Below are 57671 nucleotides of genomic sequence, written 5' to 3'. Positions count from 1 at the left end.
GTTGCGCGACTGCCGAACCCGGTGCCCGGCAACACCACTGCCGAGGACGTGTGGCTGCCGCTCGCCAACGGCACCTGGAACACCGCGTCACCGCACCTGCTCGAATGCTTCGAAGACCAGAACTTCACCACCGGCTGGGGCCATGGCGAGAACGGCACCACCTTCAACGCCTTCGCCAGCCCGAGCAAGACCAGCCCGTGGACCACCAACCAGTCCGCACAGATCGACTGGGACCCGGTCGGCTGGGCCACGGTGATGCGTGGCAACTACATAAACTACAAGCTTGCCCCGCCGTCCGGACCAAACCTCACACGCATCGAGGTGATGCGCCAGATCATCAAGGAGCTCGGCCAGCGGTTCCCGATGATGAACGCGGGCATCGCCAGCATGAACGGCAACGAGGGTGCGTCGATCAACTTCGAGGTCTCGGACATCAGCGACGCCGGTTGGCGTCACGTCTACGAGAACACGATCAATGAAATAAACGCCGGCGGTGCGACACCGCTGGCCGAGGGCCTCTACGAGATCTACCGCTATTTCCGCGGTGACCCGGTGCATTTCGGCCTGCCGCCCTTCGGCCAGAGCGTGCCGCGCGCCTACAGCACGAGCAATGTCTACCACACACCCGTGACGCACGAATGCCAACGCAACCACGTGATCATGCTGACCGACGGTGTGCCGTGGAGTGACAGCAACCAAGCGCTGATTCAGACCCTGCCCAACTTCGACGCCGAGACCGGTGTGACGGGCTCGTGTTTCTCGGGCAACAACCGTGACTCGAGCAACAGCTGCCTCGACGACCTCGCGCGCTACATGGCGAATGTCGACGTCGCACCGGGCCTCGCCAACGTGCTCGATGACGACAACGACGGCGTGCCCGACGGCCAGGTGGTCAAGGTGCACCCCGTTGGCATCCAGATCGATTTCGAATTGCTCGAACGCACCGCCGAGGCGGCCGGGACGCGCTACTACACCGCACAGAACGCAATTCAGCTCGAGCGCGACCTGATGGAACTGCTCTCGAACCTCACCCGCAACCAGTCGGTTGCCAGTTCGCTGGTGACGAGCTCCGACCAGTTCAGCCGGCTCTCCCACCGAAGCGAAGTGTTCATCGCACAGTACGAGCCCACCTCGCGCTTTCAGTGGAAAGGCAACCTGAAGAAATACCGCATCCACTACGACGGCTTGCGCCCCTACCTGACGGACTCCGACGAGGTGAACAACCCGGAGATCCTGACCGCTGACGGCAGCATCCTCGCCAGCGCCCGCAGCTACTGGTCGTCGAGCAACGACGGCAACGACATCCTCAAGGGCGGCGCGCGCGAGCGCCTGGCGGCCAAGGCACCGAACACACGCCACCTCTACAGCCGCACCACCGACCTCGAAGCCAATCTCAGTTCCTGGATGCACGCGCTGGAGTTCACCAACCCGCCGGTCAACGCCGGGCTCGGGGCGTTCGAACGCTCAAACGCCGAACGCGAACGGATCCTCGACTACGCCAAGGGTGTGGACCTGCTCGACGCTGACGGCGACGGCAGCACCAGCGATGGCCGCGGCCAGATCGGTGCGATGGTGCGCAACCAGCCAATCGTGATCCAGTACGGTGGCACCGAGGCCAACCCGGACCTCGTGGTCTTCACCGCCACCAGCGACGGCTACCTGCACGGCTTCGACGGCGTCACGGGCGATGAGATATTCGCGATCGCGCCGAGCGAGTCGCTGCCGCACTTCGTCACCCAGTACGACAACCAGAACACCGGCAAGAACCGGTGGTGGGGGATCGACGGCAACCTCTCGGCCCACATCATTGACCGCAACCGCGACGGCACGATCAGCAGGGCCGCTGGCGACAGCGCCGTGCTTTACCTGTCCTACGGACTCGGGGGTCGCGTGGTCTACTCCTTCGACGTGACCGAGGCCAACAACCGCACCTCGCCTCAGATCATTGAAATCGCCAAGAAGCACAGCGGGCTGAACTCGCGCTGGAGCGAACTCGGTCACGCACTGTCCAAGCCGGTGCCGTTCCGCATGCGAAACACCTCGACGGCGCAGAACTTCATGGCCTTCTCGATGGGCTACGACCCCAACGCGGAGTTCAGCTACACCGGCCACACCATGGGCCGCGGTATCGCCATCCTGCGCACCGACGACGGCTCGATTGCCTGGTCGGGCTACGCCAGCGGGAGCCCCGCGTTCTCGGACGACAGCTTCACCAACATGGACTTCGCTTTCGTCGCCGAGCCGAGCACACTCGACACCAACAACGACGGCTTTGCCGATCGGCTCTACGCGGTCGATCTCGGGGCCCAGGTGTGGCGCTTCGACATCGAAGACCACTTTGTGCGGCGATCGAGCAGTTCGGTGGACGGGTGGCGCGGCGCCGCCCTCGGCCGGGATGCTGACGGCGAGCGCCGACGCGCCTACAAACAGGTGCAAGCGGTGATGGTGCAGGATAAGGGTGCGGTGTGGGCTGCGCTGGTGGTGGGCAGCGGCGACCGCATGAACCCCACCTTGTCACCCAACACCAACCGACTGTTCATGATCAAGGACACCAACACGCTGGGCGTGCCTCAAACCACCCCTTTCGACGCCGGTGACCTCTACAACGCGACTGCCAACACCATCGGCAGCCTCACAAACCAGACCTTGCTTGCGCAGGAATACGAGGACCTCCGGGCTGCCAACGGCTGGTACATCGACTTGCCGCCGGACCGCAAAGCCATCTCGCGCCCGGTGATTGCCGAGGGGATCATCAACTACCCGGTCTACACGATTCCGTCGAGCAGCAACCCCTGTCAACACAACATCGGCCAGGGCAGTCTGTACCGCATGGCGTTGTACGATGCGCAACCGGTGCACGACTACAACCTGAACGGCACGCTCGACACCGACGATCGCGAGATTCCACTCAAAGGCGCGGGCATACCGCCAGACGCGGTCGGGCACCGCGACCCCGAGGGCAACCTGTCGGTGTGTGTCGGTTTCGAATGCTACCCGGCCGACCCGAACGTGCAACCCGGCGACGAGAACCCGAAGGTGTACGAGAGCTACTGGTTTCAACGCTGACGGTTCGGCGACGGCGTGACGCCGCCGCCCTGGTATCAGGAGACCAGCAGAGTGAAATCCCCGAAAGTCGACGACATGTCGATGAAGAGGCTGTCCGCGTTGGCGTTGAATGCCACGGCGTCCTGAAACACGGGCGGATCGAGGTGCGACAACTCGGATTGTGTCGCGTACCCGGCGGCAATGTGACCCAATACGATGTTGAGGAACTCGGCCACCGAGTCGTTGCGGACCGCGTCGTTGTCACTGAGGTCGGTGCCGAGGAACGCGGTGGAGACCGTTGCGGCAACATCGCGGTTCATGGTCCAGCCGATTCGCACCGGGCTTGGCATGTGGTACTGCTGATGCCAGACCGTGCGTTCGTTCGACTCGGGCAGCGCCGACACCACCTGAGACACCTGCACGTTCGCCTTGAGTACCCGCAAAAACAGGCGGGTCAGGGTGTCGACCGACTGCCGCACCAGCGCCGCGTGCACGTGCGCTTCGATGGTCGCGTTGTAGGAATCGACCACGACCGCGTTTTCTTCGGCGTGCAGGGCGAGTTCGCGTTTGACGGTGTCACTGTCGAGCACACCCTGCTCGACGAGGATCTCGCCAAAGTAGCGACGCCGCGATGATTGCAGGGAGAACAGTTTGTCGACCTGACCGCGATTCAGAAAGCCCTTCTCCACCGCCAGGTCGCCGAAACGCTTGTCAAAGCGTTGCTGATCAATGTTGATCTGGTGCGCCTGGTACTCGGTAAGGTAGCCCTGATCAACGGCCAGGGCGCCGATGGTCGGGTTGCACTCGCGTTGTACATCGAGTGCAAGCAAGAGCTGAGACTTGGAGATCAAGGCCTTTTCCAACAGGAATTGCCCAAAAAACTTAGCGCCCATGTCCGTCCCCGCTCAATTCAGTGCGGACAACGTCGACAGCGTTGCACCGACGGTGCTGGCTTCGAGCGGTTTCTGCAAGTAGGAGCGGGCGCCGTTGCGAAGGCAGGTCTCGACGTCCTGTTCGGAGCCGAGCGAACTGCAGATGACCACCTGCGCGTTGTCGTCGATGCTCATGATCTTGTTGAGTGCAGCCCGTCCGTCGTACTCGGGCATGACCAGGTCGAGCAACACGACGTCGGGTTGCAGTTCGAGGTACTGCTGCACTGCGTCTTTGCCGTCGCTGGCTTCGCCGATCACATCGTGACCCAGTTCGCTGACGATGTTCTTGGCCAGCATGCGCATCGACATTGAATCGTCGACCAGCAAGACTTTCAGTGGTCCGCTCACCGTGTCTCCCCCCACGTCCGTTCAGGTGTGCGCGCACCAAAAGGGCGCACGCTGTTCGTACGGCGACGTTACGGCAGCGGCCTCCGACACTTGATCGAGGCGGAACGGCCTGACAGTCATCGCGAGCGTGCCAACACAGTGGAGCCGCTTGCGGCAGACACCGCGGCGTGCGTAGCCGGAACGCACGGCCGTCAGCTGCGCGTCGGGATCAGGCGATGTGGGTGAGTTCGTGGATCCAGAACTTCTCCACCATGCCCTCGGTGGCAGCGAGGTAGGCGCTCAGGTGCTCGGCTTGCATGTGGGCCTGCCAGAGGTCGCGGCTGTCCCAGTTCTCGTAGAAGAGAAAAAAAGCCGGGTTTTCGTTGTCCTGGTGCAGGTCGTACTGGACGCAGCCGGCCTCGGCGCGCGTGATCGGCACAAGCTTCTCGAGCTCGGCCTTGACGGTGTCAATGTGCTCGGGGTGGGCAACGACGTTGCCGGTGATGGTCAGTTTGGCCACGGGTCGGTTCCTGGGTTGAGTGAACGTGGGCGCAGCATAGTTGGGCCGTTCAGACGGATAAACCGTGTATTAGTAAAGTATTTATCCGTATAATACGGACAATGAACCTCAACGATCTGCGGCTGTTCCGCCACATCGTGGTCCACGGCAGCCTGGCGGCCGCCGCACGCGAGAGCGGCCTCTCGACCACCACCGTGTCGGAGCGCCTGGTCAAACTCGAAGGTCGCTTCGGCGTCACGCTGCTGAACCGGACCACACGGTCCCTGCAACTGACCGAGGCCGGACGCACCCTGCTGGCCGGGCTCGAGCCCCTGCTCGAAGACGCCGACGCACTCGACGCCCGCATTCGCCACGGCGCCGACACGCTCTCGGGGCCCTTGCGCATCACTGCGCCAAGCGACCTCGGTCGACGCTGGGTAGCCACGCTTGTCGACCGCTTCCAGGCCACGCACCCCCAAGTGCACATCGAACTGCACCTCTCCGACGGCTACGTCGACCTGGTCGGTGCGGGCTTCGACCTGGCCCTGCGCTACGGCGAGCTCGCCGACAGCGCGCTGCGCGTTCGGCAGCTCTGGCACGGCGATCGGGTCGTCTGTGCCGCACCGAGCTATCTTGCACGACGCGGGGTGCCGCTCCGTCCAAGCGAGCTCGCTACGCACGACTGCCTCGTCATGCGCTTCGGTGATCTGCTCGACAACCGGTGGTGGTTCGGCGATGCGGATGCCCGCGAGAGCGTGCTGGTGCGCGGCCACCGCGTGTCCAACGACGGCGACCTGGTGCGCACCTGGTGCCTGAACGGTGACGGGATTGCATTGAAGTCGGCACTCGATGTGGGCGACGACCTCGACGCCGGTCGATTGGTGCGGCTGTTCAGCACACACCGCTCACACGCCACGCCACTGCAGATGCTCTTTCCCCCGGGTCGACGCCAGCCACAGCGTGTCCGTGCCTTCGCCAACTTTGTCGCCGACAACCTGTCGGGCAATCTGTCAGGCCACGCGATGCCACGTTGATTGGTTGGTGACTCAACCATGTCCAGTGCAAGCACACGGCGCACACCGGAACTCCCGAGACGGGCGCCGCTCAAACGGGATTGAACCACAACACGGCTTCTTACACCGCAACCCCTGACAGGACCATGAGCACTCAACCCCGCGGACAGCAATTGGTCGGCGCGCTGCGCAACTTCATCAAACTCGAGTCCGCCGGTGGCACCCTGCTGCTGATCACGGCACTTGCAGCCCTGGTCATCGCCAACTCCCCGATGGCCCCGCTTTACGACGCGCTGATCGACACCACAGTCGCCGTGCAGATCGGCGCGTTGTCAATCGACAAGCCGCTGCTGCTGTGGGTCAACGACGGCCTGATGGCGGTGTTCTTCTTTCTGATCGGGCTCGAGGTCAAACGCGAGTTCCTCGAGGGCGAGCTGTCATCACCGTCACAGATCGTGCTGCCGGCCATGGGCGCACTCGGCGGCATGGTCGTGCCGGCGCTGATCTACTGGGCCTTCAACCGCGGCGACGCGGTGGCGATGGACGGCTGGGCGATTCCGGTGGCCACCGACATCGCCTTTGCGCTCGCCCTGCTCAGCGTGTTCGGTTCGAGGGTGCCAATCACCTTGAAGGTGTTCCTGTTGTCGGTGGCGATATTCGACGACCTCGCCGCCATCGCCATCATCGCGGTGTTCTACTCGGACAGCCTATCGTTGACCCCGATGTTGGTCGGCGGCGGCGCGCTGGCGCTCGCTGTCACCATGAACCGGCTCGGGGTGACACGCACCTCGAGCTACATCCTGCTCGGCATCGTGCTCTGGGCTGCCGTGCTCAAGAGCGGTGTGCACGCGACACTCGCCGGTGTGTTGATCGCGTTCTGCATTCCGATGCGCGACCCCAACGGCGACTCGCCGTTGTTGCGACTCGAGCACGACCTGCACGGCCCGGTTGCGTTCGCCATCCTGCCGATCTTCGCCTTTGCCAACGCCGGGCTCTCGCTCGTCGGCACCGCCGACTTGCTGCACCCGGTGACCTTCGGTGTCGTGGCCGGCCTGGTGGTCGGTAAACCGGTGGGCATCCTGCTGTTTGTCGGTGTCGCGGTGCTGATCGGCATGGCCAAACGGCCGGCCGGCGTCACCTGGCCGATGCTGCTCGGCGTGTCCTGTGCCTGCGGCATCGGTTTCACCATGAGCCTCTTCATTGCCGGTCTCGCCTTCGAACACGGCAGCGGCACCTACTTCATTGGTGACCGGCTTGGCATTCTTGCCGGCTCGGTGGTGTCGGCTGCCCTCGCCTTCGTGGTACTGAGGGCGTCACTGCCGGCGCACGCCGAATCTGCTTCCAAGGCGACCCACTGACGCACACCCACTCGCGCTAGCACGGCATCGATTTCATTTGTATCGGTGCAAATAGCTTTGCGTTTTTCTCGGTGCCCAGCCCGAATGGGCTTTGCATTGGCCACCCCTCCGAACATAGTATCGGGGTGCAGCATCGAACCCGATGGGCGGGCGATGCCGGGTTGTAACGCAGTGCAAGGAGAGACGATCGTGTTGAAAGTGACCTACTTGGCTTTGGCAATTGGCGCAATGGGCCTGACCGCGTGTGGTGGCGGGGGCGGGGGCAGCAGCAATGACACAGCCACCGGAACGGGGACGGGCAGCACGAGCGGCAGCGCGGACGCCGGCACCGGCACCGGCTCCACCGGGAGTACCGACTCCACCGGGGGCACCGGAAGCACAGGCGACAGCGGGGGCACCGGAAGCACGGGCGACAGCGGGGGCACAAGCACGGGCGACGTGACCCTGATCGGCGCCATTTCCGTGGATGAATTCACCACGAGCAACACACTCGAAGCCGCTGCCGTGTTTTTTCAGATTTCGCAGGGCCTCCCTGCAGCGCTCATCCAGGCGAATCTGGCGCCGACACTGGACGTTTGCGAGGTCGACGTGACCCAACTCGGCGCACCGGATCCCGACGATGATCTGCCGGATTTCGATCTGCCTGGCGACATCGATCTGTCCACCGTGAGCGCGGGCGACGCCATCCCGATTCGATCCGCCGGCGCCGAGCTCACCCGGCTGGTGCGCGGCAGCCTGTTCGGTCTCACAGCGTACACCCCGGAACCCGAGACCGCCCCGGGGCCGATGCCAGCCGATCTGTCGGCGTCCATACCGGGTGACGTGTTTCCGGCCTTTGCCAACGTGGCCCTGCCCACCGTGGAAACCTTCTCACTGACCGCCCCGCTCGGCCCGGTGACGCCGACCAGCGTCTTCACCTGGGTGCCCGGCACCACGCCTGACACCTACATCAGCCTCGACGTCAGCAGCTTCGATTTCATCAACGGCACCATCGTGTCAGTCACCTGCGAACTCACCGACGACGGCGCCTTCACCTTCCCCGCCACAACGCAGGCTGCGATGGGCGCGGATTTCGAAAGCTTCGGGCCAGCCTCCGCACTGCGGGACCGCACGACCACCCTGCAGCAAGGCAATGCCCTGCTCGTGTTGACGACAACCAGCGGCGACTGACCCCGGGGTCGGGGCACACGCCCCGGCCTCACGCGGCCATCAGGTAGTCAACGCCGATGCGCAGAGCCAGGGCGTCAAGTGCCGTGCGCAGCGCCCGACGCGCCGGCGGCCGCGCAACGCACCCGAGCACCAGCGTCCCGCGTGTGGGTACCAGCGCCGACAGCGGCAATACAGGTACCCCCTGGCGCAGGCCACCGACCCGGCGCGCCGCGATGTCGTGGAAGCGGCTGACGGTGACGCCGTGCGCGCGCAGGGCGCGGCACAAACGCACCGCGTGCTTGCCGCCACCGCAAATGGCCACGTCACGACCCCGCACCTCGCTGAGCGCCAGGTGGTGCGCACGCGCGTCGATGTAGCGGTCACGGGCACAGCGGGCGTCGGTGCGGGTCAGCCGCGCACTGTGGTCGCGCCAGTCGGTCAAGGTGCATCGCAGCTTGCGAAACCGCCAGCCTGCGGCGCGGGCACGCAACCAGAGGTCGAAATCTTCGGCCCACGGGCCTTCGCGGTAACCACCGAGTGCACGCACGGCAGCGGTGCGCAGCATCACGCTCGGGTGCACCACCGGCGCCTCGACGTAGACGTTGTCGACAATGTCCGTGTGCGTCACGAGACGGTTCTGCCAGGCGAGGTAGCGGCGCATGCCGTCGGGCACGGCAGCCGACGCGGAAAACGCCCGCACCCGACTGGCGACCACCGTCAGCGACGGGTCCGCAGCAAACACGGCGAGCTGGTGCGCAAGGCGCTCGGGGTGCATGCGGTCGTCGGCGTCGAGGCGCGCGACAAAGGGGGCGCGGCAGGCCGTGAGGCCGGTGTTGAGCGCCGACACCAGGCCGCGCCCGGCGTTGCCGATCACGCGAAGCCGCCGATCCGCAGGCAACCCGACCAGGGCGGAGTCGGTGGAGTGGTCATCGACCAGCACGAGCTCCCAGTCGGTTCGGGTCTGCGCGCACACACTCGCGACGGCCTCGTGCAACCACAGGCCGCCATTGCGCACCGGCATCAACACCGACACCGTGGGTGCGGTCACGCGCGCGCCGGTGGGCGTCAGGAAAAGGTGTCGCAGTCGCGCACGTCGCCGCTGCGCAGGCCGCGGATCAGCCATTCGGTGCGTTGCGCCGAGGTGCCGTGCGTGAAGGCTTCGGGCACCACGCGCCGACCCGCCTTGCGCTGCAGTGTGTCGTCGCCCACCGCAGCCGCGGCCGCCATGCCCTCTTCGATGTCACCCGGCTCGAGCAGTTGGCGATCCGTGTGGGCATGGTGCGCCCAGACACCGGCGTAGCAATCCGCCTGCAGCTCCATCGCCACCTGTACGCGGTTGCCGTCGACCTGGCTCATCCGCTGCCGGGCACGCTGCACGCGGGCGGCCGTGCCTTCGAGGGTCTGGATGTGGTGGCCCACCTCGTGGGCGATGACGTAGGCCAGCGCGAAATCCCCCTCGGCGCCCATGCGTTGCAATTCAGCCAGAAAACTCAGGTCGAGGTAGAGCTTGTGATCACCCGGGCAATAAAAGGGCCCCGCGGCGGCCTGCCCCGTGCCACAGGCAGTCGGTGTTGCGTCGTTGTAGAGCACCAGCTTTGGCGTCTTGTATTGCAAGCCCGCTCGCTGGAACATGTCGCCCCAGACCTGCTCGGTGTCGGCGAGCACCACACTCAGAAACTCGACCACCTCGGCGTCCTGGTCCGAGGTGGGCGCACGCGTTTGTTGCACCGGAGCGCTGCCACCGCCGAGCACACCCAGCAGCGCGCTCGGGTCGAACCCGAAAATCAGCGCGGCGATCAGGGCGATGATCGTCATACCGCCCCCCATGCCCGCACGGCGTCCGACACGCCCGCCCGTGCGCTGGCCTCGACGGTCTTCGATGTTGCCGCTCCGGCGTCTGCCTCGCCAACGCATCCTGTTACCCCCTGGGCTGCGGTGTGGTGGGTGCCCAGTGTACGCAGGTCCCCGGGACCGGGCACAGCCCCGTCAGAACTTCGTCAGGTTGAACGGCGCGCGGTCGGTCAGTAACAGGCGGTCCAGGACCGCAACCGCGGGCACCGGACCGTGCAGCTGGCCGGCGTCGGCGAGCTCGGCGACACGCGTGCCGCCGAAGACCGTCATCGCCAGCGTCTCCGGCGCGAGCACGACCGCATCCGGGCCGGGCGCAACCCGTGTCACCGTGCCGGCACCGTCGACCACGCTGAGGCGGTAGCCGCCCGATTGCGGTGCCAACAGCGGGTCGCTGTAGTCGAACTGGATGTCGCCGTCCGACAGGTAGCGGCGCCCCTCGAGCAGCGCGATGACGTCGAGCGGGCGCACCCACGACATGTCCAGCCGACGCACCTGGCGGAACTCGCGCGGCTCGGTCATCAGGTGGCGGACCGGCGGGTCGACCGGCGCCAGCTCCCAGCGCAGCTCACGCACCCAACTGATGCGACAGAGCGCCGCAAACAACGCGACTTCGGCTGCCACCGAGGTGGCGACCAGCTCGCGCAGCCTCAGGCGGTTGGCTGGCGTACCCGGCTCACCGGCGTCGTCGGCCACGTCCTCGAGCACGTAGAGGGCGTAGGCGTCGAGATCGCCGCGTGCGCTTTGCCAGCCTGCGACAAACTGGGGCCCACCACCGAACCAGCTGCGCTCGGCGGCGCCGACAATCATCGACCACCAGTCCGCGCTCCGGAACACATCACCCCCGCGGCGTCTGCAGGCCGCGTCGTGGACGGGTGCGAGCCGCCTCGCGGTGTCGGCGACGTCGTCGAGCAGCACCAGCTGGCCCTCGGCTGCCGACGCCGGATCGCGCAGCGCGAAATCCCGAGTGTCGAGCTGCCAGACGGCCATCTCGGTCGCCTGGCCGTAACCGAAGCGACGGTAGAGCCCGGACTCGGACGCCATCAAGAGCGACGCGGCGTCGCCGAGGGCCGCACTTTGCTTGAGGTGGCCTTCGAGCAGCGGCCGAAAACCGCCTCTGCCCTGTGCGACCGGTGAAATGCCCACGCCGCCGAGCCCGGCTGCGGGCACGTCGCCACCGCCCGGCAGACTCATGCGGTAGGGGTAGGAAAAACAGCCGCCGATGATCGTGTCCCCGTCGGCGACCGAGAGGCGCCGTTCATCGGGTCTGAGGTGTTCGCGATCGAGTGTGACCTCACCGAGCATGCCAAAGGCTGCACGCACGGCGTGGATGGTGGTGAGCTGCTCGTCGGCGTTGGGCTGAAACACCCGAATCGCACCGCTGTGGCAGTCGTAGGGGACAGGGTTGCTCATTGCGAATCGCATCGCGTCACGGTGCGTCAGTGTGCCACACTGGTCTGCCAAGGTGACGACACGCAACGCATGACGGTTCTCACGCGGTGGCAACGCGGCCTGGCGCTCAGCGCCACCATCATCGCGTCGAGCATGGGCTTCATCGACGGCACGATCGTCCACATCGCGTTGCCGAGCATCCAGCGCGATCTCGGCGCCAGTTTCGCCGCGCTGCAGTGGATCGCCAATGCCTACCTGCTGGCGGTGTGCGCCTTGCTCGTGATCAGCGGCGCGCTCGGTGACCGCTACGGGCCGCGACGGGTTTTTCTCTTCGGCATTGCGGGCTTCACCGCAGCGTCGGCTGCCTGCGCCGCCGCGCCAGACAGCAGCTGGTTGATCGCCGCGCGCACGGCGCAAGGGGTGTTCGCCGCGCTCATGTTGCCGCAGTCGCTCTCGATCATCGCCCGGCTCTACCCGCCTGAGCAGCGCGGCCGGGCGGTCGGGATCTGGTCGGCCGCGGCGTCGGCCTCGGCAGCCGCAGGCCCGGTGATCGGCGGCTTCCTGGTCGACACCGGCGGCTGGCCCTACGCGTTCTGGGTGAACATCCCGCTCGGCATCCTCGCGGTCGCACTGACGGTCTACGCGGTGCCGCGCGGCAACGAGCGCAAGCCGGTGCCGCTCGACTGGCCAGGCGCCTCGCTCTTGACCCTGGCGCTGGCAGCCCTGGTGTTCGCGACCATCAACGTGTCCTTGCACCCGGTGGCATCACACCTGGTCTGGCCAGGCTGGTTGGCGGGTGCCCTCGGGCTGTTCGCCTTCGTCGCCTGGGAGCGCCGTGCCGTCGCGCCGATACTGCCGGCGCACTTTCTCGCCAACCGCGAGTTCGTGCTGCTGAACGCCTACTGCCTGTTCGTCTTCACGGCGTTCATGTCGCTGTTGTTTCTGGTGCCCTACGTGATGGTCACGTCGCTCGGTCTCAGCGCATCGCAGGCCGCGCTCAACATGCTGCCGCTCGGCATCTGCATCAGCCTCATGGCCCGCCCGGTCGGCGTCTGGGCCGACCGGGTGGGCTACCGCACACCGATGATCGTCGGGGCCGTGGGCATCGCGATCGCCACCGCGTCGGCCTGCCTGCTGGTGTTGCTCAGAACGCCCTGGTCCGGTGCCATCGTGATCACCGCCCTCGGCGTCGCCGCGGGCGCGATGGTGACGCCGCTCACCACCGGCGTGCTGAACAGCGTCGACACCGAGGAGAGCGGGCTCGCCTCGGGCATCAACCACGCCGTGACGCGCATCGGCAACCTCTTCGCCGTCGCCCTGTTCGGTGCGTTGCTGGCGCTGCGCTACCGCCACCACCTCGATACCGCGCTGGTCGACCAGGTGCCCGACGCCGACGCGCGTGCGCAGATCGCACCGGTGGTGCGCGGCGCCGCCGACACGCTCACGCAGGCCGACCTCGGCGCCCTGCCAACCGTGCTGCACCCACCGGCCCGCGCGGCGCTGGGTCAGGCGCTCGATTCGGCTTTCATCGACGTGATGCTGATTGCGAGCCTGTTCGCGCTGGTGGCCGCAGGCTGCGCCGCAGGGCTAAGCTCAGTTAAACTCTCGGCTGCCGCGAGCGATCGATGATTTCATTTGGCAGTAATTCTCTGTGTCGTGAACGACTATCTACTGAACGTAAAAAACGGACAAACGGATAACCATCCATGGCACTCTATCGTAACGAACTGCCTCAACTCACTGGCAAAACCTTCCTGGCATACACAGGCATGGAGACCGACCTGCTTTTTACACAAGGTGTCGATCTGCTGGGATTTGCCTCCTACCCGCTGCTCGAAACAAGCCGAGGCAGAGAGCTGCTGACTGGGTATTTCACAAACCTGATTGAAATCGGCAGAGAATCAGGTCTGGGTGTCATTCTTGAAAGCCCAACATGGGTCGCAAACCGGGATCGCGGCGCAGCTATCGGATACACGCCGGATCGGCTTATTGAGTTGAATAAGCAGGCAATTGCCTTGATGGCTCACATCCGCGATAAAAATAGCGATCTTCCAACAGTTCTAAGCGCCAATATCGGCCCGCGAGATGATGCTTATGCGCCTGCGGACCAAATGACCGCAGATGTGGCGATGGCCTATCACTCCGAACAGGTAGCAGCGCTATCAGACACGGAGGTTGATTTGATCAGTGGATACACTGTCGCCTATCCACAAGAAGCAACAGGGATGGTGTTGGCAGCCAAGGGTTTTGAATTGCCAGTGATCATTGCGTTCACGGTTGAAACAGATGGCAAGCTGCCAAATGGTGCAACTCTGAAGAGCGCAATCGAAGAAGTGGACAAGGCCACAGACGGCTATTCGAGCTACTTCATGATCAATTGTGCGCATCCAGACCACTTTAACGACATTCTATCTGACGAACCCTGGATGCAGCGTCTAAAAGGCATCGTGGCCAACGCGTCAAGGTGCAGCCACGCGGAGTTGGATGAAGCCGATGAATTGGACGATGGAGATCCAGCAGAGCTGGGAAATCAGTTGGCTGAAATCTCTAGGAAATACTCACAAATCAATATTCTCGGCGGCTGTTGCGGAACCGATAGTCGACACTTAAAGCAGATTGCAAATTCGATATCGAAAGCCTGACCAACTCTACTACTTCACCTTAGCGTACTATTCCGCCCCCAAACATAGGCGAACCCAAAAAAGGGACATTCCCTCTACTCATATACATCCACACGCTTGTGAAATATGAAGAAGGGTGGATTATTGAAAAATCCCGCATCATCTCATCGTTAGGCACCGGCCCGGCGTAAACACCCTAATCTGCCACACCAGGTGCAAAAAGGTCAGTGCGCCTGCTCCCAACTGTCGCCGACCCCGGTGTCGACCTCGAGAAGCACGGACAGGTCGCAGCGGCCTTGCATCTGCCGCGTCGTTGACCCGCGAGGCCAGACGCCGTCCCAGTCAGTCGCTCGAGGTCGCTGTGAACAGGGCGCCGAGATCGAGGGCGCCGTGGGTCGGCCAGGGCGCAGACACCGCATCGCGCCAAACGATGCGCTGCGGAAACTGCGCCTGCTCAGCATCCAGGGAGAAGGCGCAGTAAAACAGCGGCCGCACCTCGACCCGGTCTCCCTGCCGCCGCGCCTCGACAAAGACACCCCTGCCGTGGCGGTCCGTGACGGGCGCCAACAGGACACCCCCGTCCTGCCAGCGCGTCACCAGCGGCTCGGCCACCCGACTGCACCCGAACGAACACACGATAGCGTCGAGCACCGTGTGACGATCATCCACCAGGACCCGTTGGCGGGTGGCGAAGAGCTGCGCCGCGTGCGCACGGAGTGGCTCATGCACGTCGTGAAAACGCACCTCTGCGTCCGGAAACAACGCCGCCAGGATGGCCGTGTAATACCCCGAACCGCAGCCGAGGTGCAGTAGCCGCGTCGGTGCGTGCGTCAACAGCCGGTCGAAAACCGCCGCCCAGAGACTCGGTTGGCCGTTATTGATACGCCGGCTTGCATCGAGCTGCACCAGCCGATCGTGGTAGAGGTCCTGCTCGCGGGACGTTTTTTCGACGTGACCGTGGCGGCCAGGCAAGTGGTGCAAGACTGACCAGGGCGGCGGCAGCAGACAGGCCGCGCGGTCCACGCTGGCAAAGGCGGGGATCAATTGGCCGGCGTGTTCGAGGCCGGTGCAGACCGCCTCGGCGTAGTGTTGTCGGATCGGGCTCAGGGCGTCCATGTGCCGCGTGACGCATGTGCAGCGGGGGCGAGGGCAGTATACAGGTCGGCTTGCACGGGCCAGGGCGGCCTAGCGCGGGGTGTGGTTGAACGGCGCGATGATGTCGGCCGTCGGAAACGCCTCCAGCACGGCGTCGGTCGCGTCGGCCTCGAACACGAGCTTGACGTTGGCCCCGGCGTCCATGGTCGCGTAGGCCTCGAGACCGTCGCGACGCGCCTGCCAGAGCCTTTCCAGAACCGACCAACTCGTGCTAGTGAGGTAGGTCAGCGCGGGTCGCGCCGATTGCATGGTGGCATGCATGGCGAGCGCATTGGCTTCCACCAGCGGTCCGAGTGCGCTGGCATCGCGGTCGCACAGGGCCTGTTCGATCGCACGGCAGTCCGCCTCTGCCCGCTCGGGCCAGGCGGCGTACAGCGGACTGGTCGCCACCGTGTGGTTCATCCCGTCACGCGACGACCAGGCTTTGGCCTCGGTCGTCACCGTGACGACGGCAATTCGAAACGCGGGCCAAGTCAGGTCCAGCGGCACACCGTGACTGTCTTCGCCGTCGGGCCGGACACCGCGATCCCAACGCACGAAGCCGTGCCAGAGTGACCGCGTGGCGCTGCCGGATCCCAACCGGGCGATCACACTCATCTCGCGCGCACTCAAGTCCAGCTCGAAACACGCACACAGCGCGCGTGTCAGCGCGGCGAAACCCGACGCAGAGGATGCCAGGCCCGCCGCCGTCGGCAGGGTGTTGCGCGTGTGTATGCGGAGCGGCGGGCGGTGTATGCCGCCAAAGCGCTCGGCGAAGCGCAACACGCGGCGGGCAAAGGGGCTGTCTGCCGCCAGTTCGGCATCGTGCAGAAGCACGTGATCCCGGTCGTCAGGCGACGGCGAAATGGCCGTGTGTGTCCCCCAGTCTCCGAGGGAGACGGACAGCGAGCTGTTCAGGGGTAGATTTGCAGGCTTGTCACGCTTACCCCAGTACTTTGCCAGGGCAATGTTGCTCGGCGCGTAGACCGAGACCGTGCGCGCGGGTCCGGCTGCACGCACCGCCGTCGACACGCGCTCGAGCAGCCCACTAGCCATGCAACACCATGCCCTCGGGCGCCACGGTAATCGGCGAAAAACCCGGCGGCGTCGCGCCGAGGGCCAGAACACAATCGCCCAGGCCCGAGCCCGAGATCTTGGCCGCCAAGGTGCCGGGCGTGGCGAGTGCGCCAGCGACCAGCTCGTCGAGCAGGGTGTCGCTGACGCCGAGCTCGACCAGGAGCGGTTGGTAGCGGTTCAGTGCAGCGGCGAAAGCGCGCCAGTCCTCGGCGATGGCGGCATCGACTGCGGCATCGGCACTGGCGCCCATGATGCGGTAGCGTTTCGCGTACTCGGCCTCCCGCCCGCGGGTGTGCTGCGCCACCCGTGCCAGGACCTCGGCAGTCGGCGTCTTGTAGCCGCTGTAACGCAACGCCAGCGATGGCGGCGCGGGCAGCGGCCTCACCTCGGTGTCCGGCGGGGCGCGGTAGGCCAACAGCCCGCCGAACACACTCGCGGCCACGTCGGCACCGCTGCCACGCCCCTGCAAGCCCTGCACGATACCGAGCGCCTCTCGGTGCACGGCGAGGGGGTCGGCGCAGGGATCGAAACCGGCAAACCGCTGGCACGTGGCCAGGCTCGCCACGATCACGGCCGCGGACGAGCCAAGCCCGAGCGTGGGATCGATGTCGGAGCGGATGTCGAGTTCAAAGCCGGCCGGCACCGTGTCGCGGTACGCATCGAGCACGGCGATCACCGGCCGGAAGGGGTCGACCGGGCTGAGCGTATCGAGGTGTGTGACCAGCGGGTCGGCAATCGACGACCGCACGTGCACCTGACGATCAGAGCGCGGCGTCAAACTGACGGTGATGCGGCGCGCGACCGCCGCCACGACGGCCCGCTCGCCGTAGACCACCGCGTGTTCGCCAGTGATCATGATCGAGCCGGGTGCGCTGGCTCGAATCACCCCGCGGGCGCCGGCAGCGGTCGCTGCGGTGCAGGACCCACAGCGGCACCGGTGCGAGACAGACACAGTGGCGACCACTGCACCGCCGGGTACTGCGCGCTCAGGGATGTGATCGCTTCGGGATCTCGCAGGTGCACGAGAATCGCACCGCCGTTGTCGCCACGTACCGCACCTGCGCCACAGACCTTGGCCGCCCCGCCAGCCGCCTCGACCGCGGCAATGAACTCCCGGGTCACCGCCGGCACGACGCCGATCACATCCAACAGGCGTTGGTTCTCGCGGATGGCTTCATCCGGGTCCACGCCGTTGGTCAAGGCAGTGGCCAGCGCCTGTGTGCACTCGGCGAAGCGGTCCCACAGGACACGATCCGACCCGTGGCGTTCGCGCACCTGGCTCACGCACTCGCCGGTGGGACTGAGCGGCCGCCCTTGCAGTGCACAGAACCACCCCTCGCCACGTGCGAGGCTGTGGTCGTGTGCAAGCGTGTGCGTGCTGAAGCCCTGCCCGTCGTAGCGCACCAGGCCACCGCGCACCACGGTCGCAGCGTCAATCGGACCCGCGTTGCCGTGCTTCAGGCGTTCGCAGAAGCGCACCCGTTCGTAGCGGGCCTCAAGGCTCTTGTGGCGGTCGAGCAGGGATTCGAACAACACGGTGGTCGCGGCCACAACGGCCGCGGAGGAACCCAGTCCCGCGCCGATCGGCAGGCTGGATCGGCTGCCCAGTTGCCCGGGCAAGGGCACACGGTTGACTGCACCCACACCGGTCAGCTCGCCGCCGTCCTTGTCCTGCAGGAGCGCCGCCAAGGTGTAGACGGCGAGGTCGTCGGGTCGCGTGAGAATCTGGCGCACACCCAACTCACCGCGCTTGAATTGATCGAAACGCTGGTCGAGCGAGTGTTTGAATCGGGAGAGGATCTTCAGCGGGTAGTAGGCGCCCGCCGACAGCCCGCCAAACGCGGTTCGCAGGCCGGTCTTGGGCCCAACGGACTTGAACCAGACCTCCGTGTAGGACGCGATCGCCATGGCCATGGCCGGCGCGCCGTAGAGCACCGAGTGCTCCCCGGACAGGATGAGCTTGCCGGGCGCGTGGGCGACGGCATCAGGCGAGTCGGTCAAGGTACACCCGTTTGTCCTGTTCGATCGACGCCAGACGGAAGCGGCCGCGCGCGGTGTCGGGCAAGGTGATATTGCCGTTGACCGGGTCGTCTGCGGCGTGCCACAACGACAGGTATTCGTCGTAGTCCACAGGGGTGCGCTCATCGAGCAGCGCGCGGTGTCGATCGACCGCGAGGTGATCGCGGTAGCCCGGTTGCACGCTGGCATCGAAGAATTCACCGATCGCACCCGAGCCGTAGCTGAACAGGCCCAGCCGTTGATCAGCGAGATCGGTTTCACTGTGCTCGAGGGTTGACAAGACCGACAGGTACAGTGACGCCGTGTAGGTGTTGCCGACCACGCGGTTGTAGATCAGGCCCGAGGCCGCCTGGTCCAGGTCGCAGGCCGCCTTGGCCTCCTTGGCCAGGCGCTGGTGGGCCTTCTCGCCCATGCGGGAAAACGGCAGGTGAAAACAGAAGTGCGCGAAATCGGCGTATTCGACACCGCCCTGCGCGCGGTAGTCGCGCCAGGCCATCGACAACGCGTTGAGGTAGCGCAGGGTTGAATATTTGCCGTCGAACAAGGGTGTACGGCGGTGGTTCGGCCGCCAGAAATCCATGACGTCTTCGGTGAACACACCGGAGATGTTTCCGAGCGACAACACCCGCGGGTTGGCACTGACGAGCATGGCCACTGCGCCCGCCCCCTGCGTCGCCTCGCCGGGGGAGTCGAGGTCGTAGCGCGCGACATCGGAGGCCACCACCAGCACGCGCCGCGCCGGTTTGCGCGCCACGTGACTGCAGGCCATGTGCAGCGCCGGTGTCGCTGCGTAGCAGGCCTGTTTGAGTTCCACAGTGCGGCAATTGGCGGGCAGGTTCAGCAGACGGTGCAGGTACACGCCCGCCGATTTTGACTGATCCACGCCGGTCTCGGTGGCGAACAGCAGCGTGTCCAAGCCGTCCGTGCCGGCTTGTTCGATCAGCGGCTGCGCCGCCTCGGCTGCCAGCGTGACGATGTCCTCGTCGTGCCCGGGCAGCGCGATCAGGTGCTGGCCGATGCCCTTGGAGAATTTGTCGGGGTCGATGCCGCGTTGCGCCGCCAGGGTGTCGAGGCCGACGTATCGCCCGGGCGCGTAAAACGAGATGGCATCAATTCCGGTGACTGTCATAGCGGCGGGTTCTCTAGCGCAGCAAGGACGCGTTGTGCTTCAACGCATCGACCTCTGCACAACCGAGCAGGAACATCGCTGTCTTAAACTCCGACCGTAGCCGATTTATTCGCTCAACCAGGCTTTCGACCGAGTGTTGCGCAGCCGCGAGCAGCGGGGCCGCCACACCACAGACATCCGCACCGAGCACCAGGCACTTCGCCATGTCGATGCCGTTGCGGATACCGCCGCTGGCGATCAGGGTCGCCTGCGACTGCTGCCGCGTCAGTTCGGCCCTGGCGTCGATCAAGGCATCCACTGTGGTCAAGCCCCAGTCCTGGAACACCAAGCCCAGGTCGTCGTCTTCGGCTCGCCGGCGGTGGTACTCGATGCGGCTCCAGGACGTACCGCCTCGCCCGGCCACATCGAAATGGCGAACACCCGACGCCAAGCCCGCCGCGACATCACTCGCCGACAAGCCTGCGCCGACTTCCTTGAGGATGACCGGCTCCGGCACGGCCTGCACCAGTGCCGCGATACGCTCATTCAAGCGCGCGAAGTTCCGGTCCCCCTCTGGCTGTACACACTCCTGCAGCGGGTTGAGGTGCAGGTACAGGGCGTCCGCCTCCAACGTGTCGAGCGCCAGCCGGCAGTGCGAGGCATCGAGGCCGTAATTCAATTGTACGGCGCCGATGTTCGCGAGCAGCGGCACACTCGGCGCGTGTTCGCGCAGCGCGAAACTGCTCCTCGACTGGGGGTCGGTGAACATCACGCGTTGCGACCCGACGGCCATGGCGACACCGGTCCGCTCCGCGGCCTCCGCCAGGTTGCGGTTGATGCGCAGGATCTCCTTGCCGTGACCGCCGGTCATGGACGAGATCAACATCGGAAAGCTCAAGGGTTTGCCGAGAAACACGGTGCCTGTGTCGACGGCATCGAAATCCAGTTCCGGCAGGGCACGGTGGGTCAAGTGCACCTTGTCGAATCCCGAGCCTCGACGCTCCACCTCGGGGTCGGACTCGATCGCCCGGATGTGCTCGAGTTTGCGGTCGGCAACTTGTGTGTCCGTTGTGGCTGACGAACTCATCGCTCGAGCTCCATGTGTGCGCGCACCAATTCTCCGGGATTGGTTTGTGCCGCGAGCAGGGACAGCTCTCCACACAATACAACTCCCGCACAGATGCCTGCCAGCCGACGTGCATTGTCGCCCGTATCTCGCGTTGCCTTGCAACCAAGCTCCATCAGGTTCTTCTCTACCACGGTGTTGGATTTGCCGGCACCCACTGTGCCGAGGATCAGGTTGGGCAAGCTACAGATAAAATACAAGTCAGACTCGTTTTCACCACGTGTCTCGCAATGCACAAGACCCTGGCTCCCCTCAATGATGTTAGCCGCGTCCTGTCCTGTGGCCAGGTAGAAGCCGAGCAACATGTTGGCAAAGTGCGCATTCGCCGTGCGCAGCGAGCCGGCCAAAGTGCTACCGACGTAGTTCTTCTCGTAGTTCAGGGTGACGATCTTGCGCGCCGTCGTGCGCAGGACGCGGGACAACACACGTCCAGGCACGGTCAGCTCGGCGACGACGTTTTTTCCCCTGCCCGCCAGGCCGTTCACAGCCGACGTCTTCTTGTCCGTGCACACGTTACCGGAAATCGACGCGTACTCAAGTTCCGGGTGTTCGGCGAGTATCCAGGTCAGCACCGCCTCGGCTGCCTTGGTCACCATGTTGTGACCCGCCGCGTCCCCGGTGCTGCACGACAGCCGGATGAACAGCAGATTGCCGACAATCTGCTTGTCCATGTCGGTCAGACGGGCAAAGCGACTCGTGGACGCTACCCTGTCCGCCACCCGAGCCCGGTCTGCCTCGATTCGGCGCCACGCGCGGTGCGCGTGCTCGGCGTCCGGCGCGCGCAATGCGATCGAGCGGGTCATGCACTCATCGATCAGCGTGACCTGGATGCCGCCTGCGTGGCGAGACACGGCAGCGCCTCGATCCGTGGAGTGCCACAGCGGGGTTTCATAGGTCGCCAGCGGCACACGCACGTCGCCGTCGACAACCGGTCCCGAGAACCGAATGGGCCCCACGAAGCTGGTCGGTACCGGGGTGTCGAACGTGGGTCGTTTGCGCAAAGTGAATCTCACCTCGAGGACAGTGTCTGTTGGCGCCCGCCACCGCCCCGCCAGGCCAGGCCAGTCGATGCGGGTCTCTGCGTACGCCGATGTGACACGTTAACCCGGTATTCTCCCACAGAAATCACGGGGCCGAGCAGCCCGACAAGGTCGGTGCCCGTCGACCGGGGCGGACACGGCCAGCACGCCGGTCGCAGACGGCTACAGCGCCCGTTACATCCCCGTCAGGTCGCACCCCGTGACGCGCCGACCCAGGGCACGCCGAGCGGCGCGTTTGCGTTGCAGCATCCCGACCGGTGGCGTGAGACCAAACAGAGTCAGAGGCATCTGAGCATCGGGGTGCCCACCACCGTGTTTCAGTGTACGGGGCACCCGTGGGCGCCGGTGCCAGCAACCGCTACCTCGCCGAGCACACCCCCCGATGCGCAGTACCGTGAGCACGACGACCATGGCCACCTGATCGAGTCCGGCAAACCCGCGCAGCGTGCGAGTGCCACCGTTTTCGCCCGTTCTCGATTTCGCCCTCCCGGTCGAACGCGTGCTGCACACCGTGTTGATGACCGACATGTGCGACGCCACCGATTGGGTTCGATACGCTGGGCTCGAGGTCCCCCAATGGGCTGAACCGCGATGGGCTGCTGTACCGGGTGCCCGCTGTGCGAGGCTGGGGACCAGGGCATGTCAGTGCGCCTGCTCCCAACTGTGACCGACCCCGGTGTCGACCTCGAGCGGCACGGACAGCTCGGCGACGCGTGCCATGCGGTCACTGACTTCGGCCGAGAGGCGCTCGACGTCAGACGCGGCCACGTCGAAGACGAGTTCATCGTGGACCTGCATGATCATGCGCGCGTCGACGTCGCCCCGGTCGAGCCACGCTTGCACATCGATCATGGCTTTCTTGATGATGTCCGCCGCGGTGCCCTGCATCGGCGCGTTGATCGCGGTGCGCTCGGCGTAGGCCCGCATCTGGGCGTTGCGCGAGTGGATCTCGTGCAGGTACAGACGCCGACCGAACACCGTCTGGACGTAGCCGACGTCGTGCGCTTGGGCCCGGGTTTCGTCCATGTAGCGTTTGACGCCGGGGTAGCGGTCGAAGTACCGGTCAATGGTCTCCTGTGCCTCACCCCGGCCGATGCCGAGCTGACGGGCGAGCCCGAAGGCACTCATGCCGTAGATCAGGCCGAAGTTGACCGCTTTGGCAGAGCGGCGCTGGTCGCTGCTGACGTCCTCGAGCGGGGTGTCGAACACTTCACTCGCGGTCGCCCGGTGCACATCCAGCTTGTTGGCGAAGGCGTTGAGCAGGCCCGCGTCTTCTGACAGGTGCGCCATGATGCGCAGCTCGATCTGGGAGTAGTCCGCGGCGAGCAGGCAGTTGCCCTCGGCCGGCACGAAAGCCTCGCGGATCCGCCGCCCCTCCGGCGTGCGCACCGGGATGTTCTGCAGGTTGGGGTCGGTCGAAGACAGCCGCCCGGTGGCCGCCACCGCCTGGTGGTAGGAGGTGTGCACGCGACCGGTGGCCTCACTCACCTGCAACGGCAGCTTGTCGGTGTAGGTGGACTTGAGCTTGGAGAGGCTGCGGTGTTCGAGGATCAGGCGCGGCAGGTCGTAGTCGTCGGCGAGTTGCTCGAGTACGTCCTCGGCGGTCGACGGCTGGCCCTTGGGGGTCTTGCGGATCACCGGCATGCCCTGCTCCTCGAAGAAGATCTGCTGGATCTGCTTCGGCGAAGAGAGGTTGAACACCTTGCCGGCCGCGTCGTGCGCTTTTTGTTCGGCATCGGCCATCGCGCGTTCGAGCTCGGCGCTCTGCTCACCGAGCATGTCGCTGTCGAGCTGCACGCCGTTGCGCTCGACTTTTGACAGCACCGGCACCAGGGGCAACTCGATGCGCTCGTAGATGGCCTTGAGCGCGGGCTCGGCCTCGAGCTGCGGCCAAAGCGCCTGGTGCAGCCGCAAGGTGATGTCGGCGTCTTCGGCGGCGTAGTGCGCCGCCGGTTCGAGTTCGATCTGATCAAAGGTCAGTTGCGACTTGCCCTTGCCAGCGATGTCCTCGAACTTCACACAGGTGTGGCCCAGGTGCTTGCTTGCCAGGGTGTCCATGTCGTGGCGTGACCCGGCCGCGTCGAGCACGTAGCTCTGCAGCATGGTGTCGTGCAGGCGCGAACGCACGTCGAGGCCATGGCGCGCCAGAACGCTGATGTCGTATTTCAGGTTCTGTCCGACGATGCAGCGCGCGGGGTCTTCGAGCAGCGGGCGCAGGGCATCGAGCACGGTGTCGCGCTCGAGCTGCGCGGGCGCGCCCTCGTAGCGGTGGGCCACCGGGATGTAGGCTGCAAGACCGGGCGCCACGGCCACCGACACGCCAACGAGCTCGGCCGCCATGTAGTCGAGGCTGGTGGTCTCGGTGTCGAACGCAAACACCGGCACCATCTTGAGCTTCTTGACCCAGGCGGCGAGGTCTGCCGCGGTGGTGATCACGCTGTAGCGCGTGGCAACCGGGCTGTCGGCGGTATCGGCCACGATCGAGCCACTGCCAGAGGCAGCCTGTTCGCCCACGTCCTGCGCCCCGCCGAGGTTTTTCAGCGCGGTTTTCATTTCAAGCTCGGTGTAGAGCTCGCGCAGGGCCTCGACATCCGGCGCGTTGGGGCTGAGCTCGTCTTCGGTGAGCCCGTGCTCGACGTCGAGCTTGATCGTGGCGAGCTCGCGCGAGAGCGGCAGGGTGTCGAGCGCATCGCGCAGCCGCTCGCCGATCTTGCCCTTGACGTCCCCGCTCGCGGCGATCACGGCGTCGAGGTTGCCGTATTCGGTGAGCCACTTGACCGCGGTCTTCGGGCCGCAACCCGGCACCCCGGGGATGTTATCGACCTTGTCACCGACGAGCGCCAGGTAGTCGATGATGCGCTCGGGCGGCACGCCGAACTTGGCCACCACGCCATCGGTGTCCATGACCGTGTCGGTCATCGTGTTGATCAGGCTGACCTTGTCGTTGACGAGCTGCGCGAGGTCCTTGTCACCGGTGGAGATCACCACGGTCTTGCCGGCTTCGCTGGCTTCACGTGCCATGGTGCCGATGACGTCGTCGGCCTCCACGCCAGTGATCGCGATGAGCGGCAGCCCTTGTGCGCGAATCAGCGCGTGCAGGGGCTCGATCTGGCTGCGCAGCTCGTCGGGCATCGGCGGGCGGTTGGCCTTGTATTCGACATAGAGGTCGTCGCGGAAGGTCTTGCCCGGCGCGTCGAATACCACGACGAACTGCTCCGGCTGGTAGCGCTCGCGCAGGTTCTTGAGCATGTTGATCACGCCGTGGATCGCCCCGGTCGGCTGCCCGCCCGAGGTGGTCAGCGGCGGCAAGGCGTGGAAGGCCCGAAACAGGTACGACGAACCGTCGACGAGGACGAGGGGCGAATCAGACATGGGGCACCCGCAGGCAGAGTGGCGCGACCGGCCGGGCGGCGTCGCAGTACACATTGGCGAGCCTCAAGCATACCATTGGGTTCCCCTGGCCCCGACCACGACAAGGAGTGCCCGTGAGCGACAAAACCCCGGTCCAACTGCCCGGTCCGCGCAGCCCCGAGGCGGTTGAGGCCATGCTCAACCGCGACGGCTGGAAGATCTTCAAGATCATGGCGGAATTCGTCGACGGCTTTCAGAAGCTCGCGCCGGTGCGGCCCTCGGTAAGCATCTTCGGCTCGGCGCGCTTCAAACCGGACCACCCCTACTACGCGCTCACCGAGGACCTCTCGCGCAAGCTGTCGGATGTCGGCTTCGCCGTGGTCAGCGGCGGTGGCCCGGGGATCATGGAGGCAGCCAACAAGGGCGCCAAGGCGGGCAAGTCGGAGTCCATCGGGCTCAACATCGAGCTGCCGCACGAGCAGGGCGGCAACCCCTACCAGGACATCTCGCTGACCTTCCGCTACTTCTTTGCGCGCAAGGTGATGTTCGTCAAGTACGCGTCGGCCTACGTCGTCATGCCCGGCGGCTTTGGCACGCTAGACGAGTTCGCTGAAATTCTCACCCTGGTGCAGACCGGCAAGAGCCGCCGGATCCCGATCCTGCTGATGGGCGAGGGCTTCTGGGATGGCCTGATCAACTGGTTTCAGGATACGCTCGTCGCGCAGGGGACGATCAGCCCCGAGGACATGGAACTCTTCCACATCTGCGAGGACCCCCAGGCGGTTGTGGACGCGATATTCGACTTCTACGCCGGCCACGACGGCAACATGGACCCGAACAGCGCGCAGAGCACACTGGAGATTTGAGTCCGACCCGCCGTTAACCCGGGGGTGTTCGGCAATTGTTACATTTGTGAATCAGTCGGTGGGGCTGTCGTGGCCGCGCGCGTAGGATGCCCCCACTGAATGGCGCTGACGCCGCCCCGCGTGGCGCCCCCGACTGGTTACCCGAGCGTTTGGAATGGCTATGACAGGCTGGATTGGTGTCGACCTCGACGGCACGCTTGCACAATTTGACCGCTGGCGCGGCCCCGATTCGATCGGTTTGCCGATCCCGGCCATGGTCAAACGGGTCGAGGCCTGGGTGGCCGAGGGCCGCGAAGTCCGCCTGTTCACCGCCCGGGCCAGCGACCCACGGTTGATTCCGCCGATCAAGCGCTGGCTCAAACTGCACGGCCTGCCGGACCTCAAGATCACCAACGTCAAGGACTTCCAGATGATCGAGCTCTGGGACGACCGCGCCGTGCAGGTGATCCACAACACCGGCCGCGCTGTGCAGCCCGGGGCGCTGGACGAACAGGAGCGACCCGAACTCATCGACGTCGACGCACCGGTCGACGCCGCCCCCCCCTCGCCGGTCAGCGAAGACCCGGTGGTCACCCCGTCCGAAGCCGAAGTGGAGGCCTTCAAGCGCGCAGTCAAGGCGCGCGCCCGCGCCATCGACGAGAGCCTGCTCGACGCGCTCGATTCCGGCGAGGACTACACGCCAACCTCCGGCGAACTGGCGACCGAACCGGCATCCACACCGGCACCGATGCGGGCGCCAGTGGTCCCGCCAGCCCCCGCGGCTCCAACCGTTCGGGTGACACTCGGCGGCACCACACCCGAGGACGAACTGGCCTTTCCCAGTGTCGACAGTGCCCTGCAGGTACAGCACACGCCTGAGCACATTGCCGCCGTCGAGGACGTCGAGATCGTGCGTCGCTCACCGTTCGATCAGCTCGAACCGCGGCTCGAGCCACCACCGACGCACCGCCCCGATCGGGCGACGCAGTTCCCCGCACTCAGCGTCGACGAAGACGATTGGGACAGCGGTGTGCCGAAATTGCGCGTCGACGCGCGCTGAGCTTCCGCCCTACTGATCCCCCTCTCGCCGTGTGATGCATTGTCGACACACGGCCACGGCTCACGCTGCGTCCGTTCCACACCGGCCTTCCAGAAACATGTTGCCAGTTCACACACTGAGCACGGCACCGGTACGCAGCATAGGTCAGCAGTGGTATGCTTCGGCCACTCCGGAGATCGGCATGGTGCCAGCGCGCCGAAGCCCCTCCGGGCAACCCAACACCCGATGCCCGTTGTGATGCTGCACCACTGCGTGCCGCAACGGCCGCAGGCATTCGGCGCTCGGGTCAACCTCATTTTCCATGTCCAAGGACTTCACGATGAAAAGAAGAGACTTCATAAAGACCGGTGGCATCGCGGCGGCAACAGCCGGCGGCGTGATCACCGGCGCACCGGCGATCGCGTCTGATGTTCGCGAAATGACCATCGTTTCCACGTGGCCGCGCGACTTCCCCGGCCTCGGCATCAGCGCACAACGCCTGGCAGCTCGCATCACAGAGCTCTCTCAGGGCAAGATCAAGACAAACTACTTCGCAGCCGGCGAACGCGTTGGCGCATTCGACTCGTTTGACGAAGTCGCTGGCGGCAACAGTGAAGCCTACATCGCGGCCGACTACTACTGGCGCGGCAAGCACCCGGCCTTTGCCTACTTCACGTCCGTGCCGTTCGGCATGACCAACTGGGAATGGAACGCCTGGATCAAGTTCGGCGGTGGTCAAGCACTCTGGGACAAGGTCTCGGGCGAGTTCGGCCTCAAGGCGCTGGCCTGTGGCGCAACCGGCACCCAGATGGGCGGCTGGTTCAACAAGGAAATCAACGAAGCGGACGACTTCAAAGGCTTGAAGATGCGCATCCCGGGTCTCGGCGGCGACGTGCTCGCGAAGCTCGGCGCGTCCACCGTGTCACTGCCCGGCGGCCAGATCTACGAGAACCTCGTGTCCGGTGCCATCGAGGCGACCGAGTGGGTCGGCCCGTACAACGACTACTTCATGAAGTTCTACGAAGCGGCCAAGTTCTACTACGGCGCGGGCATGCACGAGCCGGGCGGTGGTTTGGCCTTCGGCATGAACAAGTCCTGGTGGGAAGGTCTCTCGAGCTGGGAGCAGGCGGTCATCACCGCGGCCTGCATGGAAGAGCACGCGGCACAGCCTGAAGAGGCGCTGGCCAACAACGGTGCCTACCTGCAGCGCATGATCGACGACCACGGCGTCGAAGTGAAAGTCTTCAACGACGACGTCTACGACGCCTTCGGTGAAGCTGCAGCAGAGGTCTTCGCGGAAACGCGCGACCACAGCGCACTCGCGGCCGAGGTCAACGACCACTTCCAGGCTGCCATGCGCGAAATGGGGGCGTACCTCGCCATCGGCGACATCGCGTTCACCAACCAGCGCAACCGCGTGCTGGAACTCGGCGAAGCCTGAGGCCGTCGTAAACGGGTCGAGCATCTGCTCGGCCCGTTTTTTTTGTGACGCGTCACGCACACGGCCTCGCGGGTGGGCGCCGGAGTTTGCAGCCGCAGCACCCCGCCGACCCGCCGTGTGCGTCCTGACCCCACCGCCACCGCCTTGCACCGCGCGCGAGGCACGGCGACGACCTACCGCCCCGCTGGACCGTTCCCTATGGCCCAATCCTCCGCTTCCTCCTCCATCGCCCGGTTTGTCGGCTGGACGATGCTGACCGTGCTCGCGGTCTACCTGATCAACACGGTGCTGACCCTCGGCATGGCGTGGCCCGGGCCGACGAGCGCCTTCTCCGGTGCCGGCGGCACCCTCGGCTACGCCCAACTCGGCCTCTACGTGCTGGCCGTCATCATTGCCTGGCAGCTCGTCGCCCGTCGGTCGAACATCACGCTGCGCCAGGACGCTGAGCGCATCAACACAATGAACGTGTACCTGATCCGCGCGCTGTTCTGGGCGGTGCTGCTGATCGGCCTCGCGGACATGGTGGTGTCGTTTCTGCGCGTCGAGGATTTGCTCGAACCCCTGTTCGGCGAACAGATGGCGCGCGACCTCGGCAAGCCGCGCTACCGCGGCCCCGAAATCCACATGCCGCTGCTGTTCCTCGGCTTCGTGATCGCTGCAGTCACACGCGGCCTCGCCTTTCACTGGCTGGCGCTGATGATCGTCGTCGCCGAACTCGCGATCGTGTTCACGCGCTTTGTCTTCTCGTACGAGCAAGCCTTCATGGGTGACCTCGTGCGCTTCTGGTACGCCGCGCTGTTCCTCTTTGCCAGTGCACACACCCTCTACGCCGATGGCCATGTGCGCGTCGACGTGTTCTACGCCGGCATGTCACCGCGCGGCAAGGGTTTCATCAACGCACTCGGCGCGATCGTCATGGGCTGGGCGATGTGCTGGACGATTCTGCTCAACGGCCTGGGCAGCAAATCGGCGATCATCTACTCGCCCATGGTCAACTTCGAGGTGTCCCAGTCCGGCTTCGGCATGTACACCAAGTACCTCATGGCCGGTTTCCTGGGTGTCTTTGCCATCACCATGCTGATCCAGTTTGTCAGCCAATTCATGGAGGCGACAGCCGACTACCGTGGCGACCCGGACGCGCGCGTAATCGACTCGCCCTCCTCTCACTGACAACCCGTAGAAGGCCCTCGTCGTGGAACTCGTCTTTCTCGCCCTGCTGATCGTCTTGCTCGCCCTGGCCCTGGGCTCGGGTTACCCGGTGGCGTTCGCGCTGCCCGGCTCCGCCATCATCACCATCGTGATCGCCGCCGGTTTCGGCTACCTGCTCGAAGGCAACATGGACGCCTTTTTCACGCACGGAGGGCCCAAGCAGTGGCTCAGTGCGGGCGTCACCAACCTGCGGGGCATTTATTGGGAAGTCGAACGCGACACGCTGATCGCGATCCCGCTGTTCATCTTCATGGGCATCATGCTGCAGCGCTCGAAGATCGCCGAAGACCTGCTGGTCACCATGGCGCAGATGTTCGGCCCGGTGCCGGGCGGCCTCGGCATCTCGGTGGTCTTCGTCGGCGCGCTGCTCGCCGCCACCACCGGCATCGTCGGTGCCACCGTCGTCGCGATGGGCCTGATCTCGCTGCCGGTCATGCTGCGCAACAACTACTCGCCGGCACTGGCGACCGGCACGATCTCGGCCTCGGGCACGCTCGGCCAGATCATCCCGCCCTCGATCGTGCTGATCATCCTCGCCGACCAGCTCGCGAGCGCCACCGACCAGGCGAGCACCGCGCGCAAGGAGCTCTACAAGGCCAGCACGGGTGAGATCAGCATGCCGTCGGCCTTCGACGTGTCCTCGACAAGCGCGGGGGAGATGTTCCTCGGCGCACTGGTCCCCGGGCTGGTGCTGGTCGGCCTGTACATGGCCTACATCCTGATTTTCAGCATCTTGCGCCCAAAGAGCGCGCCGTCGGTGCGCTTTGATGGCGCCTACGACGGGCGCTTCTGGCTCAAGGCGGCTGGCACGCTGGTGCCGCCGCTGACGCTGATCTTCCTCGTGCTCGGCTCGATCATCACCGGTATCGCGACGGTCAACCAGGCCGGCGCGATCGGCGCGGCAGGCGCGCTGCTGATGGCCGGCTACCGCATCTCCGACGGCCGCAGTACCTACCTGCCGGCGGCACTGGCGGTGGTCTCGCTGATCGGAATCGCCTATGTCTCGAGCCAGTACGACATCAATGTCAAAGCCATCGAGACCGACCACGACCGGCTCGGTGTGATGCTCGCAGGCATCGCCGTGACCGGCCTGATCATCGCGCTGCTCTGGAGCGGCTTCCGCGTTGCCCGGATCGACAACACGCTCAACGGCGTCATGATCGAGACCGCCAAGGCCACGTCGCTGGTGTTCATCATCCTGCTCGGCGCGGCGATGCTGACTGCCGCCTTCCGCGCCTTCGGTGGCGAGGACTTGGTGCGCGATTTCCTCAACAGCCTGCCTGGCGGTTTCTGGACCAAGTTCATCATCGTCATGGCGGTGATCTTCTTCCTCGGTTTCTTTCTCGACTTCATCGAGATCGCAGTGGTCGTGGTGCCGATCGTCGCCCCGATCCTGCTCGCCGACCCGGGCGCCAACGTCACGGCCGTGTGGCTCGGTGTGATGATCGGCCTGAACATCCAGACGTCCTTCCTGACACCGCCGTTCGGCTTTGCGCTGTTCTACCTGCGCGGCGTCGCGCCGCCCTCGGTGAAAACCGTCGACATGTACAAGGGTGTGATCCCGTTCATTGGCTTGCAACTGCTTGCGCTCGCCATCGTCGGCAACTACCCGGCGCTGGTGAACTACCTGCCGAACCGCCTCTCGTTGACCTCCGAGACCGCCCCGCCGCCGCGCAACCCGAAGTTGCAGATGTGCCTCGAGGACTATATGGCCACGGCCCTGAACGGCGACACCGGCAAGCTGCTCGACGACGCCGCGCAACGCGCCCAGCGGCTCGACACCAGCTACCTGCCGAAAAAGATGGCCTCCGAACTCGACAAGAGCCTGGTGGCGGTCGACGACGCGCGCAACGCCCTCGCCGCGGCCTTCGCCGCGTCCGAGGCCGTGCAACAAGCAGCGCCGGACTACCAGCCGGTACAACGCGTGGTGCGCGGACTCGAGCGCGAGCTGCGTGAGCTGGCCGAGGTGCGGGGCGAAGTCGAAACCGCCCGCTCGCGCGCCGACACCGACACGGCACGCGCCAGCCTCGACGAGCGGCTCGCCACCCTCGACGCCGACCGCGACGCACTGAACGCGAAGATCCCCGCCGGCTGGGCCGACCAGCAAGCCGCCTTCTCCGACCTGCTCAAGGCCGAGGCGAAGACGCGCGGCGACTACCGCAAGACCGTCGACAAGGGCTACGGTGCAGTCAACGACCTGATCGAGGTGCTCTCGAGCACCGAGGCCTTCGTGGCACTCAAGCCCGAACTCGACAACATGGCGCTGATCGTCGAGACCGACAACCCCAAGAGCCTGGTCGACCCACTCAAGGCGCTGTCGAAGAAGTTCAACGACGTGGAAGGGGCCTCCAAGATCAAGTCCGCGCTCTCCAAGACCGCGAGCGAAATGAAGAAGCGCAAGCCCAAGATCGACAAGGCGATGAAGCAGTTCAACAAGGCGATGGAGCTCTACACCGAGCAGCTCGCGTGGCGTGAACGGGCCACCGCCGAACTCCTGCCGGAGCTGCAGGTCTACGAGGCGGCGATGCGCGACACCCTCGGGGTGCGTCAGCAACGTCGTCTGCCGCATGACCAGGCGCTCTACATCGCCCGCTGCACGGCCGACCACAGAGACCTGTCACTCAACTTCTGACGGCAAACCCATGCTCCTAAAAGCGCTGCGCAACGGCCTCGGACAGCTCATCATCCTCGGTGACACGCTCACCCGTCCGACGCCGCTGCAGCGCACGCCCGAGCGGCAGGCCGAAGTGGAGCGGGCCCTGACGGGCCTCAGCCTGTACCAGTTTCGCGCTTGCCCCTTTTGCGTGAAGGTGCGACGCAACCTGCACCGGCTCAACCTGCCGATCACCTTGCGCGACGCTGCCAACGACACCACACACCGGCGCGCCCTCGCCGAAGGCGGCGGCGAGATCAAGGTGCCGTGCTTGCGCATCACCGAACAGGGTCGGGACACCTGGCTCTACGAGAGCGACCAGATCATCGCCTACTTGCATGGCAAATTCGGCTGAACCTGAACCAAAGTTCGGCGCCTGGCAAGCACAGGCATTGTGATTCGCCTCAACAACGGGAGGGTGCCATGCAGATTCAGGAACCGTTGACTATCGAGGATGGTTGCAGCGACTGGATAACCCACCCCGCTGGCGAACATGTGCGCATCACCAATCGATGGGCACTCACAGGTCCGTAATTTTTTACGCTCGTAAACAAGCCGACACCACGGAATTTTCGTCCGTCGAACACATTCAGTCGAAATTCGCAAAATGGATACCTTCAGTTGGCGACTGACTCTTTTCCAACCACCGCCACGCGATACTGGCACTCACAACCGACAGTTCACCCCATGCCTACATCCTGCTGCCCGCGCCGAAATGAGTTGCTGGGACACCAGGGATAAAACCGATCGCACGAAGGGCATCTCTGCTAGCAGCGTACGATGCGTCTTGTATTTTTGAAGGCGGTGGCCTCAGGTAGACATGTTCGTTAATACAGGCACGTCCGATGCAACCAAAGGCGACACTACCGTCGTACAGGAAACCAAATCACCCACGAATGTTGCCAGCATCAACGCCACACAAATCGCAAGAATCACTTGGACGGGATGGTTCGGTCGAGTGTTGAAGACACGCACAACGCCTTGCTCGATTTCGAGACCGATTCGATGTGAGATGTCAGCGCTCTCGGTAGACCAAGGCTGGTGGCAAGGCTGAAGGTGCCGGTGCTGCGCAATCATACCTTCGAGACTGCCATCATCGAGCGCTACTAACGTCTATCGGTGCAGGCAAGCCGAGGGCGTACACAGACGCGATTTCAGCCTCTTTTATTGCGCAGCACGACGCAGTGAATTCGCTTAGAACCCACTTGCGCAAAGTTGAACATCTGGGCATTGCAGACGACTTGAATCCGCGACTTCAAGCGATGTTTTGCAGCAGGAGATGCAATCTTTGTCCCTGTATCATCATATGGCTGCGCATCAGATCTTGCGCTCGGACCCCGTCGCCCTCTTCAATCGCACTTCTGATTGCCTCATGTTCCTTGATCGACTGGGCGAGGCGATTACGCATCCTGTAAGGCATCGCACGGTAAGGGTTTATGCGTGTTTCGATTTCACTCAGCTCTTCGATCAACCAGTCATTACTGGATGCCTCGTGAATTGATCTGTGGAACGCGAGGTTCGCAGCTGCATAGGCTGTAGCGTCATTTTTTACCGCAGCTTTGCTACACGCGTCGTATCCATCTTGAATGAGCCCAGCTGCGGAGTCAGTCAATCTTTCTGCCGCCAACCGACACGCGAGCCCCTCGAGTTCGGCTGCAACCTCAAACAGGTCGTTGACCTGTTTCGCGGACAACGTCCTGACGAACGCACCTTTGCGTGATCGAGTTTCCAGGAGGCCAGACTCGACAAGGGACCGGATCGCTTCTCGAACAGGCGTTCTGGAGACATCGAATTTTCGCGCAAGCTCCGACTCTTCGAGCTGGTCACCGGGTCGCAGCAATCCTTCGTGGATCTCTTTCTTAATCGTTTCAATGAGTTGAACAGCAATCCGGCCCATAGATCAACCTCAATTTTGGGTTGGAGGGTAGCAGTCAAGTGTGCACAAGTCGATACGGGTAGTCGATCATCTGGATATTTATAGAATTTTTATGTATACTTTTACCCGCCTTATAGACATACATAAGAGGAGAGGAGATCATGTTTCTCAACAAGCAAGTCTTAGCGATGGCCACTGTCGCTGTTTCGATCGCCGCGACGGCGCAGGCGCAAGAGCTCCGGCTCTCACATCAATGGTCCACGAAAGATGTCCGGCATCAGGTGGCTGAAATCGTCGCACGCGAAGTTGCGGCAGCTGACGTCGGTCTCGACATCAAGATTTTCCCATCGAAATCACTTTTCAAACCACGCGAGCAATATCGTCCGCTAAGCCGCGGCCAACTCGACATGACAGTTTTTCCACTCAGCTATGCAGGTGGACAACAGCCTTCTTTCAACCTGACACTCATGCCCGGGCTCGTGAAGAACCACGATCACGCAGCCCGTTTGTCAAAATCGCCATTTATGAGCGCGCTTCAAGCCAAAATGGCCGAAGATGATGTCATGGTCCTCGTACACGGTTATTTGGCAGGCGGCTTTGTCGGCAAAGAGAAATGCATCACCAGTCCCGATGACGTCGACGGGCTACAAACCCGCGCTGCAGGGAAATCCTTTGAGCAGATGCTTGTAGGGGCCGGCGCTTCAATCGCGTCGATGGCCTCTTCCGAGATTTACAGTGCCCTGCAAACGGGGGTTCTGGACGCCGCGAACACCTCGTCCGCGTCTTTTGTGTCCTACCGGATATTCGAGCAAGTGGCGTGCTACACACCAGCATCCGATGTGGCGCTTTGGTTTCTCTATCAACCGCTATTGATGAACAAGTCAACTTACGAAGGGCTCTCCAGCGATCAACAACAAGCACTCCTTGCTGCCGCTGCCAAAGCTGAGAGCTTTTACCTCGAAGAAGCAAAAAAGCAGGATGCTGCCTCTGTTGCTGTCTTCAAAGAGGCGGGCGTCCAGATTGCCGAGATGACAGCTGAGGACTTTGCAGCGTGGCAAGATCTCGCTCAGGAGACTTCCTATAAAAAATTCGTTGAGACCGTTGAAGATGGAAAAGCGCTTCTCGACATGGCACTGGCCGTAGAGTGATGTCTCGCCGGGCGCGGCCACGGTGCGCGCCCGGTCTTCTCTTGTCGCCCCTGAAGAAACCGCGATGAATACAATGCCCCGCAGCCGACACTTGATGCGAATAACTCGCGCAATCGGTTGGGTGTCAGAAATTTCTGGTTGGATCGCTGCGGCTATGATCTTAGGCGCGGTGATATTAACCTGCCAAATGATCTTTGTGCGCTTTATTCTTAATGCGTCCACTGTATGGCAAACCGAGGTTGTAGTTTACCTAATGGTAGGCGCGACACTTCTAGGCCTTGCATTCGTGCAAAAGCACAAAGGCCACGTCAACGTTGATCTTCTGCCCCTCTGGCTTGGACCAAAATCAAAGCGCGTGTTGGCAGTCATCACGCACGTTGCGGCAATTATCGTTATCGCAGTCTGCCTCGCTTATGGATACGAGTTTTGGCACCTCGCACAGTCGCGCGGTTGGACTTCAGACACAGTGACTGCAGTTCCACTGTGGATCCCATATCTCTCGTTGCCAGTTGGACTTGGTCTTTTTCTACTGCAACTTGTCGCGGATCTTCTCTACACGATCTCGTCGGAATAGAACGCAAAATGGACCCCTTAATTCTCGGTGCTCTAATAAGCGTTGCCACGGTTCTGGTACTGTTTTCGGGAATCTCGGTAGCCATTGGACTCTTGTTTGTATCAGCAGCATTTCTATTGATCTTCGACGGCGTACGCTCGTTAGAACTGATTCCGGAAATTCTCTTCGGCAAACTTGACAGCTTTGCTTTGCTGTCAATTCCGATGTTCATCATCATGGGCGCTTCCATCGCCTCGACCCGAGCAGGTGCCGATCTTTATGAGGCGCTTGAGCGCTGGCTCACCCGTGTGCCTGGTGGGCTAGTAATCTCCAATCTTGGTGCTTGTGCGCTCTTTGCAGCTATGTCCGGATCGAGCCCGGCGACCTGTGCTGCTATCGGAAAAATGGGCATTCCAGAGATGCGCAAGCGCGGGTACCCAGACGAAATTGCAACTGGATCTATCGCAGCAGGAGGCACCCTTGGCATATTGATCCCGCCTTCGATCACGATGATCGTCTACGGAATAGCGACCGAAACCTCAATTGGAAGATTGTTTCTCGCCGGCGTGATCCCTGGGCTGCTGCTGGTTGGCCTTTTCATGGCATGGTCAATCTATGCGACTTGGGCAGCAGGTGGTCGCGCGAACCAGGCTAAAGCTCGGTACACATGGCGCGAACGGCTGGAGATCATGCCGCGCGTTCTGCCTTTTATTGCGATCATCATCGGTGTGCTCTATGCCATGTACGGCGGCGTCGCTACACCGTCTGAGACAGCCGCCGTTGGCGCGTTGCTTTGCCTTGTTGTGGCGATGTTTATTTACAAGCTCACGAGCCCCAAGGCGCTTTGGTCTGTGCTGCGAGACAGCACCAAGGAGAGCGTCATGATTCTTTTTATAATTGCAGCAGCCGGCGTCTTCTCCTACATGCTATCCAGCCTTTTCATCACGCAATCCATCGCCGCCTGGATTAGTGAGCTAGAAGTCAACCGTTGGGTGCTGATGTGCGCGATCAACGTCTTCTTGATTGTAGCGGGTTTCTTTTTGCCGCCTGTTGCGGTCATCCTAATGACAGCTCCAATTTTACTGCCCGTCATTACCGGGGCCGGCTTTGATCCGATCTGGTTCGCTGTGGTTTTGACAATCAACATGGAGATCGGCTTGATCAGCCCGCCTGTCGGATTGAACCTCTACGTCATCAACGGTATCGCGCCGGAGATTTCGCTAAAGACAATCCTGCGCGGTTCATTGCCCTTCGTAGCTTGTATGCTGATTGCTATAGTTTTGCTCTGTCTCTTTCCAGGCCTGGCCACGTGGTTGCCGGATACAGTGATGGGTCCAGCACTCTGATCCCTTAAATTTGAGGAACTATTTAATGACCACTGCCAACTATCGCCGCATTGGGATGATTGTCCCCAGCTCGAATGTCACAATGGAGACTGAGATACCTACCCTGCTAAAAGCGCGAGAGGCCATTTTGCCAGAGCGCTTCACATTTCACAGCTCGCGCATGCGGATGAAAGCTGTTGTGAAAGAAGAGCTCGAGGCCATGGATGCCGATAGCGTCCGTTGTGCGACTGAGCTTTCAGACGCGGCGGTGGATGTTCAAGCCTATGCGTGCCTCGTGGCGATTATGTCCATGGGGCATGGTTACCATCGCACATCCTCTGACAAGCTCCACCAAACGACGGTCGAGAACGGTTGCCCTACGCCAGTCTTGAACTCCGCCGGAGCGCTTATAGATGCGATGAAAGAGTTGGGGATCAAGAAGGTTTCGATCATCTGCCCTTATATGAAACCCTTGAGCAAACTAGTGGTGGACTACATGGAGCATGAAGGTGTTGAGGTCCAGGATTTTCTCGCTTTGGAAATTCCCGACAATCTCACCGTGGCAGCCCAAGACCCAACTGCACCCTCAGAGCTTTGGCGCAAGTTAGACCTGAGCGGTGTGGATGCAGTTGTCGCATCTGCATGCGTCCAGATGCCATCACTGCCTGCAATTGAAATGATTGAACGAGCGTCGGGCTTACCCACCCTTTCCGCTTCCGTAGCGACGACCTGGCAAATCCTGCGTAGCCTCGGTTTAACCGAGATCGCTCCCGGTGGTGGCGCGCTGCTTTCAAATGGCATACCGTCTGCAATGCAGAATGTGGCTTGAAGGGGGCGTGACCTACTGCAGCTGTCACCTGCCCACGAGCGCTTGGGCTTCACGGCAACGAGGTGGCTCACAGTCACGACGGCATTTGATACTGCCTGTCGCAGCCGGGTCGGATCCGCCGAAGCGATTCAGCGCGCGACACGCAACGTCGGCAAGCGTCACCGTCGATCTCCGCCGCTGAAGCTGCACCGAGCCGCGCCCACCATCCCGAGTCCCTGTTGCTACCACGCCGCAGCCGACGCTTCGTTGACAGCCGCAAAACGTGGGAAACAGCCGCTGGCGAGGCCGTAAACGCTGACTTCTTCGCCACCACATCAATCCGCACAAATACCCGTGAAATGGCTAAAAGCGGCCTGACTTAGTCAATGCGACTTTCGATTCATGCCTGTCTGGATAGGGTCAGTGTGGATAGGGTCAGCGGCCGCCGCTGACGTCGATAAACGACCCGGTGGTATACGAGGACGCATCGGACAACAGCCAGACGATGGCCTCGGCGACTTCCTCTGCCAGCCCCCCGCGCTGCATCGGCACAACGTGCTTCAGCCGGTCGACCCGACCGGGCTCCCCACCGGAGGCATGGATGTCGGTGTAGATCAGACCGGGACGCACGGCGTTGACGCGCACGCCTTCGGTTGCCACCTCCACCGCGAGGCCGGTGGTCAGGGCGTCGACCGCCCCCTTGCTCGCGGCGTAGTCGATGTACTCGTTCGGCGCGCCGAGCCGCGAGGCGGATGACGACACATTGACGATGCTCCCCCCGGCGCCGCCCGAGGCGGTGGACATGCGGTTGACCGCCTCGCGAGCGCACAAGAGCGTACCGGTGACGTTGGTTGCCAGCACCGCGTTGATGCGCGCGGCATCGATGCCGCTCAACCGGGTCTTGGTGTGCAGGATCCCGGCGTTGTTCACGAGGCCATCCAGGCCACCCCAGCGCGCGTCGAGCGACTCGAACAGCGCCATGACCTCGGCCTCGTCGGCGACGTCCGCCTGCGCAGTAAACACCTCCGCCCCCCGCCCGTCGAGCTCGTCAACGAGGGCCGCCGCCGCGCTCGCGTCACGCCGGTAGTTGACGCAGACACGATCGCCGCGTTGCGCCAGCAGGCGCACGGTGGCCGCACCGATGCCGCGGCTGCCGCCGGTGACCAGGATTCGCTTGCTCATACCACTGTGCTCCCGTGGTTCAGGCCAGCGGCGTCAGGTTGGCGTAGGCCAACACCAGCCATTTCTGCCCCTCGGCCTCGAAGTTGACCTGCATGCGCATGTTCTTGCCCTGGCCTTCACAGCCGGTCACCACGCCCTCCCCGAAGGTGTTGTGCAACACGCGCTGTCCGATCGCGTAAGGCGTCTGCTCTTCGAGGAAGCTGGGCGTCACGCGCTCGGGGTGCTGGTAGACCGGCCGGGTTACCTGCACCTGGGGGCGGATCTCGTCGATGAGCTCCCCGGGCAGCTCACCGACGAAGCGCGAACACACGGTGAACAGCTCGCGCCCGTGCAGACGTCGGTTCTCAGCCTGGCACAGGTAGAGCTTCTCGCGCGCACGGGTGATGCCGACGTAGGCAATGCGCCGTTCCTCCTCGAGTTGGCTCGGGTCCTCGAGTGTGCGCTGGTGGGGAAAGAGCCCCTCCTCCATGCCCACCATGAAGACCACCGGGTACTCGAGGCCCTTGGCCGAATGCAGTGTCATCAATTGCACGCAGTCCTCCCAGGCCTCGCCCTGGGCGTCACCGGCGTCGAGCGCGGCCTGGGCGAGAAACATCTCGAGCGGCGAGAGCGCCTCGATCGCGTCGCTGTCGGGACTGAACACACGCGCCGCGCCGACCAGTTCCTCGAGGTTCTCGACCCGCGCCTGGCCCTTCTCGCTTTCGTCTTTCTGGTAGTGCGCCAGCAGCCCCGATTGCGCGATCACGGTGTCGATCTGGTCCGCGAGTGGGTCGTCGCCGCATTGCGCCGCGAGCGCGTCGACCAGTGTCAGAAATTTCGTTAATGCCACTCCAGCTCGACCTGACACCTGACCCGCCGCCTGCCACAGGCTCAGGCCCTGGTCACGCGCGAGTTCGCGCAACTGCGCCACGCTGCGCTCACCGATGCCGCGTGTGGGTTGGTTGACAACACGCTCGAAGGAGACGTCGTCGTCGCGGTTGCACACCAAGCGCAGGTAAGCCAACGCGTCCTTGATCTCGGCGCGCTCAAAAAAGCGCATGCCGCCGTAGACCCGGTAGGGCAGGTTGGCGGTGATCATCGCCTCCTCGAGCACCCGGCTCTGGGCGTTCGAGCGGTAGAGCACCGCACACTCGTCCCGTCGGCCACCCTGCTCGACCCAGTTCTTCACCCGCTCGACCACGAAGCGGGCCTCGTCGCGCTCGTCGAAGGCGGTGTAGAAGCTGATCGCCTCGCCGTTGCCGGCGTCGGTCCAGAGGTTCTTGCCCAGGCGCCCCGCGTTGTGCTCGATCAGCGCGTTGGCGGCTTTCAGAATGGTGCCGGTCGAGCGGTAGTTCTGCTCCAGGCGCACCACCTCGACGTTGGCAAAATCCTCGCGAAAATTGTGCATGTTTTCGATCCGAGCACCGCGCCAGCCGTAGATCGACTGGTCGTCGTCGCCCACCGCGAACACGCTGCAGCTCGGCCCGGCCAGGGTGCGCAACCAGGCGTACTGGATTTCGTTGGTGTCCTGAAACTCGTCGATCAACAGGTGGCTGAAACGCCGCTGGTAGTGCTCGCGCACGGGTGCGTTGTCTCGCAACAGCTCGAGCGAACGCAGGAGCAGCTCGGCAAAGTCGACCGCGCCAGCGCGCTCGCAAGCGCCCTCGTAGGCGGTGTAAATCCGCTGGAACTGCTGCTGCACCTCGTCGCGCGGCGTGTCGAGGTGGGCGGCACGCAGCCCCTCGTCCTTGCGCGCGTTGATGAACCAGACGGCCTGGCGCGGCGGGAAGGCGGCCTCGTCGAGGTTGAGCCCGCGCACCAGGCGCTTGACCAGGCGCAACTGGTCGTCAGCGTCGAGGATCTGGAAACCCTGGGGCAGCTTGGCATCCTGCCAGTGCTGCCGCAGCATGCGGTGCGCCAACCCGTGAAAGGTGCCCACCCACATCGGCCCGAGTGGCCGGTCCAGCATGCTCTCGAGCCGGCCGCGCATCTCGCTTGCCGCCTTGTTGGTGAAGGTCACGGCGAGCACACCGAAGGGCGAGACGTTCTCGACCGCGTTGAGCCAGGCGATGCGGTGGGTCAGCACGCGGGTCTTGCCACTGCCCGCCCCGGCGAGGATCAGCAGGTTCCCGGGCGGCGCCGACACGGCATCGCGCTGCTTGCTGTTCAGCGCGTCGAGGAGATATGTGACGTCCATCACAGAAGTTTACCAGTGCGGTGCACGTCACACTTGGCAGTCGAGTGCCAAGCGCTCAAACTGTGAAATCGTCCAACTTTGTGTGCCGTGATGCCCGCTGAACCGACCCTCGCCGACTTCGACGCGCTGACCCACTGGCAGCGCCACGGCGACGCGCTGGCCGGCGGCAGCCTGTCGCGCACGCTGGTGTTCCGCAGTTTTCGCGCGGCCTTCGCGTTCATGACCGATGTCGCCGACCTCGCCGAATCGCAGGACCACCACCCGGACTGGTCCAACCGCTACAACCGCGTCACCGTTTCGTTGACCAGCCACGACGTCAAGGGGCTCACGCAACGGGACATCGCGTTGGCCCGCGGGATCGATGCCCTTGCCGAAACGCACGGCGCCCGCGCCCCATGACGCCTGTGCTCCACACACTGCGCCTCGGCGTGTACCAGGTGATCAAGCGCCTGCTGCCGCTCGACGTGACGCACCTGCTGTGGGTGAGCCGCGACACCGTGACCGGTTTGCAAACCAGCGACGACTACACGGTTCGTCCGCTCGACACCGACGACCTGCAGGCCCTGGCCGCGGCGGGCCGGTTCGATGTCTCCGAGGCGCTGGCCGACGACTGCAAGCGCGACGGCATCGTCGCGATTGGCGCCTTCCGAGATGACCGCCTGGTCGCAACCAGCTTCTTCGCCGCCGACCGCGTGGCGGCCCGTCACAACCGCGGCGGCACCGAGTTCGACGGTATCGGTTTACTGCTCCCGGCGGACACCCACTACCTGTTCAAGTCCTTTGTCGACCCCGCGCACCGCGGCCAACACCTGAACGCCCGGATCACGCTGTTCGCGCTCGCGCATCTTGGCGACGGGGGCCCGTCCAACGCGATCGTCACGACCACCGACATCGGCAACGCCCCGTTTCTGTCGAGCGCCGCCCGGCTCGGCTTCAAGCGCTGCGGCCTCGCTGCGGAGTGGGTGTTCCGCGGCCGACACCATTTCAAGTTGCCCGCCCCCATCGACGCGCGCACCGGCACGATTGTCTCGCATTCGCGCGCGGCCATCCGCATGGTCGTCGAGCGGGCCGGCGCACTGAACCGGCGGGGGCAGACGCCGTGAGCTCGCCGATCGCCTGTCTGTTAGCAGGCACTCAAGTATTTGCCCCGATCGCCCGATGAAGCCTCTTTAGGAACCCCTAACCAATGAAGTCAAACCCCATGTCAAACACCGCCCCGATTTCGTGGTCCGAATCCGAGTACGCCCAATTCGGCAACGTGCCCATGGTCAGCCGCCACCGCTACCACGAGCGTACCCTGTTCGATAAGCCCGAACTGGTCGAGCTGCTCGACAACTTCCCGCGCAAGTGGCTGCAGGCCTTCACCATGGGCGACGACCCGTGCAAACCTGGCGATTGGGGTTGCGTGGACATCCCCGCTGACGCCACCGGCGAGTCGCTGTGGCGCGCGGTCGAAGGCGGTCGACTGTGGCTGAACGTCACCCACGTCGAGGAGTTTTCGCGCGACTACGCCGACCTCGTCGGCGACATGTACGCCCACCTCGGCGAGAAGTGCCCGCACCTGCAAAACCCGCAGCCGAACTACAGCACGCTGTTGATCAGCTCACCCGGCGCTCAGGTGTACTACCACGTCGATGCCGAACCCAACATGCTCTGGCACCTGCGTGGACAGAAACGCGTCTGGATCTACCCGGCAATGGACACCAGCCTGGTACCGCAGCACCTGCTCGAGGACATCTACGCAGGTGAAATCGACGAAAACCTGCCCTTCGACCCGTCCTTCGACGACCGCGCCGAGTCCTTTCTGCTGTCGCCGGGCGACGTCGCGTCCTGGCCACACAACGGGCCACACCGCATCGTCAACGAAGACATGAATGTGTCACTGGCGACGAGCTACTACACGCCGGCCATCTACAAGCGACAGTACGTGCAACTGGCCAACCGCTTCGTGCTGCGCAACCTCGGCGTCGCGTCACGCAGCATGGCCGAAGAAGGCATGATGCCGGCGATGAAGCGCATGACCTACCGCGTGGTGAACAAGATCCGGCCCTTCAAGCGCCGCGACCGCTCGGCGAGCTACTTGACCGACATGCAAGTCGACCCCGAAGCACCGCTCGGCATCCGTAAACTGCCGGAGATGCGCCACGCTTCGTTTTCAAAACACGCTGAGGCCGCGCCACCAGTAGAGTAGTGAGACCACGAACTCGCGCCAGGCACGGCTGCTCTTGAGCAACGGATCAATGTACGGCACATACCCGACCCAACCGGCCGGCGGCGAGTACAACGTTCCCACCCGCGCCGGGCAGACGTCGAAGCCGGTGGCCCGGAACACCGCTTCGGCTCGGTTCATGTGCAGCGCCGACGTCACCAGGACGATCGGGCCGGCCGTCTCGGGAGGCAGCAGCTTGGCGAGCTCGGTGGCATTTTCGTGGGTCGAGTCGCTGTGCGTCTCGACTGTGATGCGCGCGGCGTCAACACCGCGGGTCAGTAGCACCTGTGCCAGCAACGTGCTGATCTTGCGCGATGTCTGACCTCCACCGAGCGCAAAGAAGCGCGTCTCACCGGTGTCGAACTTGGCCGCGTGCAACACCCGCAGCAGCGAGGCATGCGACAGCACCTCGAAGGGGTCGGTGTTGTCGGTGTAGGCGTCGAACGCCCCTCCGAGCACCACCACCGGCCAGTCCGACGCCTGTTGCAACAGCACCGTTGCACACGCACCATGGGGAGGCTGTTTCGGTTGCTCGACCCAACGGACAAAGTTGTTCGCTGCCATGGGTGCACTCGCCAACCACAACAGGCCGGTGCCCGCGAGCACACACACACCCAGCCACCCGAAGCGCTGTCGACGCAGCACCGCCAGTACAAACCCGGCCCCTATCGTCATGAACGCCATTGACAACGGTTGTGACAGCCAATCGATCAGTACCGACAAAACGGGATCCGCTCCTGCTCGTGTGTTGTTTACCCATGTGACGACCGAACGCGAGTTCGACCGACTCGAGGCCACCTGGACCACGCTGTTCAACGACGATCCCACGGCAGGGGTGTTCAACAGCTGGGACTGGAACCGCCTGTGGTGGTCGCACTACGGCGACGCGCACTCATTGCTGATTGTGGTGGTACACGTCGATGGTGGCCCGGTGGCAATCGCACCGTGCTACCTCAGTCGAACGCGGGCCTTGCGTTGCCTGCCGGTCACGACGCTGCGGTTCATCGGATCCGGCGGCGACACCTCGCCCGATGATCTCGGGGTGTTGTGCCAACCCGCGCACCGCGACACCGTGAGCAGCGCACTGGTTGCCCACCTGATGTCACTCGGCACCGTCGACCGCCTGCACCTGTGTGACATGCCCAGGGCGGCGGAGTTGCACGACCAGGTGATCACCGAAGCCGGTGCGCAAGGCTGGACCCTCTGCCACCGCATCGACCACCAGCGCCGTGTGGACAGCTTGCCGGACAGCGTCGACGCCTACGTGGCCTCGCTGAGCAAGAACGCCCGCAAGCAACGCAAACGCCGGTTTCAGAAACTGCACCAAACCGGCGACGCGCGGTTTGTGCGCTGCGAACACGCCGGCGACATCGCGGCGGTCTTCGAACGTCTCGCCACACTGCACCGCAGCCGCCAGGTCAGCAAGGGCGAGCACGGCAGCTTCTCCTCAGCGGCCTACAACGCCTTCCACCAGGCCCTGATGCAGCGCTCGCTGGCGCGCGGGGAGTTGCGCCTGGTCGAATTGAAGCTCGACGAGGAGACCGTCGGCATCGAGTACGCCTTTCAGGTCAAAGGGGTGCTCGCGCTCTTCCAGACCGGCTTCGACCCGCGCTTCAAGGAGCTGAGCCCGGGTCACCTGATGATGATGCACATGATCGAGCGTGCCATCGAAGACGGTGCCACCCGCATTGACGCGCTGAAAGGCGACTACGACTACAAGTCGACCTACGCCAAGGACTGGCAACACTCGGTGACGCTGGATCTCTACCGCAGCGCACCGGTCGCCCGGCTGATTCAGCTCGCACGGCGGACGCGGGCCGTCTGGCGCCGTGTGCGCGACGCTGACAGCCGATCACTCCAGTGGCCCGCGTGATTCCCTTCACTCGGCGGTCAAACACCCTTTGGCTCTGCCGACGCACCAGAGAGGCGCGAGCCGACTAGCGACGCAACAACGCCACCGCGGCCGAACAGACCCCGAAGCCCCCAAGCAGCCACACCGCGGGTGGCGCCGGCTCGCCAGCCACCTGGGCAAAGCCCGCGAGAATCACCGCCGCCAGTACACTGCCGACCCCGAGCACGGCCAGCAGTTGCACGCGTTGACCCCGCTGCACCGTCAGTTGCAGCGCTTGCATGGCCTCCACCTGGGCCGCGGCGCGCCGGCGGTCGGCCTGGGTGTCCTTGAGCACGGCGTGCATCAGACCCGGCAGTTCGGGCAGCACTTCGCCGTAGCGTGGCAACTCGGCCCGAAGCCGCTTGACCACCGCGCGCGGACCGACCTGTTCGCTGAGCCAGCGTTCGAGGTAAGGTTTGGCGGTTTTCCAGAGGTCGAGTTCGGGGTAGAGCTGCCTCCCCAGGCCCTCGATGTGCAACAGCGTCTTCTGCAGCAGGATCAGCTGTGGTTGCACTTGCATTTCAAATCGCCGCGCCGTCTGGAACAGGCGCAACAGCACCAGACCAAAGGAAATCTCCGCGAGCGGCTTCTCGAAAATGGGCTCACACACGCTGCGGATGGCCGAGGCGAAGTCCTCGATGCGGGTGTACTCGGGCACCCAGCCCGACTCCACGTGCAGGCTCGCAACGCGGTCGTAGTCACGGTGAAAGAACGCGACCAGGTTTTCCGCAAGGTAGCGCCGGTCTTCGAGAGTGAGCGCACCGACGATGCCGAAATCTACCGCGATATAGCGCGGTGTGTCGGGTGTGGTGGTGTCGACAAAGACATTGCCGGGATGCATGTCCGCGTGAAAGAAATTGTCGCGGAAGACTTGCCTGAAAAACACGTCGACGCCGTGGTTGGCCAAGGCTTCGAAGTTGACGCCGCGGGCGCGAAGCTCGGCGATATTCGAAATCTGCACCCCCTCGATACGCTCGACCACGAGCACGTTCTCACGGCAGAGATCGAAATGCATCTCCGGCACATATAGTTGGTCGGAGTTCTGGAAGTTGCGGCGCAGTTGGGCGCCGTTGGCGGCTTCGCGCACGAGGTCGAGCTCGTCGAGCGTGGTTTTCTCGTATTCCGCCACCACCTCGACCGGGCGCAGTCGCGGGCCCTCGGACCAGTATTTCTCCGCCAGTCGGGCGATCCGGTACATCAAGCCGAGGTCGCGCTTGATCACTTCGCGCATGTTCGGGCGCAACACCTTGACGACCACCGAGCTGCCGTCGTGCAGTGTGGCGGCGTGCACCTGGGCAATCGAGGCCGAGGCCAGCGGCGTATCCTCGAAGCGCGCGAAAGCATCCTTGATCGGCATGCCGAGGCCACGTTCGATTTCCGCCCGCGCGGTTGCGGTGTCAAAAGGTGTGACCCGGTCCTGCAATTTCGACAGCGCGTCGGCAATGTCGTCGGGCAGGAGGTCGCGCCGGGTCGACAGGGTCTGGCCGAACTTCACGAATATCGGGCCGAGGTCCTCGAGCGCGCGGTGAATGCGGTCGGCGCGTGGCAGGGCCCGGGTCTCAGGGTTGAGCCACCGGTCGGGCCACAACAGCATCAACCAGCGCAGCGGCCGGGCGAGCGGGTGGGCAAACAGGAATTCATCGAGGCCGTAGCGCACCATGACCCGCTGTATGGTCCAGAGCCGACGCGTCTCACTGATGGCAAACACGCTCACCTCGCCGCCTCCAGCCGCGCCAGGCGGGCCTCGAGACGGTCGATGTCGCTGCGCAAGGCGTCGGTGTCGTCGGTGAGCGCGCGCCAGGCCGGCTGCGTGACCAGCAGACCGAGCTCGTGTTGCAGATAGCGCTGCACGTCGGCAGCGTCGCGACCGCGGTTGCGCCCGCCGTCGCGCGAGACCCGATCGACCAACCCCGCCAAGGCGTGCGCCAGGCTGTCGCCGATGTACGGGGCCAACTGGTCCTCCCAATCGACTGCCAACAGCGTCACGGCGCGGTGCACGCCTTCAACCAGGCGCAGGCTGCCACGCACGCGCGCCTTGCCGGACAGCAGCGCATCACTGCCACGCGACAACGCCAACACGCCTGCAAGGTCCGTCTGCAGCACCGCGTCCGCCTCGCCGTCGGTGACGCTGAGCACCTCGAGCGACGTCTCCAACACGAGCACGTCCACGGTCAGCGACGGGGACGTCAGTTCACAGCGGAGCAGTCCACCCGCGTGTGGCCGGAGTGCGGCGCGGGCTTCGTCGTTTTGCGCGAAGGCGCGGTCGAACACGGCGCTGATCGCGCCGCTGAGCAGGTGGGGCAGCGTCATCAGCAGGTCACACCTTGATGCCTTTGTGCAAGGCCACCACGCCCGCCGTGAGGTTGTGGTAATCGACGCGCTCGAAGCCGGCTCCACGCATCATCGCCGCGAGCGTTTCCTGGTCCGGGTGCATACGGATGCTCTCGGCCAGGTAACGGTAGCTGTCGGCATCCCCGACCACCGCTTTGCCCATCGCTGGCAACACGGTGAAGGAATAGCGGTCGTAGAGTGCCGCGAAGGCCGGCACGGTCGGCTTCGAAAATTCGAGCACGAGCAGCCGCCCACCCGGCTTCAGCACACGGTGCATGCTTGCCAGTGCCCGATCCTTGTCGGTCACGTTGCGCAGCCCGAAGCCGATGGTGATGCAATCAAAGCTGTCGTCGTCGAAGGGCAGCGCTTCGGCGTCCGCCTGGGCCACCTCGAGGTTGCCGACGATGCCCTTGTTGATGAGCTTGTCGCGTCCGACCTCGAGCATCGAGGCGTTGATGTCGGAGAGCACCACGAGGCCGGTCGAGCCCACTCGACGGGCCATGGCGGCGGCGAGGTCACCGGTGCCACCGGCGATGTCGAGCACGGTCTGGCCCGGGCGCACCCCGCTGTGTTGCAGGGCAAACTGCTTCCAGAGCCGATGAATGCCGAAGGACATCAGGTCGTTCATGATGTCGTATTTGGACGCCACCGAGTGAAAGACGTCGGCCACGCGGTCGACTTTCTCCTCGACCGGCACGTCCTCGTAGCCGAAGTGGGTGGTGCGCGGCTCGCTCATGACAGGGTCCTTGTGTGGCCGGCGTCAGCCAGGCGTTGCAGGTAGGCGGCCCAATTGGTGTCAAAGGCCTGTCCGAGCGCGTAGAGGGTATCCCAGGTGTACAGGCCCGAATTGTGTCCGTCGTCGAACACGATCTTGACCGCGTAATTGCCCACCGGTTCGCAGCCGACGATCTGCACAGCCTCCTTGCCGACCACCAGCGTCTCCTGTCCGGGTCCGTGTCCCTTGACCTCCGCCGACGGCGAATGCACCCGCAGGTACTCGAAATCGAGCTCACACCGGTAGCCGTCTTCGAAGGCGACAACGAGCACACGGCTCGCCTGGCGTACGCGGATTTCGGTGGGCGTGGGCATGGCGGTGGCGCGCAGTGGTCAGGACCCGCACTCTATCATCCGCCTCGGTGCGGCACCGCACCGCGTGGGTGCGTCAGCGCGTGTCCACCGAGAGCCCTGGCCAGCGCTCGGCCCAGCGCTTTTCCCGGCAACGGTGACCGTAGGTGCCGTGGGCACAGCGGGGGTTGCGCTCGACCCGACCGTTGAACAGCACAGCAAAGCCAAACACTGCAAAACCCTCGACATCGCCGCGCCGGTCGAGCCGCGCGGCAACGGCGGTCTGACGCTCGGGCCACCGCGCCATCGCGTCGACGCTCGAGCGGTACGCAGGATGGCCGTGTCGCGCGTGCATGCGCGCCTGGTTCTTCACCGACCAGCGAAGCCCTGGGCACCGTTGCTGCAAGGCGAATTCGATGTCGCGGTCACGTGCCGCCGAGGTGCAGGCCGGGTCAAAATAGACGACATCGAGGTCTGCGGTGGTGGTCGCCACGCCGTATTGGCTGTCCCACACGGCATTGCGCACAAAGCCGGCTGCGAGCCAGCCGTCGGGCAGCTCGAGCAACGCAACCGCCTCGAGTGCCCGACGCCGACGTGGGTGCGCGGCGACCAGCCGCAGCGCCCGGGATCGGGCCTGCGACTCGGTCAGCACCGCACACCGTCCCGCGCCTCAGCGGCCCCGGCGCACCCGGCACCGCAGGGCGTCGAGCCGCGCTGCAGGCAGGTCGAACAGCGATCGCCTCGCTTCCAGGTCGATGTCACGGGGGTTGCGTCCAATGTCGGCCCGTCCGGCGGCGTTCAGCCGCGCCAATGCCCGGCGCTCCCGCCAGACGTCGAACACCAGCATCACATAGCCCAGCGCAAAGCGACAGGTGGCGACCAGAGACACCGGCTTGTCGGCGCGGTGGCGGCCGTTGTGGGACAGCGGGAAGCGATCACGATTGGTGGTGCTTGATATCAACATTTGTTAACCCTCTGGACTTGCTGATCACGGATGATGACAATAGCGGCCAATCTCGCATCAGTGAAACGAAAGTTTTTGATGCATCTCTTCACCAGAATTGATGGAGATGGCTGTGGCCACACCCCGAAACCTCGACCTTGCCAGCTTGCGCAGCGTGGTGGCGATCGTCGACGCCGGCACCATGACCCGCGCCGCCGCGCGTCTGCACCTGACCCAGAGCGCCATCAGCATGCAGGTGAAGCGCCTCGAGGCCACGCTCGGCAGCGCGGTGTTCGATCGCAGCCCGCAGGGCCTGACACCGACACCCGCGGGCGAGCAGTTGGTCCACTACGCGCGCAAACTGCTCGCGCTGAACGACGAGGCCTGGGGCCGACTGACCGCCCCCGACTACGAGGGCGAGGTGGCACTCGGCTGCCCGAGCGACATTGTCGATAATTGGGTACCGGCAGCCCTACAGGCTTTTTCGCGCGATTTCCCGCGGGTGCAGGTGCAGCTGAGTACCGAGAGCACCGTGCACCTGCTCTCGGCGTACCACCGCGGTGAGCTCGACGTGATCCTGACCACCGAGCTCGACCCCCGGCCCGATGCCACCGTGCTCGACACCCAGCAGCTCGTCTGGACCGGCTCGCACGGCGGCACCGCCTGGCAGCGCCGGCCACTGCCGTTCGCCACGTGCGGCAACTGCGCGTTCCGCAACGTGGCCGTCGCCGCACTCGACAACGCCGACGTCGACTGGGTGTCGATCGTGAACACCAACGACGACCGCGCAATTGACGCGATGGCGAAGGCTGACCTCTGTGTGCGCGCCGAGCTCGCCGGTCAGGTGCCGGCCGAACGCGAGCTTGTCGACCACCGAGGCGCCCTGCCGGACCTACCGAGCTGCTCGGTCGCGCTCTACCGGGGCCGTGTCAGTGACAACACGCTGGCCGACAAGCTCGCCGCCTACCTCGTGGAACACAAGCCGCACGCGGCGTGACGGCTAGTGCTCCATTTATCGATGGATGGAGCACTAAACCACCGGGTCGTTTCGGTCCGGTTGGGCTGGTGAGACGTAGGGCAGACGCGCGCGCGCCTTGGTGTCGGCGGCGCCAGCATTGCGGATGTAGCGGCTGCCGTCGTCGTAGCGCACCTTGTTGACATAGGTTGGCTCGCCACCGGTTGCCTGGTGTACGAGCAGCCGACGTCGTTGGCTGCGCTCGATCGACGCCCGGAGCGCCTCGGGGTCGAAGCCGTCGAACAACAGCGCTTCGAGCTCGCTTCGGAGCGCCCCCAGTGCCGGGTCGTCGGCACGGTTGTCCTGCTCGTCGGGGTCGGTGTCAAGGTTGTAGAGCAGTGTGTCCACGCCCTCGAGCCACATCAATTTCCACGGCCCACGCCGCACCATGCGGCTCGGGCCGGTGGAGCCGTCCGCAGCAAACTCACAGACCGCGAGGTCCGGCAACGCCTCGGGCCGGCCTTCAAGCGCCGGCACCAGCGAGCAGCCATCGATCGGGTCGGCGTAGGCGTCAAAGCGCTCACCGTGCGCGATGTCGAGCAGCGTGGGCATGAGGTCGATCAGACTCACCGACGGCGCCACACGCGATGGCGCCCAGCGCGTCGGGCTGTGGACGATAAGCGGCACGCGCGCCGCCCACTCGAAGAAATGCTGTTTGAACCACATGCCGCGCTCGCCCATCATCTCGCCGTGGTCGGCGCAAAACACCACCACGGTGTCCCCCGCCAGACCGGTTGTCGACAACACCTCGAGCAATTCCCCGACCTTGTCGTCGATGTAGGAAATCATGCCGTAGTAGCCGTGCCGGGCCATTCGGCGGTGCTCGTCGGTAACCGTGAACTTGTGCCGGGCCTGGCAATAGTGCAGATTCCGACTCAGGTGGTCCATCTCCTCAAGTGTCAAGGGCGGAACCGCCACTGATTCGATCTCCTCGTGCGCGTATCGATCCCAGTAGGGCTGGCCGACAACGAACGGCGAGTGCGGGCTGGTGAACGACACCGTCAACAAAAAGGGCTTGTCGTCCGCCTTGCGGGCAAAATCGTAGAGCGCCTGCTTGCCGTGGTACGCGACTTCGTCGTCGTAGTCCATCTGGAGAGAGCGCACGCAGGGCCCCGACTCGATGATCGGGGCCATGGTCAGGTTGGTCGGCCGGTACTCACGGCCCTGAGACCAATCGACGGTCCAGGCAAAGTTGGCCGGGTAGATCTCGGTCGTGTGCCGGCGCTCGTAACCGTGCAGTTGGTCGGCACCGACAAAGTGCATCTTGCCCGACAACTCCACGCGGTAGTCGAGCGTGCGCAGGTAGTGCGCGAAGGTCGGAATCCCCGCCTGGAACTCCGAGGCGTTGTCGTACATGCCGATCGAGAACGGCAGCCGGCCGGCGTGCATCGACGCCCGCGAGGGCGCACACATCGGCAGGTTGCAGTAGCAGTTCTCGAACACCACACCCTCACGCGCCAGGCGATCGATGTTTGGCGCCTTGACAGTGGGGTTGCCGTAACACCTGAGTGCGTTCGCCGCCAATTGGTCGGCCTGGATCAGCAGGATGTTGGGGCGAGTACCGGACACGGGGCTACCTCGAGTGGTCGGTGGACAGGTCGGTCGGGGGCCGCTGCGGGCGGCACCCCGAGCCGATGCGGTTACTCGATCCGCAGACCGAGCTTCATCAGGGTGTCGTCGAAGACCTTGTACTGCTCGGCCACGTAGGCCTTGGTGTCTTCCGGCGACCGGATGTCGACGATGTTGCCCAGGCCCTTGGTCATTCGGTTCCAGGCCCGATCGGCTTTCAGTGCCTCGAGTGTCTCAGACCATTTCGCCACCACCTCGTCGGGCAGGCCCGGCGGTCCGTATATGGCGGACCACCCGATGATCTTCTCGAGATCCGGGTAACCGACTTCCTGCGCGGTCGGCACGTCCGGGATGATCGGCTGACGCTCACCGGTGGTGACCACCAGGGCACGCAACTGACCCGCCTCCAGCGCGCCGGCGACGGCAGAGAGGTTCTGGTAGGAGAAATCCACCTGATCGGCAACCACCGCCGCACGCGCCTTGCCACCGCCCTTGTAGGGCACGTGGACCAGGTTGTCGAAGTCGATGCCCATGCTGTTGGCCATCACGGCGACGGCGATGTGCAGCAGGGTGCCGACGCCCGCCGAGCTGTACGCCATCTCCGCACCGGACGACACCTTGGCTTCGAAGTCGGCGAAGGTCTTGATGTCGCTCTCGGCGTTGACGACGAGCACGAAGGGGTTGACCTCGATCAGCCCGAGAAAGGTGAATTCGTCCCAGGCGTAGGGGATGGTCTTGTTCATCGCCGGCACGCCCATCTGGCTGCCGACGCGGGCGGACAGCAGGGTGTAGCCGTCTGCCGCCGCGTTCTTGACGAAGTTCGACCCCACCACCCCGGCGGCGCCGGTCTTGTTGATGGCCAGAATCGGCTGTCCGAGGTACTGCGGCGCCGCACCCGCGATCATGCGGGCCGACAAGTCGGCGGCACCGCCGGGACCGTAGGGGGCTACCAGGGTAATCGGGCGTTCGGGGTAGCTCGCGTTGGCTACGGCCGCGGTGGCGACCAGCACGGCCGACAGCACGGCGCGCTTGAACAGGGAAAACGGGGCCTGCATCGCTTATCTCCTCTTGGTGTGTCGTGGGCTGGACGGACCAGCTCAGCGAAAAGATTGACCTTGCGCGGCCGAGCTGTCAATAATTAATTACTGTAAGTAACTAATTAGGCCTGTGCCCGTGTCGCCGCCTGCCACGCACCCCACGACACCCGCCGCATCGTCGGTGCTGCGCCACGCCAACCGGCGTGGGGTGTTGCGCCTGCTGAACCAGCAACGGCGCTGCAGTCGTGCGGAGCTGGGCGAGGCCATGGGCTTGACCGGCGCGGCGGTGTCACGGATCACGCGCGAGCTGATTTCCGCGGGCCTGGTGCTCGAGGGGGCTCCGCTCAAGCAAGCCGGCAGCCTCGGCCGCCGCAGCAGCCGTCTCACGTTGAATCCCAACGGCGGCGTGGTGCTGGCCGTCAACCTGACAGCCAACCGCCTGCAAGCCTCTTTGAATCGGCTCGACGGTTCGCGCATCGCCGCCCACGACCTGCATTCGGCGGCCGGACTGACGCCGGACGCGGTGGTTGCCGAACTCGTCAGCCGCTGTCGCGCGCTGCTCGACCAGCACGCGTCCGCCGCGCCGCTCGCCACGGGCATCAGCGTGGCCGTCACCAACCGGTCCGAGCTGCACGGCGGGCGCGTCACCAGCGCCCTGCTCGGCTGGCAGGACGTGCCGGTCGCGTCGGCCTTCGAGGCGGCCTTCGGGTGCCCGGTGGCACTCGAGTCGCGGCCAACCGGGTTGCTCAGGGCCGAAATCAACGCTGGCCACGTGTCACCGGCCGAGCGCGTGCTGGTGGTGAACGTCGGTGTCGGCATCGGCATGGCCTTCACCAGCGGCGGCAGTCGGCCGTCGCACCCCGAGAGCACACTGGGCAACCTCGCCCACCTGAAACACCCCAACGCCCGGATTGACTGCCACTGTGGTCGGCAGGGGTGCCTGCAACAGTGCGCGTCCGGCGTCGCGGTGGTCCGTACGCTGTCGCTCGGCGCCAACCGGTCCACGGCACCGTTGAGTCACCACAACCCGCACCTGCACACCGCGATTGCACTCGCTGACCACGGTGATCGCCACGCCAAGGCGGCTTTCTTCGACGCCGGGACCCACCTCGCGTTCGGCCTCGACGCCGCACACGCTCTGCTCGACCCGCAACAGATCATCCTCGCGGGCGAGGCCGGCAGGCAATCGGACTTCGTCGAGGGCGTGCGGGCCGGGCTCGCAGACGCGGGCGCGCCGCTCGACGCGCAACGCCTGCGCATCAGCCAGGTGACGTCCGACCTCGCCGCCGCAAGCATTGCCCTCGATGCCCACGTCTTCGGCCACTTTCCCACACGCGGTGCACCCACAGCATGAACCGTTTGCAAGATCGCGATTTCCTCAGTGGCCTGAGCATGGTGTGCTTCGCCGCGCTGTTGCTCCTGGTGTTGATTCCGAACGGTGTCGACGAGCCCCGGCGCGTCAAATACGCAGCCCTGTCACCGTCGTACTACCCCCGCATCGTCGCGTGGGTGTTGCTGGTGGTCGGCCTTTGCGTGGGCCTGCGCGCCGCCTGGCGCCCCGCCGCCGGTGAGGTGGACCCGGATCAGCGACCGGATGCGGCGCGGCAGATCAGCCTCGTGTTCGTGCTGCTCGCGGCCTTTGCCAGTGTGTTGTCAGTGCTCGGCCTGCCACTCGCCTCGTGTCTCGCGCTGCTGATCGCATTTCCGCTTGCCGGTGAGCGGCGGTGGCCGCGGGTCCTGGCCCTCGCCATCGCCGTCCCGCTCGGGCTGTATGTCTTTTTTCTGAAAGTCGCAAACATTCCGATACCGCTCGGTGTTTTACAACCTTGGCTAGGAGCACTCTGAGATGCTGGACGTCCTGCAGCAGGCACTCGCGCTCTTCGCCACCTGGCAAAACGTCGGCGCCCTCGCAATCGGCGTCGTGGTCGGCACCTTTGTCGGTGCGATACCGGGCATGACAACGCCGATGGCGGTCGCGCTGACCTTGCCCTTCACGTTCACCCTGCCCCCGGTCACCGGCATCCTGCTGCTGCTCGGGGTGTACAAGGGTGGCATCTACGGCGGGTCGATCACCGCGATTCTGATCAATGCGCCCGGCACACCGGCCGCCTCGTGCACCGTGCTCGACGGCTACCCGTTGGCCAAGCGTGGCGAGGCGCGGCGGGCGCTCGACATCGCGCTCTACGCCTCGTGTGTGGCCGATTTTCTCTCGAACATCGCGCTGATCGTGTTTGCCGGTATGCTCGCGAGCCTCGCTCTCGCGTTTGGCTCGCCGGAAGTCTTCACGCTGATCCTGTTTTCGCTGACCATCATTGCCGGCGTGTCCGGCGACCAGTTGCTCAAGGGCCTCGGCTCGGCCTGCCTCGGCCTGTTGCTGGCGACCGTCGGCCTCGATCTCGTGTACGGCACCAACCGCTTCGTCTTCGGTGAAGTCAACCTGATGAGCGGCCTGAACTTCATCCCGGTGCTGATCGGGTTGTTCGCCTTGCCGGAGATCATCGCCTTTTTCGGTCGTGTCGAACTGCCGCGTGAACACAACCCGCTCGCCGGGCGCGGTGCCTCCTTTGCCGATTTCAAACGCTGCCTCAAGAGTATCCTGCGCGGCAGCACCATCGGCGTCGTGCTCGGCGCCATTCCGGGGATCGGTGGGGCGCCATCGGCTTTCCTGAGCTATTCCGAGGCCAAGCGCACCTCGCCCAACAGCGACAATTTCGGCAAGGGTGAACTCGAGGGCGTCGCCGCGGCCGAGAGCGGCAACAACGGCGTCGCCGGTGCCACCCTGATCCCGTTGCTGGCCCTCGGCATCCCCGGCGACATCATCACGGCCATCATCCTCGGCGCGTTCATGATCCACGGCTTGCGTCCGGGCCCGCTGCTGTTCCAGGACAACCTCAGCCTGATCTACGCGCTGTTCATCGGCATCATGTTGAGTTCGATCATCCTGTTCACGGTGGGCAAGGTGTCCATTCGGCTGATCAGTCGGATCGCGGACATCCCGCATCGCGTGCTGTTCCCGATCGTCATGGTGCTCTGCGTCTACGGGGCGTACGCAGTGAACAACACGCTGTTCGATGTCGGCGTCATGTTCGCCATGGGCGTGGTCGGTTTCGGCATGCTGCGCCTCGGCATTCCGGCCGCGCCGTTTCTGATTGCGTTCATCCTCGGGCCGCTGCTCGAAGACAACTTTCGCCAATCGCTGCTGCTCTCGCGCGGGGAGTGGAGCGTGTTCTTCTCGAGTCCGATCTGCTGGCTGTTCTGGTGCATGACCGCCGTGGTTGTCGCGCTGACCGTGCGGCGGGCGCTGTTGAAGAAGCGGGCCTGAGCCGCACATGCGCATCGCCGTTTTCACCGACACCCACCTGCGCGCCCCGGAGGGCGACACGTCGTCGCCCTACGCGGTCAACGAACGCGCGAACGCGCGCGCACGCTACGCTACCGCGTTGATCGCAGAGCTCGCTCCGGACCACACGGTGCACCTGGGCGACATGGTCCACCCCTTGCCGCACATGGCCGCGTACGCCTCAGCCGCCGCCGAAGCGAAGCGCGTGTTCGAACCGCTCCAGCCGCAGCTGTCCTTCGTGCCGGGCAACCACGACATCGGCGACAAACCGTCACCCGGCCTGCCGGCCAAGGCGACCAACCCTGACCACATCAGCCGCTACGAGTCCGCGTTCGGTGACAGCGCCTGGGCCAGTGTTTGCGGCGAGGTGACCCTCGTGGCGATCAATTCCTCGTTGATCAACACCGGCCTCGAGGCTGAGCACCTCCAGTTCGACTGGCTGGCGCACACGCTCAGCGAACACCGCAGACAACAGGTGCTGCTGTTCTCCCACTACCCGCCGTTCATTCAAGCCCCCGACGAGCCCGACCACTACGACAACATTGCCGAGCCCGGCCGCAGTCGCTTGCTGAAGCTCGCATCGTCGCACGGCGTTCGGGCGATCCTGTCAGGTCACGTTCACCATTTCTTCTACAACCGCTACGGTGACATGCAACTCTGGTGTCTTCCCGCCACCAGCTTCACACGGCAGGACTACAGCGAGTTGTTCCAGGGGAAACCTGCCCCCGAGCACGGGCGAGATGACACCGGAAAATACGGGGTTGCATTGTTCGACGTCGACGAGGAGACGCTCGATTTCCGCTGGTTTCAGACCCACGGAAGGACACTGGCTGCCCATGAACGCAAGGTCAGTCCGAGCACACCGCCGCGCTGGACCGGTCTGGTGCCGCACATGAGACACGACTGGCACAGCGCCAGACAACTGCCGTACAACGGGCCGATGGAGGAATACAGTCGCAAGTCCGCGCGAAACGACT

General features: G+C 64.4%; 51 protein-coding genes (2 of these 51 cut by a window edge). 25 read left to right on the top strand and 26 right to left on the bottom strand.

Annotation, left to right across the window (positions count from 1 at the left end; genetic code table 11):
- On the top strand, window positions 1–3066 hold the 3' portion of the coding sequence (locus tag AAGA11_02020) for a hypothetical protein (protein MEM9601615.1). It extends 417 nt beyond the left edge of the window; 3066 of the gene's 3483 nt are visible here — the last part of the coding sequence; its start codon lies beyond the left edge, outside the window; it ends in the stop codon at window positions 3064–3066.
- A 35-nt stretch (window positions 3067–3101) separates the two neighbouring features.
- Here AAGA11_02020 and AAGA11_02015 read toward each other — a convergent pair whose 3' ends face one another.
- The 3 genes from AAGA11_02015 to AAGA11_02005 all read right to left on the bottom strand — a co-directional run bounded on the left by AAGA11_02015 (window position 3102) and on the right by AAGA11_02005 (window position 4824).
- Complete coding sequence (locus tag AAGA11_02015; protein ID MEM9601614.1) at window positions 3102–3938, bottom strand: hypothetical protein; 837 nt, start codon at window positions 3936–3938, stop codon at window positions 3102–3104.
- Window positions 3939–3950: 12 nt separating this feature from the next.
- Window positions 3951–4325 carry a response regulator gene (locus AAGA11_02010; GenBank protein MEM9601613.1) on the bottom strand — a complete coding sequence of 125 codons (375 nt, stop codon included), beginning with the start codon at window positions 4323–4325 and terminating at the stop codon, window positions 3951–3953.
- Between the two features lie 208 nt (window positions 4326–4533).
- A complete protein-coding gene (locus tag AAGA11_02005) occupies window positions 4534–4824 on the bottom strand; it encodes a putative quinol monooxygenase (protein MEM9601612.1) in 291 nt (96 codons plus the stop codon).
- A 101-nt stretch (window positions 4825–4925) separates the two neighbouring features.
- On the opposite strand from AAGA11_02005, the gene AAGA11_02000 reads away from it, so the two are divergent.
- From AAGA11_02000 to AAGA11_01990, 3 genes are all read left to right on the top strand, one after another.
- A complete protein-coding gene (locus AAGA11_02000; protein MEM9601611.1) occupies window positions 4926–5837 on the top strand; it encodes a LysR family transcriptional regulator in 912 nt (303 codons plus the stop codon).
- A 125-nt stretch (window positions 5838–5962) separates the two neighbouring features.
- Complete coding sequence (nhaA, locus tag AAGA11_01995) at window positions 5963–7174, top strand: Na+/H+ antiporter NhaA (protein ID MEM9601610.1); 1212 nt, start codon at window positions 5963–5965, stop codon at window positions 7172–7174.
- Window positions 7175–7612: 438 nt separating this feature from the next.
- Window positions 7613–8344, top strand: coding sequence for a hypothetical protein (locus AAGA11_01990; protein MEM9601609.1), 732 nt, complete (start codon window positions 7613–7615; stop codon window positions 8342–8344).
- Between the two features lie 28 nt (window positions 8345–8372).
- Here AAGA11_01990 and AAGA11_01985 read toward each other — a convergent pair whose 3' ends face one another.
- The 3 genes from AAGA11_01985 to AAGA11_01975 all read right to left on the bottom strand — a co-directional run bounded on the left by AAGA11_01985 (window position 8373) and on the right by AAGA11_01975 (window position 11584).
- Window positions 8373–9371, bottom strand: coding sequence for a glycosyltransferase (locus AAGA11_01985; protein ID MEM9601608.1), 999 nt, complete (start codon window positions 9369–9371; stop codon window positions 8373–8375).
- Window positions 9372–9388: 17 nt separating this feature from the next.
- Window positions 9389–10237 (bottom strand): neutral zinc metallopeptidase, encoded by an 849-nt coding sequence (locus tag AAGA11_01980; GenBank protein MEM9601607.1) that lies wholly within the window; start codon window positions 10235–10237, stop codon window positions 9389–9391.
- Between the two features lie 72 nt (window positions 10238–10309).
- Window positions 10310–11584: a GNAT family N-acetyltransferase gene (locus tag AAGA11_01975; GenBank protein ID MEM9601606.1), complete on the bottom strand. Its 1275-nt coding sequence runs from the start codon at window positions 11582–11584 to the stop codon at window positions 10310–10312.
- Window positions 11585–11653: 69 nt separating this feature from the next.
- Between AAGA11_01975 and AAGA11_01970 the strand changes: the two genes are divergently transcribed.
- The gene (locus AAGA11_01970; protein ID MEM9601605.1) at window positions 11654–13192 is read left to right on the top strand and encodes an MFS transporter; all 1539 of its coding nucleotides are present in this window, start codon (window positions 11654–11656) and stop codon (window positions 13190–13192) included.
- A 77-nt stretch (window positions 13193–13269) separates the two neighbouring features.
- Window positions 13270–14205, top strand: a complete 936-nt coding sequence (locus AAGA11_01965; protein ID MEM9601604.1) for a homocysteine S-methyltransferase family protein — start codon at window positions 13270–13272, stop codon at window positions 14203–14205.
- A 321-nt stretch (window positions 14206–14526) separates the two neighbouring features.
- On the opposite strand, the gene AAGA11_01960 is transcribed toward AAGA11_01965, so the two are convergent.
- The 8 genes from AAGA11_01960 to polA all read right to left on the bottom strand — a co-directional run bounded on the left by AAGA11_01960 (window position 14527) and on the right by polA (window position 25060).
- Window positions 14527–15300, bottom strand: coding sequence for a hypothetical protein (locus tag AAGA11_01960; protein ID MEM9601603.1), 774 nt, complete (start codon window positions 15298–15300; stop codon window positions 14527–14529).
- A 69-nt stretch (window positions 15301–15369) separates the two neighbouring features.
- Window positions 15370–16374: a diphosphomevalonate decarboxylase gene (gene mvaD, locus AAGA11_01955; protein ID MEM9601602.1), complete on the bottom strand. Its 1005-nt coding sequence runs from the start codon at window positions 16372–16374 to the stop codon at window positions 15370–15372.
- The gene (locus tag AAGA11_01950) at window positions 16367–17281 is read right to left on the bottom strand and encodes a mevalonate kinase (protein ID MEM9601601.1); all 915 of its coding nucleotides are present in this window, start codon (window positions 17279–17281) and stop codon (window positions 16367–16369) included. The genes mvaD and AAGA11_01950 overlap by 8 nt, the downstream gene beginning before the upstream one ends.
- Window positions 17278–18396, bottom strand: a complete 1119-nt coding sequence (locus AAGA11_01945) for a GHMP kinase (GenBank protein MEM9601600.1) — start codon at window positions 18394–18396, stop codon at window positions 17278–17280. The genes AAGA11_01950 and AAGA11_01945 overlap by 4 nt, the downstream gene beginning before the upstream one ends.
- Window positions 18380–19543, bottom strand: coding sequence for a hydroxymethylglutaryl-CoA synthase (locus AAGA11_01940; GenBank protein MEM9601599.1), 1164 nt, complete (start codon window positions 19541–19543; stop codon window positions 18380–18382). The genes AAGA11_01945 and AAGA11_01940 overlap by 17 nt, the downstream gene beginning before the upstream one ends.
- Window positions 19544–19556: 13 nt before the next feature.
- Window positions 19557–20609, bottom strand: a complete 1053-nt coding sequence (gene fni, locus AAGA11_01935) for a type 2 isopentenyl-diphosphate Delta-isomerase (GenBank protein ID MEM9601598.1) — start codon at window positions 20607–20609, stop codon at window positions 19557–19559.
- Entirely contained in the window at window positions 20606–21604 is a 999-nt protein-coding gene (locus AAGA11_01930; protein MEM9601597.1) for a hydroxymethylglutaryl-CoA reductase, read from the bottom strand. The genes fni and AAGA11_01930 overlap by 4 nt, the downstream gene beginning before the upstream one ends.
- Before the next feature lie 726 nt (window positions 21605–22330).
- Window positions 22331–25060 carry a DNA polymerase I gene (polA, locus tag AAGA11_01925; protein MEM9601596.1) on the bottom strand — a complete coding sequence of 910 codons (2730 nt, stop codon included), beginning with the start codon at window positions 25058–25060 and terminating at the stop codon, window positions 22331–22333.
- A gap of 113 nt (window positions 25061–25173) precedes the next feature.
- Here polA and AAGA11_01920 point away from each other — a divergent pair, with 113 nt between their 5' ends.
- The 6 genes from AAGA11_01920 (at window position 25174) to AAGA11_01895 (ending at window position 32581) form a co-directional block, all read left to right on the top strand.
- Complete coding sequence (locus AAGA11_01920) at window positions 25174–25905, top strand: TIGR00730 family Rossman fold protein (protein MEM9601595.1); 732 nt, start codon at window positions 25174–25176, stop codon at window positions 25903–25905.
- A gap of 160 nt (window positions 25906–26065) precedes the next feature.
- Complete coding sequence (locus tag AAGA11_01915; GenBank protein MEM9601594.1) at window positions 26066–26944, top strand: hypothetical protein; 879 nt, start codon at window positions 26066–26068, stop codon at window positions 26942–26944.
- A 319-nt stretch (window positions 26945–27263) separates the two neighbouring features.
- On the top strand, window positions 27264–28364 hold the full coding sequence (locus AAGA11_01910) for a TRAP transporter substrate-binding protein (GenBank protein MEM9601593.1): 1101 nt from the start codon (window positions 27264–27266) through the stop codon (window positions 28362–28364).
- Between the two features lie 198 nt (window positions 28365–28562).
- Window positions 28563–29534 carry a TRAP transporter small permease subunit gene (locus AAGA11_01905; protein ID MEM9601592.1) on the top strand — a complete coding sequence of 324 codons (972 nt, stop codon included), beginning with the start codon at window positions 28563–28565 and terminating at the stop codon, window positions 29532–29534.
- A 22-nt stretch (window positions 29535–29556) separates the two neighbouring features.
- Window positions 29557–32205, top strand: a complete 2649-nt coding sequence (locus tag AAGA11_01900; GenBank protein ID MEM9601591.1) for an SLC13 family permease — start codon at window positions 29557–29559, stop codon at window positions 32203–32205.
- A 10-nt stretch (window positions 32206–32215) separates the two neighbouring features.
- Window positions 32216–32581, top strand: a complete 366-nt coding sequence (locus AAGA11_01895) for a glutathione S-transferase N-terminal domain-containing protein (GenBank protein ID MEM9601590.1) — start codon at window positions 32216–32218, stop codon at window positions 32579–32581.
- Between the two features lie 900 nt (window positions 32582–33481).
- Here AAGA11_01895 and AAGA11_01890 read toward each other — a convergent pair.
- Window positions 33482–34123 carry a GntR family transcriptional regulator gene (locus AAGA11_01890; protein ID MEM9601589.1) on the bottom strand — a complete coding sequence of 214 codons (642 nt, stop codon included), beginning with the start codon at window positions 34121–34123 and terminating at the stop codon, window positions 33482–33484.
- 140 nt (window positions 34124–34263) lie between these two features.
- Between AAGA11_01890 and dctP the strand changes: the two genes are divergently transcribed.
- From dctP to AAGA11_01870, 4 genes are all read left to right on the top strand, one after another.
- Window positions 34264–35250: a TRAP transporter substrate-binding protein DctP gene (gene dctP / locus AAGA11_01885; GenBank protein MEM9601588.1), complete on the top strand. Its 987-nt coding sequence runs from the start codon at window positions 34264–34266 to the stop codon at window positions 35248–35250.
- A gap of 64 nt (window positions 35251–35314) precedes the next feature.
- A complete protein-coding gene (locus tag AAGA11_01880) occupies window positions 35315–35824 on the top strand; it encodes a TRAP transporter small permease (protein ID MEM9601587.1) in 510 nt (169 codons plus the stop codon).
- 8 nt (window positions 35825–35832) lie between these two features.
- Window positions 35833–37149: a TRAP transporter large permease gene (locus tag AAGA11_01875; protein MEM9601586.1), complete on the top strand. Its 1317-nt coding sequence runs from the start codon at window positions 35833–35835 to the stop codon at window positions 37147–37149.
- 25 nt (window positions 37150–37174) lie between these two features.
- The gene (locus AAGA11_01870) at window positions 37175–37957 is read left to right on the top strand and encodes an Asp/Glu racemase (GenBank protein ID MEM9601585.1); all 783 of its coding nucleotides are present in this window, start codon (window positions 37175–37177) and stop codon (window positions 37955–37957) included.
- Window positions 37958–38371: 414 nt separating this feature from the next.
- Here AAGA11_01870 and AAGA11_01865 read toward each other — a convergent pair whose 3' ends face one another.
- Window positions 38372–39118 carry an SDR family oxidoreductase gene (locus AAGA11_01865; GenBank protein MEM9601584.1) on the bottom strand — a complete coding sequence of 249 codons (747 nt, stop codon included), beginning with the start codon at window positions 39116–39118 and terminating at the stop codon, window positions 38372–38374.
- 19 nt (window positions 39119–39137) lie between these two features.
- Window positions 39138–41294: a DNA helicase II gene (gene uvrD / locus AAGA11_01860; GenBank protein MEM9601583.1), complete on the bottom strand. Its 2157-nt coding sequence runs from the start codon at window positions 41292–41294 to the stop codon at window positions 39138–39140.
- 90 nt (window positions 41295–41384) lie between these two features.
- On the opposite strand from uvrD, the gene AAGA11_01855 reads away from it, so the two are divergent.
- The 3 genes from AAGA11_01855 (at window position 41385) to AAGA11_01845 (ending at window position 43485) form a co-directional block, all read left to right on the top strand.
- Entirely contained in the window at window positions 41385–41693 is a 309-nt protein-coding gene (locus tag AAGA11_01855; GenBank protein MEM9601582.1) for a 4a-hydroxytetrahydrobiopterin dehydratase, read from the top strand.
- Window positions 41690–42397, top strand: coding sequence for a hypothetical protein (locus tag AAGA11_01850; GenBank protein MEM9601581.1), 708 nt, complete (start codon window positions 41690–41692; stop codon window positions 42395–42397). The genes AAGA11_01855 and AAGA11_01850 overlap by 4 nt, the downstream gene beginning before the upstream one ends.
- Before the next feature lie 98 nt (window positions 42398–42495).
- Window positions 42496–43485 carry a hypothetical protein gene (locus AAGA11_01845; GenBank protein MEM9601580.1) on the top strand — a complete coding sequence of 330 codons (990 nt, stop codon included), beginning with the start codon at window positions 42496–42498 and terminating at the stop codon, window positions 43483–43485.
- Here AAGA11_01845 and AAGA11_01840 read toward each other — a convergent pair.
- The gene (locus AAGA11_01840) at window positions 43450–44226 is read right to left on the bottom strand and encodes a YdcF family protein (GenBank protein ID MEM9601579.1); all 777 of its coding nucleotides are present in this window, start codon (window positions 44224–44226) and stop codon (window positions 43450–43452) included. The two genes, AAGA11_01845 and AAGA11_01840, sit on opposite strands and share 36 nt — an antisense overlap.
- Before the next feature lie 37 nt (window positions 44227–44263).
- On the opposite strand from AAGA11_01840, the gene AAGA11_01835 reads away from it, so the two are divergent.
- The gene (locus AAGA11_01835) at window positions 44264–45376 is read left to right on the top strand and encodes a GNAT family N-acetyltransferase (protein ID MEM9601578.1); all 1113 of its coding nucleotides are present in this window, start codon (window positions 44264–44266) and stop codon (window positions 45374–45376) included.
- Between the two features lie 64 nt (window positions 45377–45440).
- Here AAGA11_01835 and ubiB read toward each other — a convergent pair whose 3' ends face one another.
- The 6 genes from ubiB to AAGA11_01805 form a co-directional block, all read right to left on the bottom strand.
- Entirely contained in the window at window positions 45441–47108 is a 1668-nt protein-coding gene (ubiB, locus tag AAGA11_01830; GenBank protein ID MEM9601577.1) for a ubiquinone biosynthesis regulatory protein kinase UbiB, read from the bottom strand.
- Entirely contained in the window at window positions 47105–47704 is a 600-nt protein-coding gene (locus AAGA11_01825) for an SCP2 sterol-binding domain-containing protein (protein MEM9601576.1), read from the bottom strand. Before AAGA11_01825 ends, ubiB begins: the two co-directional genes overlap by 4 nt.
- Window positions 47705–47711: 7 nt before the next feature.
- Complete coding sequence (ubiE, locus tag AAGA11_01820; protein MEM9601575.1) at window positions 47712–48461, bottom strand: bifunctional demethylmenaquinone methyltransferase/2-methoxy-6-polyprenyl-1,4-benzoquinol methylase UbiE; 750 nt, start codon at window positions 48459–48461, stop codon at window positions 47712–47714.
- Window positions 48458–48814, bottom strand: coding sequence for a DUF971 domain-containing protein (locus tag AAGA11_01815; protein ID MEM9601574.1), 357 nt, complete (start codon window positions 48812–48814; stop codon window positions 48458–48460). The genes ubiE and AAGA11_01815 overlap by 4 nt, the downstream gene beginning before the upstream one ends.
- A 73-nt stretch (window positions 48815–48887) precedes the next feature.
- Window positions 48888–49442, bottom strand: a complete 555-nt coding sequence (locus AAGA11_01810) for a nucleotidyltransferase family protein (protein MEM9601573.1) — start codon at window positions 49440–49442, stop codon at window positions 48888–48890.
- Window positions 49443–49460: 18 nt separating this feature from the next.
- Window positions 49461–49754: a hypothetical protein gene (locus tag AAGA11_01805; protein ID MEM9601572.1), complete on the bottom strand. Its 294-nt coding sequence runs from the start codon at window positions 49752–49754 to the stop codon at window positions 49461–49463.
- 112 nt (window positions 49755–49866) lie between these two features.
- On the opposite strand from AAGA11_01805, the gene AAGA11_01800 reads away from it, so the two are divergent.
- Window positions 49867–50730, top strand: coding sequence for a LysR family transcriptional regulator (locus tag AAGA11_01800; protein MEM9601571.1), 864 nt, complete (start codon window positions 49867–49869; stop codon window positions 50728–50730).
- 33 nt (window positions 50731–50763) lie between these two features.
- Here the strand turns inward: AAGA11_01800 and betC are convergent, their stop codons facing one another.
- Window positions 50764–52317, bottom strand: a complete 1554-nt coding sequence (gene betC / locus AAGA11_01795) for a choline-sulfatase (protein MEM9601570.1) — start codon at window positions 52315–52317, stop codon at window positions 50764–50766.
- Window positions 52318–52388: 71 nt separating this feature from the next.
- A complete protein-coding gene (locus tag AAGA11_01790) occupies window positions 52389–53372 on the bottom strand; it encodes a tripartite tricarboxylate transporter substrate binding protein (GenBank protein ID MEM9601569.1) in 984 nt (327 codons plus the stop codon).
- A 118-nt stretch (window positions 53373–53490) separates the two neighbouring features.
- Here AAGA11_01790 and AAGA11_01785 point away from each other — a divergent pair, with 118 nt between their 5' ends.
- The 4 genes in view from AAGA11_01785 to AAGA11_01770 are tightly spaced (at most 7 nt apart) and all read left to right on the top strand, a layout consistent with a single transcriptional unit that may run on beyond the window.
- Window positions 53491–54708 (top strand): ROK family transcriptional regulator, encoded by a 1218-nt coding sequence (locus tag AAGA11_01785; GenBank protein ID MEM9601568.1) that lies wholly within the window; start codon window positions 53491–53493, stop codon window positions 54706–54708.
- Complete coding sequence (locus tag AAGA11_01780; protein MEM9601567.1) at window positions 54705–55199, top strand: tripartite tricarboxylate transporter TctB family protein; 495 nt, start codon at window positions 54705–54707, stop codon at window positions 55197–55199. The genes AAGA11_01785 and AAGA11_01780 overlap by 4 nt, the downstream gene beginning before the upstream one ends.
- A 1-nt stretch (window position 55200) precedes the next feature.
- Entirely contained in the window at window positions 55201–56676 is a 1476-nt protein-coding gene (locus AAGA11_01775) for a tripartite tricarboxylate transporter permease (protein MEM9601566.1), read from the top strand.
- A 7-nt stretch (window positions 56677–56683) separates the two neighbouring features.
- On the top strand, window positions 56684–57671 hold the 5' portion of the coding sequence (locus AAGA11_01770) for a metallophosphoesterase (protein ID MEM9601565.1). The gene runs 716 nt beyond the window's last position; 988 of the gene's 1704 nt are visible here — the first part of the coding sequence; it begins with the start codon at window positions 56684–56686; its stop codon lies beyond the right edge, outside the window.

The organism is Pseudomonadota bacterium, assembly GCA_039196715.1.
GTDB lineage: Bacteria > Pseudomonadota > Gammaproteobacteria > CALCKW01 > CALCKW01 > CALCKW01.
Note: the sequence above shows the minus strand (reverse complement) of the source record. Positions and strands in the feature narration are given on the sequence as shown.

Coding starts and splice junctions, on each gene's coding strand:
- AAGA11_02015 (MEM9601614.1), bottom strand. CDS start 3,938: ATGGGCGCTAAGTTTTTTGGGCAATTCCTGTTGGAAAAGGCCTTGATC.
- AAGA11_02000 (MEM9601611.1), top strand. CDS start 4,926: ATGAACCTCAACGATCTGCGGCTGTTCCGCCACATCGTGGTCCACGGC.
- nhaA (MEM9601610.1), top strand. CDS start 5,963: ATGAGCACTCAACCCCGCGGACAGCAATTGGTCGGCGCGCTGCGCAAC.
- AAGA11_01980 (MEM9601607.1), bottom strand. CDS start 10,237: ATGCGTTGGCGAGGCAGACGCCGGAGCGGCAACATCGAAGACCGTCGA.
- AAGA11_01975 (MEM9601606.1), bottom strand. CDS start 11,584: ATGAGCAACCCTGTCCCCTACGACTGCCACAGCGGTGCGATTCGGGTG.
- AAGA11_01970 (MEM9601605.1), top strand. CDS start 11,654: ATGACGGTTCTCACGCGGTGGCAACGCGGCCTGGCGCTCAGCGCCACC.
- AAGA11_01965 (MEM9601604.1), top strand. CDS start 13,270: ATGGCACTCTATCGTAACGAACTGCCTCAACTCACTGGCAAAACCTTC.
- AAGA11_01960 (MEM9601603.1), bottom strand. CDS start 15,300: ATGGACGCCCTGAGCCCGATCCGACAACACTACGCCGAGGCGGTCTGC.
- mvaD (MEM9601602.1), bottom strand. CDS start 16,374: ATGGCTAGTGGGCTGCTCGAGCGCGTGTCGACGGCGGTGCGTGCAGCC.
- AAGA11_01940 (MEM9601599.1), bottom strand. CDS start 19,543: ATGACAGTCACCGGAATTGATGCCATCTCGTTTTACGCGCCCGGGCGA.
- fni (MEM9601598.1), bottom strand. CDS start 20,609: ATGAGTTCGTCAGCCACAACGGACACACAAGTTGCCGACCGCAAACTC.
- polA (MEM9601596.1), bottom strand. CDS start 25,060: ATGTCTGATTCGCCCCTCGTCCTCGTCGACGGTTCGTCGTACCTGTTT.
- AAGA11_01915 (MEM9601594.1), top strand. CDS start 26,066: ATGACAGGCTGGATTGGTGTCGACCTCGACGGCACGCTTGCACAATTT.
- AAGA11_01910 (MEM9601593.1), top strand. CDS start 27,264: ATGAAAAGAAGAGACTTCATAAAGACCGGTGGCATCGCGGCGGCAACA.
- AAGA11_01905 (MEM9601592.1), top strand. CDS start 28,563: ATGGCCCAATCCTCCGCTTCCTCCTCCATCGCCCGGTTTGTCGGCTGG.
- AAGA11_01895 (MEM9601590.1), top strand. CDS start 32,216: ATGCTCCTAAAAGCGCTGCGCAACGGCCTCGGACAGCTCATCATCCTC.
- AAGA11_01890 (MEM9601589.1), bottom strand. CDS start 34,123: ATGGGCCGGATTGCTGTTCAACTCATTGAAACGATTAAGAAAGAGATC.
- dctP (MEM9601588.1), top strand. CDS start 34,264: ATGTTTCTCAACAAGCAAGTCTTAGCGATGGCCACTGTCGCTGTTTCG.
- AAGA11_01880 (MEM9601587.1), top strand. CDS start 35,315: ATGAATACAATGCCCCGCAGCCGACACTTGATGCGAATAACTCGCGCA.
- AAGA11_01875 (MEM9601586.1), top strand. CDS start 35,833: ATGGACCCCTTAATTCTCGGTGCTCTAATAAGCGTTGCCACGGTTCTG.
- AAGA11_01870 (MEM9601585.1), top strand. CDS start 37,175: ATGACCACTGCCAACTATCGCCGCATTGGGATGATTGTCCCCAGCTCG.
- AAGA11_01865 (MEM9601584.1), bottom strand. CDS start 39,118: ATGAGCAAGCGAATCCTGGTCACCGGCGGCAGCCGCGGCATCGGTGCG.
- uvrD (MEM9601583.1), bottom strand. CDS start 41,294: ATGGACGTCACATATCTCCTCGACGCGCTGAACAGCAAGCAGCGCGAT.
- AAGA11_01855 (MEM9601582.1), top strand. CDS start 41,385: ATGCCCGCTGAACCGACCCTCGCCGACTTCGACGCGCTGACCCACTGG.
- AAGA11_01850 (MEM9601581.1), top strand. CDS start 41,690: ATGACGCCTGTGCTCCACACACTGCGCCTCGGCGTGTACCAGGTGATC.
- AAGA11_01845 (MEM9601580.1), top strand. CDS start 42,496: ATGTCAAACACCGCCCCGATTTCGTGGTCCGAATCCGAGTACGCCCAA.
- AAGA11_01825 (MEM9601576.1), bottom strand. CDS start 47,704: ATGACGCTGCCCCACCTGCTCAGCGGCGCGATCAGCGCCGTGTTCGAC.
- ubiE (MEM9601575.1), bottom strand. CDS start 48,461: ATGAGCGAGCCGCGCACCACCCACTTCGGCTACGAGGACGTGCCGGTC.
- AAGA11_01815 (MEM9601574.1), bottom strand. CDS start 48,814: ATGCCCACGCCCACCGAAATCCGCGTACGCCAGGCGAGCCGTGTGCTC.
- AAGA11_01805 (MEM9601572.1), bottom strand. CDS start 49,754: ATGTTGATATCAAGCACCACCAATCGTGATCGCTTCCCGCTGTCCCAC.
- AAGA11_01790 (MEM9601569.1), bottom strand. CDS start 53,372: ATGCAGGCCCCGTTTTCCCTGTTCAAGCGCGCCGTGCTGTCGGCCGTG.
- AAGA11_01780 (MEM9601567.1), top strand. CDS start 54,705: ATGAACCGTTTGCAAGATCGCGATTTCCTCAGTGGCCTGAGCATGGTG.
- AAGA11_01775 (MEM9601566.1), top strand. CDS start 55,201: ATGCTGGACGTCCTGCAGCAGGCACTCGCGCTCTTCGCCACCTGGCAA.